This window comes from Pseudoclavibacter soli DSM 23366 (genome assembly GCF_000423505.1).
Classification (GTDB): domain Bacteria; phylum Actinomycetota; class Actinomycetes; order Actinomycetales; family Microbacteriaceae; genus Pseudoclavibacter_A; species Pseudoclavibacter_A soli.
Window position 1 is genome coordinate 55319 of the sequence record NZ_AUIC01000006.1, and the last position, 55901, is coordinate 111219.

Genomic DNA, 55901 nt, shown 5'->3' on the forward strand with positions numbered 1-55901 from the left:
TCTCGCCCAACCCATCGCAACGGTCCGGAGATGCTGCCCGTCGGCGTCTGCATGCTGAGGGGCTCACCGACCGCCAGATCGCTGAGAAGATCGGGATGGGGAGAGCTGCGATCAGTGTGTGGCGGCGGAAGAACGGTCTTCCCATCAACTCTGCGCGCGCACGGGCGGACAAGGCAGCGGCCTGACCGGCGCGGCGGTACGATTGGTGCCATGCGCGTGCACATCCGACACATCCCGAGGCCAGCGGACCTTGCCAATGATCCGCGCTCGAGCGATGTGGACGAAGCCATCGGCGAAGCGGACACCTATGAGGCAGCGCGCGATGCTGCGCTCGCGCTGCTGGATGAACACCGTCTGATTCTGAACTATCGCGTCGAACGCTGAGGCCGTCTTTGCTGCTCCGCGCATAGACAGTCTCATGAGCATAATCAGCACCGGCGGTACCTACAGCATCTTCGACGACGGGGTCGCCACGCACGACCGTCTGCCCGGCGGAACCTACCGGGTGGGGTTCGCCTCCATGCAGGGGTTTTTCCTCACCAGAATTCCCGATGTCACGGCGGCGGCCGAGCCTGTCTATGGTGACCATGGCGTCCGTCTAGATCGTGTGTTGCGCGGCTGGCGACGCAGTACACGCAGTCTCGGACTGATCCTCTCTGGGAGCAAGGGCATGGGGAAGAGCCTGTTTGTGCGCATGCTCGCAGACGCCTTTCATGCAAGCGGAACACCGGTCATCGTCGTGGACCACGCCTACCCCGGACTGGCAGCCTTCATCGACACCATTGAGGGGGAGTCTCTCGTCATCTTCGACGAGTTCGAGAAGGTCTTCGCTGAGACCGATGACCGAAACCCCCAGCACGAGCTGTTGAGCCTGTTCGACGGCCTCAGCGGGGCGCGGCGCATGTACGCCATCACTGTCAACGACCTGCGCGAGACGAGCGCATTCATCCTCAACCGTCCCGGCCGCTTCCACTACCATGTGCGGTTCTCTTACCCTGACCAGGCGGAAACCCGAACGTATCTGCGAGACCACGTCGCGCAGGAGCACTGGGGTGAAGTCGAGGCGGCGGTCGAGTTCAGTGTGCGTGTGCCGCTCAACTACGACTGCCTGCGAGCGATCGCGTTCGAGCTTGACTCTGGGGAGAAGTTCGCCGAGGTCATTGGTGATCTGAACATCAAGCGCACCGAGACACCAAGCTACCGCGTGAGCGTCAGTGTCGAAGACGGACGAACGTTCGTCGGATCGCTGAAGCACGACTTCTCCGCTGAACCTGACGTTCTCGCGTGGCTCACCAGTGGGGGAGAGCGGTCAGGATTCACCCTGTACGTCGACGAGTCCACTGCGACATGGGACGAGTCGGGTCGACTGCACATCACACGTGACGGGCTCCGCCTCTTCGATTCCGACGAGGACGGGGAGACCCCAGTGTCTGCCGTGCTGACCCGGCAGCTCCAGCGCGAGATCGGTTACTGATGACTGCGCTGCAAATCGGGGTCGACATTGACGGTGTGCTGGCGGACCTGACCCCCGCGCTGCGCCAGCTGCTCGGACGCGAAAGTGACGACAGTCCGAACAGCTACAGTCTCAGCGCCTCCGGTTGGGTGCGCGACCGCGTTGAAGAGGCAGAACTCATCCGTGAGGTGGGGCGACAGGGGCTGTTCGCGACACTGCCGCTCATCGACGGTGCTATGGAGGGGCTGGCGCGGCTGCGAGAGATCGCCCCGGTGACGTTGGTCACAGCCCGCCACGCAGAGGTCGAGGACCAGACACGCGCGTGGATGCGCGAGAACGGCATCGACCTGCCCTTAGTGCTTCAACAGCGGAAGATCGGTTGGCCGATCCTCATCGACGACTCACCTGACCAGGTCTCTCGCACCTGGGCTACTGGGGGGTTCGGAGTCCTCTTCGACCAGCCGTGGAACAGGCATGTTGATGGCCCTCGCCTGCCCGGTTGGGGCGCTCTGGCGGTTCAGCTATGAACGGCGCACGATCATCGGGAGTCCCGGTTCTCGGGCTCCGCCTGCCGCCGAAGGTCTATGCCCTCCTTGAAAAGGAGGCCGACAGGCGTTCGCTCGAGCAGGGGGCTCCGGTTCAGGTCCACCATCTTCTGGAAGGACTTGCAACGGCGTACGTCGTGAATCTGGAGCGTGCGCGGCGGCACCCCTCTCCGAAAGGTGGTCGGCTCCCACAGGACGAGTCGGAACTTCTGCACAAGAAGATTCTGGAATTGGCCGGGAAACACACTGCGATAGAAATTGCAGAACAGGTCGGTTGTTCGTCGACAACCGTCTACCGGCATCTGCACGAGGCTGGCATCACTCCAGTGCGGCATAAAAAACGCACCCCCAGCCCCGAGGACGTCGCGCAGGTACTCACCTTGGCGAACGCGGGGCTCACTGACATGAGTATCGCCCGCCAGACCGATCTGAGTCGGGAGACGGTCAGACGGTTGCGTGTCGGCGCTGGAATACCGGCGAACTCGCCAGCCGGGCGCCCGCGGAAGCAGCGGGACACTGAGGACCTGCGATCGGTCGCGTGAGCGTCACTATCTCGTCACTTCCTATTTGGTGCAGTGATGCGATAGTGAGAAGACGCTGACGGAGCGCCGGCCGGGCTCAGTCCCGAGCTAGTGATTCCTCGAGTAGAGCCACCAGCTCCACACGGCTGATCGCACGTTGGACGAGTGCGCCGACCTGCCCCTTGCGGTAACTGCCGTCGGCGATCGCCGATAGGGGGATGTCCGCCGTCACCACCACTGGGCTGTCCGTGGCGCTGGCCGAAACCAGCATGTGTTCGCCGTCCGGTGCGGAAGAGACCTGCTTCACCAGTTCAACGCCATGGGCTTCGGCGTGGCGTTGCGCCAGTCGGTACTCGTCCGCGAATGCCTCGACGCGCTTGCGGCGCGCAGTGTCATGGAACTTCTCGACTTGGGCGTTGATCTGGGCTGCGTTGTTCAGCGTCATCTGGGATTCCTCAACTCTCGTGTGCCACAGGACTATGCGTGCACCCCGCATAGGAATGCAGTGGAGGAACATATGAGGATCGGATTCGCAGGGGACTGGCACGGCAACCGGCAATGGGCTATCGCAGCCACACAGGCGCTAATCGCGGCCGGTGCACAGGTCATTCACCATGTCGGAGACTTCGGGCTGTTCCGCTCGTCAGGCATCGGCGATTTGGTATTACCGGAACTGCTGGAGCCGATCTTGGCCGGCAGCGACATCACCTTGTACATCACACCGGGCAATCACGAGGACTGGGGCTGGATTTACCAGAATCTGAGCGACCGCGAGTTCGCTGTCACACCACACATACGGCTGATTCGGCCCGGTGACGTCGTCGAGCACGGCGGCATCCGGGTTCTGTCCGTCGGCGGTGCGCCAAGTATCGACTGCGCCTACCGTCATCGGGTCTTCCGTGACTGGTGGCCGCAAGAAGTCATTCAGCCGGAGGAATACCACCGAGCTCTAGGCCAGACAGGTGAGTTCGACGTGCTGGTCACCCATGACGTCTTCCTCGCGCACGCGCCAGGCGTCGCAGCCCAGATCGCAGGCAACCCGTACAGGTTCACTGCCGACGACCTCGCCTACGCCAGCACACAACAGGGTGCGCTGCAGACCCTCGTGGAGCAGGTGCGTCCTCGTATCTGGGTGCACGGGCACTATCACATAGCCGACTACGCGGAGGCTTCGCCAACGGGCGGCGCAACGGTCAGTCTCGGACGAGACGGTGACGCCGCAGGAAACCTCTGGATCTGGGACAGCGGCACCGACGAGCGATCGTTCGTCCGCCTGAACGAATAACCTCCCGCGCACAACGCTACCGGGAGGGAGGGTTCAGATGACCCAGACGTGCGAGAATACCGGCATGGCCGCTCTGAAGAAAATCACCCGACGTGGCACACAGCGCGCTTGGTTCCGTGCGAACCGGTTCACTGATGGGCAGCTCGGGCTGCTGGCCATGCTCGACGGCATCCGAGGACCACGCGTCGAAATCTGGACGATGGTCGGGGGAATCACGGTGGAGGGGCGAGACGTCGACGAATTTCTGCATATCGTCAGCCTGCGTCGTCGATGGGCGAAGCAGGTGCTCGAGCTCAAACATGGGGGAGCAGCGGCGGGCACACCGGATCCTAACTGGGTTTCAGACAGAATTGAGCAGGCGGTCAAGGAGGCTGTCTCCGGGACGCTCCCGTCCAAAGTGATCATTGATCTTGATCACGACCTACTGGCCGCAGGCTACGACGTCGTTTTAGTCCGCATCGACGATGTCTACGCGTGGCAGGAGCACCCATGTGCACAGGTGTTCGCTCGGCTGTGCTGGAACGGGTACGAGGAGGTCGACTGATGGGGATTACCGGTGGAGGGCGTGGGTCAAACCAGTACGGCCCACATGGCCTGCCAGTCGGCAGACCGGTTCATGGTGCGCGACCTGCAGAGGTCAGCCTCGGAGGACGTTCCTACTCTGCGGTGGAACCGGACCTCTCCATCAGCGCCGAGGTCCAGCGGATCGCAGACCGCATACGTCCAGGCACAGTGGACCGTGCGATCTGGCGTCTCCAACATCAGAAGACGAGCCTCGTATTCAACGAGCTCACATTCGAAAAGAACACGTATACCCTGCCGCAGATTCAGACTCTGCTCCACGACAACATCACGCCGGCAGGCAAGACCGCTCAGGAGACCGAGCAGGTCATCGCCTTGTCCGAAGGTGTCGACCTGATGATCTCGGATGTACGTAACCGAGCCTTTCGGTTGGATGCCGCACATGCCTGCGAGCTGAATCGCGCCATCGCCAGAGCGGATTCCATCGAACCCGGGGTCATTCGTGGAACCGGCAACGTACACTCGTCGGGGACAGTGAACGTTCAGGGGGATGTCTTCACTGCCGTTTCCGAGGCGCAGGCGAGCCGCGCCTACCAACGAGTGTTCAAACGGGTTTCCGAGATCCCGAACCCGCTTGTCCGAGCTGCGACTTTTGCCGCGGCTTCGACGTATACGCAGCCTTTCCTCGACGGGAACAAGCGAACGGCACGAGTCATGATGAACGGGTATCTCCTATCTCGCGGCTATGACGCGATTCTGATCCCGGCACGCGCCGAGCAGGAATACGTGGCTGCTGTGGCAGAGCTTTTCAGAACGGGACGGACGGCACCGTACGCCGAATTCCTTATCCGGCTTGCCCAGGGCAGTTCAAGCGCCGCCGGGGGTCGTGCCTGAGGTCAGCACAAACGACCATCCATTGGCGGTGAGGCGTTCCAGAGTCCACCCTGTCTGGCGCACGTGTGTGAATCTCCAGACCTGCTCACCGAGACGAAACTCGTCCGAGGCACTTCGGCGACCGGCCACGGCGGCAACGAACCCAGCCTCCTGAAGCGCCTCGTAGGTGTCTAGGTGACTCTCACCGGAGATGCCCTCCAGCCACCAGACGGCTTCGAGCACCGTCCGGCGCTGAATGCGACGCCGCAGCCTTGCGAAGTGTTCCGCCGGTGCGGGACGCAGCGCCACGATCGCGCCGACATGGAGGATGAGTGCGGCACCGGCAAGAACCAGTGCGCTCACACGGGCCGGCGCAATCGCAGCGGTCATCAGTACGGCCACGGGACCGACCCAGATGGCGGCGCGTTCAATGAGTGTCGTCGGATACCACGGCCAGAGGCCGAGGCCGGCCCGTCTCAACGACCGTCCTCGTCAGTGATCCTTGAGGCGTCCCACGCCTCCAGATGATCTGGGCGTGTCCAGCCGTCTTCGTGTGTGCGAGCGCCCACGAGGGAGCCGTCGGTTCGCCAATATCGATCCGTGTAACCGCGGTGCGACGCGATCACCTGTTTTGGGGTCAGGCGTTCGACTCGCGCCCTGCTGATATGGTCGCCGAGCACTCGTTCGCTGACGAGCAGCACCTCAGCGCCGACGGTCAGTTCGGTGAAATCTGTCTGTGTTTCCATGTTGGTTCCTATGCGGGAGGATCTCAGCCGATCGTTTCGAGCAGCTCCGAAGCCCGCTCCAGAGGCGCGTTCAGTTCGACGGCGAGGTCGGCGACTTCATCGTCGGGGGTGATTGCATCGATCGCTGCGATCACATCGGTCAGCTGTCGCCGGACGCGCTGCAGCCGGCTCCAGTGCAGGAACCGACGGCTCTGCTCGTCAGTGAGTGCAGAGATATGCGCACCGCTGTCGGACGTGCCCCGGATAGCTCCGGTCTTCTTCGTCCACACGCGCCCATCCTCAGTGATGACGGTCTGTGCAGTGACTTCTGTCACACGCAACACCACCCGTGCCTCGGTATCGAGTACGAGGTCGCCAGAGCTCAGGTCGTCGAGCGTGCGCCCACCCCGCAGTTGTGGTGCGTCGGGATGGAATGGCGCCTCGGACTCAGTGTCCTGAAGGATCCAGGCTCCTCGTTCGTCGATCATGGTCTTGCCCTTTCTTGGTCTCACCCTCCTGTGCGCGGTGGCTTGCAGAAGGACTATGCGCACGCTCACCACCGCAGACGCTCGGGAAGCCCGCCCCCGCCGACAGCGCCGTGACCCGGTGGAGGCGCAAGCGCTTGGACGGGATATCCGAACTCGGCTGCCAGCGCCGGAGTGACCGGATCGATCGTGGCCCCTGGGGCGGGGCGCAGCCACACCGGGTTGGCGTACAGGGCGCCGAGCTGGGCGAGCACATCCTCGCTCGTATCACCCACCTCGAACTCGAACGGATCGAGCAGTGACCGGGACTCCCACGGCTGCGCCGGCGCACCGGTGGCGAACCACGCAGACAGAGCGGGGAACCAGACAGTCGCCTGTCCGGGTGCGGGAAACCAGTCGCGCCAGTCGACGACGCCGATGCGCTCAGCTGTCCTGTTGCCGGGATGGCCGGGGGTATCACGGACTCCGGTGCGCACCGCGTGAAAGGTCTTCTTGCGAACGTTCCGAGACGCGCTGGCGTCGATGTTCGGATTCTCTGCAGTGACGAACAGGACGGTCAATGGCAGCGCCTGCATCGGACGGGAGGCGAGCAAGTGCGCCCAACGCGCGATCTTGCGCTCGACAGTGGTCGGTGTGGCTGTCAGCTCAAGAGCAATGAGCATGCCGTCAGTGCGCACCCAGACCTCATCGGCGGTGAATGTACGATTCCATCCGGTGCCGAGAATGTCCTGCACTCGGCCGACGTTCTCTCCAAGCACAGCGGACAGGGCGTGTGTCTCGGCCGCTCGCAGACCGAGCTCAGTGGCGAGTACACCATGCCGGTCGTGTCCACCGGCGCCGCTGGCACGTGTGTCGAGCCCGCCGGTGATCTTCAGCCGCTCAGCGTATGTGGTCACCGGCCAGACGAGACGTTCGACTGCGGTGTCTCGAGTCAGCCGATAGATGTTCGATCTGGCCGACAGGCTCGTCCGCGCAGCTGCGTCAGTGTGGACGCCGATCTCAACCAATCCCAGATTGAACAGGTCGGTCATCAACGCAGCCCGGCCCGTGCCGATCCGGTCGATTCCAGTGATCGCTGCCAGCTGCTCAGCGGAGACGTTCTGCCAGGATCGCAGCGCTCCGAGCACCTGCAGCGTCTCCGGCAGCCGCGGCCCGGTCAGTCTGGCACGGGCACGTTCTTCGTGCTCTGCCAGCCACCATGGACGCTTCGCCCAACCGCCGGCTTCGGCGCGGCGCAGCTGATGGATGTTCAACCAGCTTGCCTTCGAACCGACCGGCCAGAAGTCGGAGAAGTAGGGGTCGATGCGTTCGTGAGCTCGCACGCCCGCAGCTGCTGGTGAGCCGATCTGCTCCAGTCGGAGGTGTTCGCTTTCGCCGACGGCCGGCGCTGCGCTGGTCATCAGTGGTGCTGAAGCTCACGGTAGTCGTCGACGATGCCGGAGACGGTCTCATAATTGCCCAGTGCACAGGTGAATGCGGGTTGCCGTGTCTTCGACACCTTCGTGCGAATGATTGCTGTATACGGTGGCAGGTTCACGATGTCTGCGGGATCCCACTTTGACCCGTCGGCACCGAAGTCGTCGGACAGCTGACGAGCGACCTTCGGATTGTCCTGAGAGAAAGCGAGCACCGTGCCGAAGCCTGTGACAGCCTCCCGCACCTGCTGGTCGAGCTGCTCGGTGCGCTGAGTGGCGAACACCGGCTGCACACCGTAGGAGCGCCCCTGATCTCGCAGCCAGGTGATGATGTCCGAGCTCGACCCGGCGAGCAGTTTCAGCTCGTCGGCGAATATGGTCACGTGTCGGTCCTGCTCCTGCCAGCCGCTGCAGCGACGTTTGATCGCGTCGGCGAGCGTGTACATGAGCAGCCCAGACATCTGCTCGGTCAGTTGATCGTCGACGGGTGTGCCGTCACTGGTCTGTCCGGTGTTGACCACCACGGTCAGGTGCTGCTCCAGAACCTGATCCCAAGTCAGTCGGGCGGGTCTTGACCACCACTGCTCGGCGGCCAGCAGCGCCGCGATTTTGTTCCGTGGCGCCTGCATTACATCCGCCCGTCCGCGTGGCGTCACTCCGGAGAACAGGGGAGTGATCTGTGTGGCGGCGAAACCGAGATCGGATGTCTCGTCGGCGTTCTCACGCATCGCTTCAGACTGCAGCTGTCCGGCCAGCGCGACTGCGATGTCGTCCCCGCGCTCTCCGAGCAGGGCAGCGGCATAAAGGAATGCGCTGCCCGCATGCGGGATGCCGTCGATACCCTCGGTGAAGCGCCCCGGCGCATCGGCGATGACGAAGGCGGCTGCCAGCACACGGCGCAAGGCATCGAAGCTCCGCGCCTGGATGGCGTCGTCACCGAACACATAGCGCAGACCCGACGCAGCCATGCGCGCTCGGAACTCGACAGAGCCGATCTGCGGAGGGAACAACTCGATCGCTGGACGCTTGGGATCGGCGAGCTCGACGCGGTACACGGGATCCCCGGCAAACGCGGCGAAGCGGACGTAGTGCTCCGCGCCATCACCTTTGTTCTCGAACGCGATCAGTGCGTTGTTCGCGCCCGGGAAACCCGGACGAGAGGCAGGGGAGGTCTTCTCCAGACATGTCCACCCAAAGACGTTGTGCACGAACACACTCTTGCCTGTGCCGGCCGAGCCGAGCGCAACAATGCCTGCGAACATATCTGCTGCGGAGAGATGTACAGGTGTCCCATCAGAGGTACCGATCAACGGACCGATGGGTTCGGACACGACTGCCGGAGCGACGCGGGCAGCTGTCTGATCCTGCCCGGAAACGGCGCCGGCCTGCGGTGCACCAAGAGCTGCAATGAGGTCTGCGCCGACAAGGAACGAACGGCGCGGAAGGGGGTAGTCGCCATACTGTGCGTCGTGGACGACGCCCTCTCGATCCGTATACGAACGGACGGGCTTACTCGGTCGCAGTACCCGTGCTCGAGCCGGACGGAACATGCCGGTGCGGACACCCTCGCGGATGTCGCGCGCCTCCGACGGAAGCCTCCCGGCCAGTGTCAACAGGGTAGCCGCAGCACCGATGCCCGCAGCCACCCACATGAACACGGACAGCGCCGAAAGCGCGCTCACGCGTGACAGCGCCGACGCGAGTAGGCCTGCCACCACAGCCGCAGCAGCGGGAGCACCCGCGGCATGGGCGAACGTGGGCGTGCTCGTCTCAACAGGTACATCGAATCCGGGCAGCGCGGCGAACACGGATCGAATCAAGGTGTCAGCGGACTGCCGATCCTGCGCCCCGGCATAGACGCTGATGACGGTAGCGCCCTCACGAGTCGAGTGGTGCTGTGTTCGTTCGCCGTTGAACTGACCTGTCAGCCACGCCCGCCACCACTTCTTCTCACGTCTGCTGGGGCGTCGAGTCGTGACCGCCACCCACTCCCCAGCGGAAAGTGACAGTGCCAGAGCCCGCGCTGTCTCGGCAGGGTCTGCGCCGGCGACTGTCTCCCGCGTCTCAATCGAGACCCGTCGTGGCACGCGGGCTCGCACGACCGCCGGTGTTGGCGGCAGCTCGATGTCGGCGGTGTCGGCATGGGCGGCGACAGAGACCGCAAGCTTGACCGCGGCGTCGGAGGCACCAGAGACGTCTGGCGAGACAACAGCGTTGTGCACACCAGACTCGTCGCGCCAGATCAGCAGGGTGGTGCCGTCCGGACGGGCGTTCGCCCATGCCTTCGATCGCATGATGAAGGTGGTCGGATTGGCCTCGATGGCCCCAGCCCGAGTGAGCAGGAATCCTTTGGGGAGTTTCATACCTGAGACTTATGCGAATCTTGCCGCACACGCGCCCGCAGTTTCCCAGTCCAGACCGGCCCGTGCGCCCACGCCCCACACGCCCTCGCGGTGTTGTACGTCGCCCTGCGCCAAGCTGCACAGTCAGTCTCCTCACGGCGTACCAGGTTTACTGGTACTTGTTCGTCGTTGCTGTGGTGCTTGGTCGACTTGTCCTGGTGAGGGCGTGGCTGCGCCGCCTCAGCTGTCCGGTACGTCGGACTTCTGTGTCGGCTTCGCCCGGCTCCCAGTGTGTCTGGTATCCGGTGGGCGTTGCGCATGGCGCATCGCGGGGGCTTCGCCCCGGGCTCGCCGCGTCGGCGAGCACCTGCCCGCAGGGTGAGTCTCTCGGCTCCGTGTGCGTCACGGGGTGTGCGTCGCCCGCGTGCGGTGGGTCGGTGCGCAGGTGCTTGGCGGGGTGTCTTGGTGGGTATGTGCGCTGCGAGCTCGCACCTGCACTCCACCCCCCCTTCTGGTGCTGGCTGTGGCGTGTCGGTGTCGTAGCCGAGACGCCACTGCGGAGCGGTGAAGCGGCCAGAAGCCACCCCACCGACGCAGCACCCAAGAAGCTGAAACAGTACCGGCGTCCAGCGCCGACGCCGACGCCACACGAGGTGAGGTGGCGCGGGTGAGTGCAACGAACCCGGGACGGGCCACGGAACGTGGAACGGCCAGCGAGCAGCCCTGGCACAAAGGAGAGACGGGGGAAGCCGACCAGCCGACCCGTGACGTCACCACGACACGAGTCAGCGCAGACAGACGAACAGCCCCGAGCTGACGAACCAGCGGTGAGGAAGCGGTCACGACGCGCCGGCGCCTCGCGCGAGCCCCGGAACGAGCCCGGCCTTCGGCCGGGCGAGAGGGAGGGGCGAGCACATTAACTATGCCCGCCCGAGGCTGTCGCCCGAGTTCGGCTGCCGCCGGACTGCCCTGGCCGGGGCCGCAGGTCTGTCGACGATGTCTGCAGTGCCTGCCAGTCAGATGCTCTCGTTGTGAACCCGCCCGCGCACATGGTGGGTATGAGCAATGAAAAACAGGTCAGCAAGCACACGGATGCAGCGGAGCGTCACGAGGCGCTGCGTGCGGAATCGATCGAACGATCAGACACGGACGGGTTCGTCTCGCAATGGGCGAATGGGCTGGCTGCCCAGCGGGAGCGTGAGGAAGCTCTGCTGGCTGAACATGGCGGTCGTTGGGCGTTCCCGGCTCTGTTCGATCTGACTGGCGAGTTGGTACCGGCGAAGCTGATACGCACCCAGTACGGCAATGCGTGGCTGCTGCTGTCCACGGACGACCCGTACGGCTCATCCGAGGGGCTCGTCAGCCGCTCTCGTGCGCGGAAGGCTGAGCGCCGTCGGCAGACCATGGCGGCCAAGGGCTACCGGGAGGGGTTCGTGTATGCGACGGCTCGGGTCGCGGTCGTCGGCGACTCGGCGGCGACGGGGCTCAGCGGTGCGACGTCGGTGCGGTACAGTATCGTTCGCTCGGACGGTGGGTTCAGCCGCGACGTGATCTTCGCTCGTTGGGATGACGAGGATTTTCAGTGAATAAGGAGACCGTGATGTCGGCAGACGAGACACAATACGAGCACGATGTGGATTTGGCGCGCCGTGCGAGCGCAGCCTATTACTGCGAGGCCGAACCGATCATCACAGATTCCGAGTTCGACGCCCTACTGGAGGCGATACAGGCTTTCGAAGCGGCGCATCCCGAGTCGGTAATCCAACATGATCTGTTCACCCGTCCCGGCGGCGACGGGGGTGACGTCACCCATGAGAGGCCGATGCTCTCGCTGGACAAGGTCAAAGATCTTGCTGCCGTGCGGGCGTTCGTTCAGCGGATCACCGCTGCTGGTTCACTCGTGCAGTTGGAGCCGAAACTGGATGGTCTCGCGGTGTGTGCCGAGTACGCTGACGGGCATCTGGTCCGGGTCTCCACTCGCGGCGATGGGCACACGGGGGAGGACATCACTGCACGCGTGCGTGCACTGCAGGTGACCGGGTTGCCACATGCCCTCGACGGCGTTGCCGAGATTCGCGGTGAACTGCTGATGAGCCACAAGGACTTCCTCGCTACGAATATGAGACGTGTGCGTGCCGGTCATGCAGCGTTCGCCAACCCACGCAACGCGATCGCCGGGACGGTTCGCGCGTCTGCACTCGACTATGTCTCCGACGCGACGTTTATCACCTATGACGTGCCGGGGACAACGGCTGACGCACCCGCTCTGCCGGGGCTGATTAGGTCAGTGGATCTCATGGTCGAAGCCTGCTTCGCCGACGCCGACGCCCTGCTCGAGCGCCTGGAGCGCTTCGGTACCGAACGCACATCCGAAGACTACCCGTATCCGACGGATGGGATAGTGCTGAAAACGGTCGACGCCGGGCTCCGCGAACATCTCGGGCACACGTCACGCGCGCCGCGCTGGGCCATGGCGTACAAGTACGAGGCCACCTCGGCGACTACGGTGCTTCGAGACATCGTCATGGGTGTCGGGCGCACGGGCAACATCAGCTTCACCGGGGTGTTCGACCCGGTGACTGTGGACGGGTCGACAATCGGTCGAGCCACACTGCACAACTTTGACTACATCCGCTCCCGTGACATCCGCATCGGCGACCATGTGGAGGTGTACAAGGCCAACGACGTCATCCCTCGTATCGAGCGGTCGTTTCCCGCGCTGCGCTCCGGGGCAGAGCAGGTGTACGAACCGGAGCGTGTGTCCCCTGTCTCGAACAGTGCACTGGACACCTCCGAGGTGATCTGGCGTTCGACTGATCCGTCCGATTCGCTGGGGTCGTGGATCAGCTACGCGGTCAGTCGAGACTGCTTCGACATCGAGGGTATCGGCGGCGAGATCGCTGCCGCCCTTGTTGACGCAAATCTGGTCGACGACATCGGAGATCTGTTCTTTCTGCAGGAGGACGACCTCGCTGGTCTCAGACTCAGCCGAGGACGGTTCCTCGGGGAGAAGAACGCCGTCAAGATCGTCGCCGAGATCGAACGTGCGAAGGTGAAACCGCTTGCGCGGGTGATCACCGCGCTCGGTATTCGCAAATCCGGGCGCACGTTCGGTCGCCGTCTCGCCGCACACTTCCACACCATGGAGGCTTTGCAGGCAGCGTCCGAAACCGACCTGCTCGAGGTGGAGGGTGTGGGGCCGGAGCGAGTCCGACTGTTCCGCGAAGGGCTCGAACGACTGACGGACGTGATCGCCAAGCTCTCCGCTGCAGGTGTCAACATGGGGGAGGACCCCACAGCAGCAACTGACGCTGCCTCTCAGCCGCTCGCCGGGATGACCGTCGTGGTCACCGGCGCCATGACCGGGCCGCTCGCGGGTCGTTCCCGCAACGAGATGAACGAACTCATCGAGTCGTTGGGCGGGAAGGCTTCCGGGTCGGTGTCGAAGAACACCAGCCTGCTCGTCTGCGGGGAGGAAGGCTCGTCGAAATGGGTGAAGGCGAACACGCTCGGCATCCGGATCGTCTCCCCGGAAGCGTTCGCGTCCGAGGTCGGGCTCTGAGCACACACGCATAATCGGGTAGTCTTGATGAGTCGATGCTGGGGTGAAACCTCATCCCCCTGAGGCGCTGTAGGCAGCGACTCACTCCAGCATCGGCCTACCTAGCGCCTCAACGCGGCGTGATCAGCAGCTCCACGTCTTCGTGCGCCCGGCCGGCTCGATGTGGCATCGGCAGGGCGGACACGCGCATCCCGTCGTAGAGTTCACGCACAAGCGGGTGATCGTCGTAAGTGAGCGCCCACGATCCGGACAGTCTCCGTAGTGCCTGTGCAAGGCGGCGGTGATCTTCGGTCTCGAACGAGCGCTCGTACAGCCTGGGCGCGTCTTCGACATACGGCGGATCGCAGAACACGAACACGTCCCGGGCGAGTCCTGCCGTATCAAGCTCCTCGATACACGCCACACCATCTTCGGCGTCAAGGATGCGCAGGCGTGTCCGCAGCTCATGCACAACGCGCAGGCGCTGCTCCAGGCTACTGGGATTGAAGCGCGAAGCGACTGTGTTGGTACCGTTCTGCCGGGTGCCGCCGATCGCCCCGGAAGTGCCGGCCACGATGCCGGAGAAGCTGCACCTGTTGACGACGAACGCCGCGTACGCGAGCTCGAATTGATCGACTTCGGCGTCCCCATACGATCGCTCCACCAGCTCTCGGCAGTGATAGAACAGCTCGAGGGACGGCTCCGTCTATCCGACGCGCTCGCAGAGAGCGTTCCCGTCTGGTGAGAGGATCACTCTCCAGAACGCGCGCAGCGCCGGGTTCGCTTCGACCAGCCACGCTTCGGGAATGCCGAGTTTGGTCACGGCGGATATGGCAGCACCAGCCCCACCGGCGAACGGCTCCAGCCAGACTTCGCACATGTCTGCGGGCGCCTGCCAGAACAGCTCGGCCAACACAGGTGCGATCTTGGCCTTCCCACCGGGGTAGCGCAGCGGTGACGGGTATCTCATGCTCAGCTGAGAGCCGGAACGGGCAGATCGGCGCCGCTACTGTCGACGGCAGCGATCACCTTCCGTGACAGCACCACCTGATCGGAGACACTCAACCGGATGCCGGTGGTCGCGTCATACCAGCGCCTGCCGACATGGCGGAAATGGGCCACCAGCCCGATTCGCTGGAATCTGAGCGGTTCGGCGACGGTGATCCGATGTGCAGTGTGTGCGACCGTCTTCAGCTGTGCGTACTGTCGGCACCGAGCACGCCATTGACGAGCCTGCTCGTCGTCGGTGTCGGTGAGAAGATCGAGAATCCGAGTCGGACATTCGCTCTGGTACGGGCCGGAGGTCTCGTCCATGTCTTTGTACAGGAAGTTGCAGTGAACTACGGCGACGCTGAAGACGTCGCCGCTTCCTGTTTCATTGGCCGTGTGCCAGTAGTGTCAAGGAACGTGAAGTTCATTGTCGCTGCTGGTCTTACTTGGGCCTCCGCAGGAGTTCCAGTATGTTCCGTACTGGTAATTCCGGTTGCCATGTTGGCGAGCCGGATCATGTTTCTGGCCGCGTGGATGTCACGGTCGGCCGTGTACCCACAGGCCGCGCATGTGAAGGTGCGCTGGCTGGGGTCGTGTTTCGTTTTGTGCCCACATACGCAGGTCGCGGTGGTCGCGGCCCATTTGTCGAGCACGGTGACGCGTTCGTGTGCGACGAGGGCCTGTTTGACCCGGCCGAGCACTGACACTTGGAGACGTTTTCCACCGCGGGCGCGCCCGCTACGTCTCTTCCAGGTTGCGAGGGATTCGTCCTGGATGTACACCCGCTCGTTTTTGAGGAGCTCGTGAACAATCTTGTTCGCGGCGTCGTCTTTCCGGCGGGTGATTTTCTGCGCTTGCACACGGATGAGTCCAAGAGTCTTGGCCCGGTTCGCTGATCCCTTTTTCTGCCGGGCGAGTTTCCTGCGCAGCCGACGGAGGCGATCGGTTTCTTCGAACATGGCGTCGATCTTGTCACCAGTAGACAAGGTGATATGGGTTTTCACACCCATATCTATCCCAACCTCGGTACCGGGTTGGAAACTCTGAGTCTGCCTGCCAACGGCTTCGGCAGGTGGAGTGTATGTGGTCAGCATCAGATGGTACCCATCTGGGCGTTGCACCAGTTTCGCGTTCGCGAACTCTGACGAGTCCGGCAACTGGCGCAGCCCGCGCACGCGCATCCACCCGGAGATGTTCTGAATCTTCACCCTGTTTCGGGCACGATCGATTCGGTGCGTGGACCCCGACTGCTTGAGATCGACGGAACTGACCTGACGTGTGAACTTGAGACGTCCGACCTTGCGTCCGCGTTTTTTCAGACTGGACAGTGTCCGCAGATTCGCGACAATGCCAGAGAGAATGGACTGACGCGCCTGACCGCCGAGTACCCGAAACTCACGCTGTTCGATCACACCACCCGGCAATACCACCGGCACCTGATCACCAAGTTCCTTCAATACACCAGGGGTGAAATCCTCAGCGCCGATGATGTGGTTGCGCAGCCATTTCGCTTCCAGGAACAGACGCGCCAGCTGTTCGCGCTGCGTGGCACTCAAATGACTAGCCGTGATTTTCAGATCACGGACTTGGCAGATCATATGTCTGCGCCGCAGCCGTGTTGCCTTGGCAGTGGCTTTGATCTGGGCGTTCTTGGCCAGTCTGGCGGCATCGCTCATATGCTTCGGGGAACTCGCCTTCGCGACCATACGACACCACCTCCAAACCAGCCATGTTACGATGATAAGCGCCTATATAACATGGTACCAGAGGGCGGTGACAACATGGGATCCAAAACGGTGCTGAAATACCATCTCATCCTCACCACCAAGTACCGCCGGCCGGCGCTGGCTGGCATCGAACAATCCGTGTACCAAGCCATCCGAGCAGCCGAAGAACTCTCCGAATTCAAAATCCTCGCGATGCAGATCGAGCACGGCAACCACATCCACCTCGCCATCCGGACACCCCCCAACTACTCCATCTCGTCACTAGTGAACAGGATCAAAGCCATCTCCACTACCAGACTCTGGGATACCGAAGCTGAACACCTCAGACACCACTACTGGGGGACACGCCACAAGCTCTGGCACGGAGCCTACTGGTGTTCAACCACCGGAAACGTGTCCAGCGCGACCGTGCTCGACTACATCAAGCACCAGGACGGACCATCCGAACACACCCAAGACCCACGAAACGCCAACCCCGCGATTCATCGGCGCAGCTAAAGACCACGCCGCTCTCTCGCCAACGCTATCTGTAGTCACGCCGGTCGTAGCTCTTCATGGCGACATAGGCCCAGACTTCGCCGGTCTCGACGGTCTGAACGGCTGCGTAGAACGTGCCACCGGGACCGCCGATGCTGGCGCAGTCGAGAATGGTGTGCTCGGCGCCGAACTCGCGTTGGAAGAACTCCCTATCCGTCGTGCCCCGATCGCGATGTGTACCTGTCCAGCCCATGATGTCTCCTCCTGTGTATGTCTCTGAGGGAGGTTGTGCGCGGACGCCTTAATCCTGCTTCGGCAACGAAACGGAGATGCTGAACCCGGTGCCGTAGTATCCGTTGTCGTCGTTGCCGTGCACGGTGAGGACGGCCGCCCCGGGGGTGCTGAGCCCGCCGGCGTACACGGTGATCTGCAGTTCCTCATCCCCGTCGGTTCCGGGCAGGTCGCTGATGTCGCGGCAGGGGAACTCGACGCGGGTGATGGCATTGTCGAACGGAACTATTCGGTCGATCCAATACGCACCAGCCCCGCAGTGAGAACAGCCATTGTTGGTGTGGATGGTCAGTTCCACCCCGCTGTCCAAAATGAGTGTGTCCTGCTCACCCCACGCGCGAGCGTCGTGCCGACCGACACCAACGATTCGCCGACCGAGCAGCAATGCCCGCAGCTGATCCGTCTCGCGGTCGCCGAAAGACCAGCGCTCGGGGGTAAGGAAGCTGAACCTCCGCGCCCACGTAGTCGCATCCACGCGGGTGAGCCTGCCTGACGGCAGTGCCCTGTAGGCGACGGTGGCCCTGCCATGAGAGGGACCAGCGGGGTCCTCGACAACGATCACCTGTCGTGCGTCTTTGCGGCGCAGCCACAGCTCGCCGGGGAGGGGTTCTATTTCCATACCCGCACTGTGCGCGGAGCGACTCAGGCGAACGTCCAGCCGGTCTGGCGCAGGTCGCTGTGCTCGACGCGGCCGTCGTCCGTCATGAGCACGAAATCACTGCCGTCGACGTCGACGACTTCCCAGACAGTGCCGTCCTGGTTGGCGATGTCGAAGTAGGTGACTCGGTCTCCGGGCTGCGCTCGCCCAGAGACATGTGCACCGCGCTCACGGGTGACGTTGTTGAATCGGGTGGTCAGGTACTCGAGTTCGACGGCGCCCACCTGCCACGCGCGGACGGTCTCTGTATCCGGTGCGATCTCCGTCCGGCCGGCGTCAATGATGCGAACCGGGTCGAGCTCCGGCGGAAGTGCCTCAAGATCGTCGACTCCGAGCAGCAGGCTCGGTCGCAGGACCCATTGGCGCCGTTGCTCGGCAGTGAGCCGGAGCGCCCACCCCATGACGGCATGGGCGACCTGCGCTGCGGTCTTGCCTGTGGTCATGTCGACGCGACCGTTGATCAGCACCAGCGGCGCATTCGCCTGTGCTCTGCCGATCCACTGTGGGGCGAGCCGTGGCTGAATACCCGGGCGCTCCCGCAAATCAAGCCCGCTGACCTGCAGGCGCGAGACCGCATGTGGGAGATCATCGCGAAGCATCGGGTCGAAGGCGTACGCACGTGCCTCGCCCACGCACACCATGCTCGACGGCAGGCGCTCCGCGGTGGCGACGACCCCTTCAAGGCGCGCCGACCGGGTGACACGCCGAACCACTTTCGCGAAGGGTCCAGCCAACCACTTCTTCCACGGGTGCTCGTCGATGTCGGACTCACACAGTCGAACCGTTGACGCCATGGCTACGGCCGCAACCGTCGACAGGTGGTCGGACGGAAACACGACGATGTTCTGCGCGTACTCGGTTGTTCGGTCGTCGTGTTCTGAATGCTCGGTCATGATGGTCCTTCTCCTCGGTGGGTACCCTGTGCGCGGTCAATTAGAATTGCCGCGAACGGGGGAGTAGATGACATCCGATGATGAGCTGGCCCGCATTGCTGCACAGGTAAGGAAACGCATGCGCAGCAGTGCCGTGGACGTCTCGGTGAATGTGGCCGAAGCGATGCAGGTCTTCGCTCCGCTGGGATGGGCGATGTCCGCGGTGTGGCCGTATGAGGGTACGGTGCGCGCACTGGTAGCCGCGGAGAATGGCGCCTCTACTGCTCAGCTCGATCAGATGCTGACTGACGTCTGGAACGGGGAGCATGCCCGCTGGATGACAATTGGGACGGAACGGCTCCGGAGAGGCGGCAACGCTCACTGGCCATTCAAAGCTGACCTCTGGCGACGCGTCGCCTTAGTGGACAAAGCGATCGCTCACCACCAGGCGGGCGCTTATGAGGCGAGCATCCCCATCCTGTTCGCACAAGTGGAGGGGCTCTCGTTCGACATTACAGGGAAGGCCTTCTTCACCAAGCGAAGCCCCATTCCGGCGGTCGATGATGAAACGCTGGCGGGCATGGGCGGAAACCTCGATGTCGTGCGCGAGGTCTGCAATATGGATGTGGTACAGCGCCAGTCTCTGGGCCAGTTCTCCCGGCACGGAGTCATGCACGGACGGGAGCTCGCCTACGACACGAAAGTAAATTCAACGAAGGCGATCGTGCTAACCATCAGCGCTTTTGAACACTGGCTGCCTCAATCTGACAAGGTAGCGTTGAAGCTTCGATCCGAGCATGAGCGACAGGTCGCAGGCAAGACGGGTTTCGACGATAACGGGCGTCTGCTGGATGATCGGGGCGTGCCGGAACTTCGTCAAGTCAGATACGACCTTGAAGGCCGGTACATGCAGTGGATCAACACCGGAGGACGAGAACCATTCGACGTGAGCCGTGACATCTCTGAGCTCGCTTCCAAATATGGCTCCGATCACCGGCGATTCACGATTCGTGGCGAAAACCCCGCGTTCTGGTGGAGCTACGAACTGCCGAGCGGGCACGTCCTCGGTTGGGCAGCCCGCAGGATCCGCCCTGGAAAGCGTCCGCCTCACGAGTCATGGTGGTGGGATGCCCCGACCGCACCAGAGAGGGCTCCATGGGACGACGCATCCGGGTGGGCACAGTATTCCGGGGACGCTAAGGGTGCGTGGCGCCCGGACGAGATTCTCTTCTAAGCACGCCTGGAGGCACCTGCCTCCGAAGATCACTCAATCGCCTCAGCTGAGCTTGGCGATCTGGGTAGTGAGCCGGTGTCTGGTCTCCCACGGGTCACCGATGCGATTCGGGGCGAACGCGCAGGTCAGATACACGAACGTGACGAGGACGGTCTTGGCTCCGGGCTCCACCCGGTCGACCCGCCCAGTGGTTCCCTTTGCGATCCAGATCACATCGCCGGGTTTGAGGTCGGCGGCAGGGACGGTATTGGTCGGCTTCTCAGCTTGTCTGTTCGTGCTCATGACACCGTTGTGCGCGGGGGCCAACAGACCGCGGCTCTCGGTCAAGGCATATCTCGTTTCTGATCTCGGATGGCTTCGCGCTCGCGTTCGCTTCTGGTGCCCCTCTGGGGCTTCGGCGTGTGCGGCTGCGCTGCATTGGAGCGACGCAGTTCGCGCATGGCCTCGATGTACTTCGGATTCGCGCTCGGGTGGAACCCGGGGGTGCGGTTGTGTCGTGCCACGGTGGGTTCCCTCCTCGCTTCGGTGTTGATCACTGATGTGCGCGGGAGGCCGCCCGATCATCCGCCGCCGCCAGGATGCCGGCGATCCGCTCGGCCATCCAACGGAGGTTGTCGACTTCGGCGCTGCCCCGCTGGGTCAGAGTCTCCGTGGCTCGTCTGGCAGTCTGCAGATCAGCCACTGCCTCGGCGACGTCGTCGAATGAGACTCCTGCGCGCGGTCGGTTCCACCAGAACGTCCCCAGCCGTTGCTCGAGCGCCGCCGACAGGCTGTCAAGCGCTGCCTCATGTGCGGGGGTGCGTTGGCGGCCCAGTTGGTCCTGCAGGCGTTTCTCGGCCTCTTCGAGGCTGCGCTGCCGCCGCTCAAACGCCTTGCGGTCGTAGTCCTGCTGGACGTCCCTGTCGTGCTGAGCCCAGAGTCGGTGCCTCAGAAGCTTCGCCCACGCCACAGCCGGGTCGCCGGTTGGGGTGACGGTGGCGGCCGGTTTGACGACATGCATGGCTCGGCCGCCTTTGCGCACCGGTGGTGTCATCACGCCCCAGCCGACGGGTAGGTCGGCGTCGGCCGCGTCCTCGGCGAGCTCGATTGGAACCAGCAGCCACCAGCGGGTGCAGAATGCAGCCCATTCCGCCTTCGTGGGGTCGGCGAGCTCGCGCATCAGATCTGCTTTGGACACCTTGATCTCGAAGCCCTCGATCTCTCCCGAGCGCACACCGAAGGGAACCCAGAGCGCATCAGCACGGCGCGCCGAGCCCGGGATTGGAGAGCCGATCTCGTGGAAGAGCGCGCCGGTGATTCGGTTGGGGTCGCGGATTCGGTCATGTTCCAGTGCACGGTACAACTGCGCGGCGCTGGTCATGCCAACTCCCGAACAGGCCACGCCGGGTCGATTTGTGCATCCGGGGTACCACCGGCACGCAGGTACGCCTGGAACCGTTGTGCCCATGCCCGGTGCCAGAGCACCTCCTGCGCATGCAGCTCGCGCGGTGTGCCCGGGCCAATCAGCCGATAGGTCTCGATCAACTTCATTGCGAGGCGTGCTGCCATCAGGCAGTCTGCGTCCGCGGTGTGTGCCTGCTCCAGCACCGGCAGGCTATAGGTCGCGCTCATATCCGTCAACCGTCGATGTCCACGGCGCCTCGGCCAGCAGGCACGATCAATCACCAGCGGGTCAATGACATTCACCTCGGACAGCCAGTCGGTCGCAACCCCCAGACGGCGAGCCTCCGCGGCAATGAGCGTGAGATCGAACGGTGCATTGAACACGACCAGCGGTGTGCCATCCGAGGTGAGCCGCTCGAGTTCACCGACGATCCCCGGAATCGCTTCCGCCGGGGAGAGGCCGTGTGTGCGTGCGTGCGCATCACTGATGCCGTGGATCTTGGCTGCTTCGTCTGGGATGGGTATCTCGGGTGCGATCAGCCAGGACGCTTCGCTCACGTGCGAGTCCTGCTCGGAGTCGTAGATGCCGACATACGCGGTGACGATGCGGTCCGTCTGCGGGTCTGTGCCGGTGGTCTCGGTGTCAAATGTGATCAGTCTCATGTAAATGGCTATGCGGGAACGTACGCCGACCCATCCATCCCCAGCGGGGCTATTCTTTCCGCAGATTCAGCTCGTAGGCATGCTGTATCCGCTGCAGCTCGGCTTCACTGCCGCCGCTCAGGCGTTCGACGAGCTGCGTGTGTATCAGCTCCAAATAGGGCCGGATCGCGCACCTGTTCGGATCACGAACCATGCGCCAGAACAAGTCGGCCAGTGTGTCAGCATCAGCGTCCTCTACGCCGGTGAGGTCATAGACGGGCGCATTGCCGGCCAGCCGCTCATTGCGTACGAACCCGTCGGCGGTGACGGTGAAGCCGTCAGTGGCCCCGTGCACAGAGACATGTGCATCCCAGGCCTGCACGGTCTTGGCGATCGCCCAGCACGCGATGAGGAAGTCGTTACTCCAGTGAGTCAGGCTCATTTCGTAGTAGTCGTCGGCCCACGGAGCCCAGCGCTTCGGAATAGTGAGTGCATCGGCAACGACGGTTGGCACGTTGACGACGTAGTCGGCCAGCCAGTCTATGTATCCGCGCTGCTGCTCGTAGGGGTCACTCACCTGTTGAGCGTCTTCCCAGATTTGGGCACGCAGAGCAGCGATACCGTCGGCGAGTTCGACATAGCCTTCTTCGCGCGCCCGGCGCTCAGCCTGCGGGCTGGTGGTCTCCCAGCTGGTCTGAAACAGATCGTCGTACACAGCTTCGAGGAAGTCGTCATGGCCGAATTTCTGGACGCCATCGCTGCGTCGTCCCTGCAGCTTCTCAGCCCAGTATCGGTAGTCGATTTCGTCCGGGTCATCCGCGCCGGAGCGTGTTCTAAAGAAGCCCAGCATGTCGGTGACGCGAGCGAACGTGAATCCGTCGGCGACATCACCGACGATGGCGAGATACCCCGGCCAGGTGATGATGTCCCAGTGCCAGATGCCCGTGCCCGGCGCACTCATGCGCAGGTGTCGATACACGCCGGACTCTCGAATGACAGTCAGTCGGTGGTCTGCCGTCTGCTCCAGAAAGCGCGCATGCTCTTGGCGAAGACGCTCGGCCTTCGGGGTGAACGGCAGTTGCTCAGTCATGGGGGTCTTCTTAATGAGGCGGGAGCCTCAGTCCGCATCGTCCGCGGCGGCTTCGGCGTTCGAGAAGGCCTCCAGCAGCGACAGGTCGCCTGTCTGCGCGAATCGTTCGACGAACGGTTGCGTGAACATGTCGGTCAGCAGGGCGTGCTTGGCGAGAGCGGCGGAATGTACGAGCTTGTCAGAGTAGGGGTCGTCATCACCGACATGCTTATCTGCGTCCTCGAATTCGAGCTGGATGTGGATGCCGATGTCGAAGGAGCGCCCATCATCACTGTGCACGGTGAGCTCGGCGTCGATGGCGAAGTCTCCGTCCAGCTGCGAGAGGACCTGATTGACCTGATCCGGGTTGTTCTCGAGTGAGTCGAACACGCGTAGCACCCAGATGCCGCTGTTTTCCGGATAGGTGACCTTCAGCTTGACTCCAGTCTCGCTGCCGTCGTCGAGGGTGGCGTTCAGAGACAGTTCGGCTGTGGTGGTGGACATGAGGGCTCCTTTGGTTGAGGTCTTGACAGGTATGTGTGCGCGGTGCCTATTCGGGCTGGTTGGCTTTGACGAGGGTGACGTCGACGAAGTCACTCCCGTCCTGGCCGAGAGGCGTTGTCCTGGACTGGAGCTTCAGGTGCCCGTCGGCATAGACGATTCGATATTCGTGCGAGACGTTATTGTCGAGATCGATCTGCTGGACGGCGTCGCTCACGGCGTACTCGGCGTCGAAGTTGATTTCATCCCCGTTGGAGCTCAGCAGCGTTCGCAGCTGGTCGTCGTCGAAGTCCAGACCATACTGGTCGGAGAGCAGTCCTCCGAAAGAGGTTGCCGTAGCATCCGAGGAATGCTGATCAGTCTGCGGGCCGAACACAATCACCGCAGCGGAGAGTGCGACAAAACCGGCCACCGCCGCCATGCCAAAGCGATATGGACGCACCACTGGGAGCAGCGCCATGGCGATCATTATGAGACTGGTGACTGCGAGACATATTCCTGCAAATACGCGCAGCGGCGTGTCAAATGTGTATCCCGAGTTGGTCAGTGCCTCCGGGATGTCGAGCCAGATGTTTGAGGTGGTCATGGGGTGCTCCTTCGATGTCTCCAAGGACTATGCGAGACCCCGGCGGGCGGACACAACAACAGATGCCGCGGAAGAGGCAGCGGCATCTGTTGTTGGGAGTGTCAGTCTTCTGCTGGCGGGTTCAGCAGCGCGATCACCGAGGCGTCTTCGTGCTGAGCCAGGCTCTGCAGCAGAGGCTCCTGCAGGAGACCTTCTCGCAGCGCGTAGTGCGCGAACTGCGCCGAGTCTGCCAGCTTCTGCGAGATCTGGTCTGGTGCGGAGTTGAGGTCCGAGTCCTCGTGACGCAGGAGGATGCGCACATCGACATGTGTCTGTGCACCGTCGGACTGGCGGGTGACGTCAACCCCGAACTCCGCGGCAATTTCATCGGGCGTCACTTCGCTGAGCAAGTTGGTGACCTCGTCCTCATTGCCTTTGAGTCCCTCGATTGCGCTGATCGCAGCGAAGCCCGTGTTTTCGGGATAGGTGAACTCTGCGGCGAAGCCGGTGCTTGCACCGTCTTCACGGGTGGCTTCGATCTCGACAGTTGCGGTGGTGGTCTTCTGGGTCATGGTTGGCCTTTCTCAGGGGTGTGTCGCAGGACTATGCGTCTGCCGCCGAATTCCCGGCATCGCTGATGAGATCCGGAAGAGGAACGATGCCGGTTGCCACGGACAGGTCGTTGGCCTCCACCGTGAGGGGTGAGCAGGGTGCCCCCGGCTTTAGCCGTGGGGAGGAATGCGGTCGTTGAGGGTGCCTCGCATAGTCCTGTGGTGAGAGAGATTTAGAAGGACTGGTTTCGGTGAGTCAGCGGGTCAGGGTCACGAGGGTGTCGGTGAAGGGCGCGAGCCCGTTCATCGGCCTGTCTGATAATGGTGACTCTGGCTCTGAGCGGTTGTATTCGCGTGATCCGGATGAGCTGATGCGGTGGTTGTGCGGTGCGTGGCGGACACGGTTCAACATGCATCGCTCGCGTCGCAACAGATACGACAAGGACGGGAACCTCGTCCCCATCGGTGGTGAGCCCGATCTGAGGACCCCGAAGCAGTCGAGGTTGACGCAGTCCTGGACGGCAGCGGTACCAACGGCAGTGTTGGAGAGCCCAGATCGTCTGGAGCGGCAGGATTGGTTCGCTGCCGTCAAGCGGCGTGAGACTTTGAAGCAGCAGGGCAAGGATCCGGGCAGGATGCCCAGGTTCCGGTCTCGGAAGCACTCTCCAGACATCTTCGCGTGTTGGTATAACAACGGTAGGAATGCGCGTTTCCAACGGGTTGGGCGCAGAAGCGGGATCGTGTTCATCACAGGCCAGAACCCGGGCCAGTACACGGCCTCGGGGAAGCGTGAGAGTTTCGTGATCCGCATCCATGTCAGGCTCTCGGAACCTGTTTGTGCGTATACGTCCGTGCGGGTGAACTGGGATCGACGAGAGCTCGTGTTCGTCAACGACCCACAGGCAATCACACGGCAACCGACACACAAAGCTGTCGGCATCGACCGGGGCGTGGCGGTTGCCGTGGCCACCAGCGACGGGGCCATGCTGAGACTGCCGAAGAACGACCTCAAACGCGCAGACCGGTTGGTGCGCATGCACCAGCGTGCACAGGCCAGAGCGATCAAAGCCTCGGGCAAGACCACCAAAGACTACTACCGTGGACAGATGTCGAAACGATTCCGTGCCCACGCCAGAGCCATCAGTCGCCTATCCGCTAAAGCCAGCCGCACGGTCGCCGATCGACAGCAGAAATGGTCGACCGGCCTCGTGCGCGACTATGACGCGATCTTCATCGAAGACCTCAACATCGCCGGCATGACCAGTAAGACTCGGCCAGTGCCGAACCCCTTGCGTCCAGGCCAGTACCTGCCCAACGGGCAGGCACGCAAACGCGGCCTGAACCGTGTCATGCGGCAAGCATCCCTGTCCAGACTCGAGACCCTGATCAGATACAAAGCCGACCGTGCGGGCGTCCTCGTGGCCCAGGTGCCCGCCCCCTATACCTCCCAGCGCTGCAACGCCTGTGGACACATCGCAAAAGACAACCGCGAAAGTCAAGCGGTCTTCTCCTGCATCAACTGTGGACACACGGCAAACGCTGACACCAACGCCGCACGCAACATCCTGGACGCCGGAGCATCGGCACACCCGGAAATCACGCACGGCACACAACAGGGCAGGACATGCCCTGGCGATGGAGGGACATCAGACGACTGGAACCGAGCAATCGGCGAAGGCCGCAGTCCCGATGAAACGCGAACCTCAGCTGCGTAAGCAACCGGAATCCCCCGGCTTCAGCCGTGGGGAGGATGTCAAGAGCACGGCAATGGTTGCCGCACCGTCAGCCTGCTCGCCAGTGGCGGTGTCGTACCAGAGCCCGTTACTCAGGCGGAACAGTTGGCGCCCAGTGGACGCGTCGTACCGAGCTTCGACCACATTCTCGTCCTGAGACGATCGGTCGTCACTGGAGGCTGGATTCGGGTGCACGCGGTAAGTGATGTTCTTGGGGCTCATGGTTGTCTCCTGTCTTGCTGGTGGTTGTGCGCGGTGGCTTCAAGAAGGTCGGTGATCTCCCGTGCAAAACCGCGGTGCGGCCAACGTGAGTACGCACGTATCTTCTCGGCGACTTCAGCGGCCACCACCTCTCGCGGTACGAGTTCACGGACGGACGAGTAGCGGAGCCGTTCAGCGAGTTCCGAGTCGGAGCAGACCGTCCCCGCGCTGCTCCAGCTTTCATGCTGGCGCACCCAAATGCTTCGGGCGCCGTCTGGCTCTAGCTGCTCCAGCACGCATCCATCAATTGCTGGGATGTCGGGCAGGGGAGGTCGGTCTCGCTCAGCGCTGACTAGCTCATACCCGTCTTCGTCGGAACCGGCCGGATACACTAGATAGCCGGTGTAGCCTCTCGGATCTCCCTCCAGATACACGGAAGTCGCGAGGGCGGTCGTGCACGCGCGGCTCACCACGCCGGTGAGAGTGACACCGCTTCTGCGGAGGGACACACGATCCCCTTTTCGCAAGAATTCTGGGTGGGTGATCCGCGCTACATCGCTCATGTGTATGACTATGCGGGGACAGCAGGATCCGCGTCCTCCGCATAAGTGGAGGGTATGAGGCTGGAATTCTTCAAGATGGCACGTCGTGCTGGCGTATTCGTACTGGCTGCGCTTACAGCTGCCGTGCCTGCCCTAGTTGCTATTGGCCCGGCTGCGGCAAGTGAGGCCTCCAATCGATCCGCGATCTCCACGTTCTATTTGCACTCTGGCGCAGATACAGGGCAGCTTGGCGCTCAGAGCAGCCCGATCACGTGTGGCCTCAAACAGAACGGTTGCTATGCATGGTTCGCCGGCGGGATCATCTACGCTTCAGACGCATCGGCCGGCTCGATCGACAATCGCGCCATTCTCAACAAGTACGCAAGTCTCGGGTACGAAAACAGCTATCTGGGGTACCCCACCATGATCGCAACGCAAGGTCACGGGAAGCCTGTTAACGGCGCCTACGTCAACTTCCAAGGCGGTTCGATCGCTGTCGACGGCAGCGGCAACGTCACGGTCTCGCGCTCCCCGTACAGCACCGGCCTGACGGACAACTCCGGTTGTTCATATGCGCAGGGCGGCGATAGCAGCTACCGAGATACGGTCTGCTGGATTGATATGTCCAAATTCGACGAAACGGCAGCTCGCTCTTCTGCCGGACAGCAGATGACGTTGCAGATTGACGGAGGCTATACAGCTACATTCACGCTTCGCGTGTCTGGCAACGATGGGAAGAATCTCGGCGTGTATGCACTCGGAGCGCCCACATATTACGCGTCGGGTTTCGGCAACACTGGATTCACCTCTGTGAAGGGCCTTGTCAATGTAGTCTCGCCCGGCTCGGCCACACCGACAACGCTTCGCCTTGAGAATATCGACGTCCGTGATCAGAACGGCAACGCCGTCACACAGTATGGATTCGTCACAGCTGACACGGAATCGACCGAAGCAGGCGAAATCGTCACCATGCGATCTGACAAGAAACTCAACAGAATTGCAGCGCTCTATGACGGCACCAATCGTGGGTGCACGAGCGCCAACACCTCCAGTTCAGACGAAGGTCGCACGGTCACCTGCGTCGGTCAGAGCGGTGGTTCGTGGAGCAACATTACCGGCCCGTATTGGACGTTCCCGCGATACGCTACGAACAAATCTGGGAACATCGTCTACTACGCCACCGCCCCGTCATATATCGAGCAGGTGATCACGGCTGGCACTCCGAACAGTGCAGCCTTTGGTTTCATGGTGACGAAGGCGACGACGACGGTGAATGCGCCGTCTGATGCGAAGGCGACTAGCGGGAGCCCGTTGTTCACTGGCAATGTCAGTAACGGGTTTGGTTCCGATGACGGCGGACTGCGGGTACCGGCTGGCAGTGCCATCTCGACAGAGCCGAAGGTGTTTCTTTCTGGCGAGAACCTTACCTTCACTGCCAATACCTTTAGCGGTACCGCACCATCGTGGTATCGGACCAGCTGGACCTGCACGGTCAACGGAACAAAAAAAAAAAATACCAACCTCACCAGAGACGCCGACGACACCAACACACTCGTCGTCCGCAACAGCGACATTCCGATCGGCTCCGTCGTCAACTGCGCCGCCAGTATCCAGCTCAGACCCACCACATTCGTCCTCCAGCAACGACACTGGGGGAGCTAGCCTCCGCATAAATGGAGGGTATGGGACTCTCTAAACGGATTGCGGTCGCACTGCTCTCAGCAGCACTGGTTCTCGGCGGGGTCAGCGGGGCCTCCGCCACTGAGATCGGTGACGTCGACAGCAACAGCGTCCAGACCAGCCGAGACAAGATCACCGCCGCCTACGCGGATCTCAAGGACGAGTACGGTCTCGGCACCCTCGGCGGCAGGTACTCTCTGAAAGACAATGGCCAAGTCCAGCACGTCTACGGTACCGCCAACGGTCCAGGTGGCGCCATTTACGCCTCCGATAACTGGTCAGTCGGCGTGCTGGTCGAATACGGAGCCATCTGGGATCGATACGTCTCCCTGAACTATGAAAACGGTTGGCTCGGGTACCCGATTGGGCTGCAACAGTTCTGGGCAGAGGGGAATGTCACCTGGCAGGATTTTCAGAACGGGTACATCGCAGTTTCTGCTGACGGAAACGTGTCTGTAGGCTCAGGACGGTACACCGCGTCAATCAGCAACGATGCTTTCACTCGTGATGCTGTGATCCTCGCGTACTCGAACACCGGAGCGATGTCCGATGCGAGCCTGCTCGGCAAGCAGACATCAGCCATCAACTGTGGCCTCACTGCCGGTGGATGTTCTGCCTTGTTTGCAAATGGTGCCGTGTACGCCACTCGCACAAGCTCGGTCGCGATTACCGACAAGGGGATTTTGGAGAAGTACTGGGCGCTGGGGGCACAAGGGAGCTGGCTTGGATACCCTGCCGGTGAGCCAGTAGGTGGGTCCAGTACGAAAATTGGGGTGCCGGCAAATGGTGCTTACCAGAATTTCCAAAACGGAACGATCATTCGTAATGCCGACGGAACATATACAGTGACCCAGAATCCCAATTGGGATGGTTCAGACGGTAGTGGGTGCTCGTACGCTCAATCCGGTGACAACGCCTATCGCGACACCATTTGCTGGCTCGACATGGCGGACTATGACGACTCTGCAGCGAAGTCTGAAGTGGGCCAGCGGATGTCGATCACTTTGGACGGCGGATACACTGCCAGCTTCACCATCAAGGTCAGGGCAGCCAACGGCGTTTCCTCGACCAACGCAACTTTCTTCGCTCTTGCTACCCCCACACACTATGCCGCTGGTTTCGGCAACACTGGTTTCAAATCCGTGGCTGGGAAGCCCGCTTTACTCGTCTCGAACAACGATGCGACCGCAGGCGTCGCTATCACTATTTCAGATGTCTCGGTCAGGGACGCGTACGGGAATTCAACCTTGAAGTATGGGCTGGTCACTGGCGATGCAGAATCGACGGAACGGGGGGAGGTCGTCTCATTCACGTCAGACCGGCAGCTCAAAAAACTGGCTGTGCTCAACGGCGGGTCGGGGCGTGGCTGCGATGACTCCACAACGAGCACGTCAGGGAATACCGTCACCTGCACGGGGCCAAGCGGCGGCTCGGTCGTGTTCAAACAGGGGCCATACTGGCTCTATCAACAATTCGTTTCCAACCGATCCGGGAACATTCTGTACTACGCGGAGTCTCCTGGAACAATCACTCAGACAATCAAAGCTGCCTCTCCGAACGCCGCTGTCTTCGGTTTCATGGTGACGAAGGCGACGACGACGGTGAATGCGCCGTCTGATGCGAAGGCGACTAGCGGGAGCCCGTTGTTCACTGGCAATGTCAGCAACGGGTTTGGTTCCGATGACGGCGGACTGCGGGTACCGGCTGGCAGTGCCATCTCGACAGAGCCGAAGGTGTTTCTCTCCGGCGAGAACCTCACCTTCACCGCCAATACCTTTAGCGGTACCGCACCATCGTGGTATCGGACCAGCTGGACCTGCACGGTCAACGGAACAATCGACACCAACCTCACCAGAGACGCCGACGACACCAACACACTCGTCATCCGCAACAGCGACATACCGATCGGCTCCGTCGTCAACTGCGCCGCCAGTATCCAGCTCAGACCCACAACATTCGTCCTCCAGCAACGACACTGGGGGAGCTAGGGCCCGCACGCGAAAACACCCCGCCTGAGAAAAACCCGGGCGGGGTGTTTTCACGTGCGCTCAGGCGCGCTTACGGCGGCGCGACGCGGCGACCAAGGCAGCGCCAATGCCGGCGAGCATCGCCGCTGCAGCCGCACCCTCGACACCGCCGGTGTGCGCCAGCGTGTCCTCTGACGAGGCTTCCGCGGCGGTGTCGTCCAAGACAATGCTGCCGTCATCGTTCGCGGTGTACGACTGGGGGATCACACTCGTGACCTTCACTACGTCGATATTGCTATCCGGAGTAGTCTCACTGTCACTGTCAGTGTCAGTCGGGTCGGTCGGATCGACGGGCGTCACTGGATCAGTCGGGTCGGTCGGATCGACGGGCGTCACTGGATCAGTAGTCACCACGGTGAGCGCTGCCGGATCAACGGCGAAGGTGTCAACCAGCCCAAGGAGCTTCTCATCATCGGCAATCTTGATGAGGTAAAACACCGGGTGGGCGTCGTCGACGGCCTTCGGCAGGTCCACTTTCAGCAGCGCCTTGACCAGATCCTCTACAGTCACCCCGGTCACGTCTGAGATGAATTGCAGACTGACCGTCGTGTGGTTGGTGACGTAGTAGTCCGAACCGATGTATTTGTCGAGATCCAGAGTGAGCCCGCGGAACCATGTCGTGTCTGTACCCGTGCTCATCCCCGAAACCACGACATTGATGCCGTGACCCTCCTGCACTCGCTTAGAGATGTTGGTTTCGCGCAAGCTCCACTGCGCGTTGATCACCTCGGAAACCGTGACCGTCGACGTGGTTCCGTTGGCGTTGTTGATCACCTGGGTAGTGGTGGTGTCCTCGACGACTGGTGCGGGATCCTCCGGGATTTCCTCGGGCTCCTGCTCACTGGGATCCACGATTACGAGATCTTCGGTGCCGTCTGAGACGGGTGTTTCGTCGGAGGTCACGCTCAAAGTGCTCGGCTGGACGGTCTCATTGGCGACGGGCTCGTCAGGATCCTCAGAGGTCGCAACGGGTTCCGCATCTACACCATCTTGTGAGCTCAAAGTGCTCGGCTGGACAGTCACTTCTGCAGCAGGTTCGTCCGTGCTCACTGAAGCCGCAGCAGGCGTCTCCGTGGTGGCCGGCGCGGGCGTGGTCACGATGGTGCCAGAGGGCTGTGCTTCCGTGGTCTCAGCTGCGGGGGCGTCAGTGGCGGCCATCTGGGTCGCGCTCGAATCGCTGGCGAGCGTGCTGGCATCGACCTCGTCCGCGTTGGCGAGCACGGGGAATGCAGTGATGGCGATGCCGGCCGCTGCTGCGCCGATGCCGCCAATGAGAGTCTTTTTGTCCATGTTCATGCCGACTCAGCTGCTGCACCCCTTTTCGGTGCGTCGGAAGAAGCTGAGTTCCTTTCCTGGCGTAAGTTGTGCGCGGACGCTCAAATTCACACGATGCAACCGTCGCATAGTGAAACTATAGCGCGTGTTCAGGCTCCGATGAGAAACACAACTTCACGTCGCGCGTGTGACCCTCTCGTCATCAGCGAATATGGGCGATCGCCTGTCGGAAGTTCGATGGCACCGGCATACCGACGACGCTGGTCTGGCGTGTCGGGGCCGACAACCACGGAGGGGCCGGGGCGAGCCAGAAGTAGGCGCGCCAACTCGTCATGGGCGGGCTCATCCATTGAGTGTGCGTACAACCGCGGGCCTTCCTCGGGGTACGGCGGGTCGATAAAAGCAAGCGCGTCTTTGTGGTGAGCGAGACTCGCCTGCCAGCCTTGTGCTTCGGGTGCGGCAGAGAGAATGCCTGAGGCCCCAAGTTCGAAGATGCGGCCGATTCGCTCAGCCAATGTCTCCGGGCGCCAGCGCTGTTCCATCCTGCTCGCAGGCCCCGCACCGATGATGCCACTCCAGCTGAGCCTCGACAGCGCCAGCGTGCGGAAGGCGCGCCCAAGCCGTGTCTCCGGGGATGAGGCGCGTAGCTCCAAAAACCTCTCTCGCGTGGGGAAGAAACGATGGACTAGGTCGATCAGCGGCACCGGATCTGTGAGAGCCACCGCCCAGAATGAGGCGATGCCTTCGTCAGCATCGGCGAGAGTTGCTCGTGCCACCAGCCCCGTCTGCGCCAACAGGAGTGATACCGCACCGGTTCCGGCAAACGGCTCCACGAACCGCTCTACCCCAAGACGATCGGCGACCTTGGCCACATCACGGGCGAGCGCGCGTCGCGCGCCCGGTCGAGATAGCGGCGATCGCGCAGCAGGGGACAGTTTCAACAACTCGGCAGTGATCCGCTCCAACGCCCATCTCCTCGCAAGACTGGTGTCCTTCGAGCCTACCGAACAGGTGCACTGTGCATCTATAAATCAATCACATTGACGCTGTCGGCTACATGTTCCATCCAGTCGAGGTCGTCGAGCGCGAAGTCCTCGGCGTAGGTTTCGACGACCACCGTGTCTTGTGCCCGCCAGAGATAGAGCACTTGACCATGCGGTGTATCCACACGAAGCCCGGACCCCAAGGCGTGCTCCATCGGCTGCACTACAAGCCCGGAGGCAGCGCCATCCGCCGAAGAGACCATATCGATGACATCTGCAGGGGCAAGATCAAGCACCACCGCGGCACGAATATTCGATGCACCATCCGCAGACCGCCAGCAGGCGCGTGCCGTCAGGCCGCCCACCCACCCGGGGTGGTGGGTCTCGTCCGCGGGGCAGGCACGCCACCCCGGAGGAACCTCCAGCTCCAAAATGACATCACGTCGAGATTTCATCAGCCCCCCGCATAGCTATCAGCGTACGTGCTTGCCCCAACACTGTTGGGATACATGGGGTGCCTCATGGCGGTGGTGTCCTACCCGGTGTGCTGCGGCAGCAATGAGCGGAGGAGCAGATCGTGAGCTTGGTCGCAGACCTCAGCAACCGAGGGTACAGTCTTCGGTCCACGCCCTACGCATGGATCATTCATGATGGCCGCCTTTTCCCAGTCTGGCAATCACAGGACTACGTCGGTCCTGTCCCGACAGCCTGTGCAGAAACGATAGACGAACTCGTGACTGCACTCAAAACGAAGGATCCCGTATGAGCGACACAGCAAAGACAGAACCGGAGACAATCCGGCTGATTCTGCACTTCGAGAGTCGCACCCAGCCGCATCGGAGCACTGCAGTAAAACTCGAACGCACCATCCGACGTATCGAATCGGCACGTGAGTCCACCGTTCGTCCTGCCACGCTCAGCGATGCCCCTGAGACGCTGATCCTCGTGCTCGACCTTGTTTGCGCACCACCCACCTACACCATCGACACCTTGGTCGCAGTTCTCGCGGTCATCCGAGCCGAGCTCGGTGACGCAGTCAGTGCCATCACCCCCGTCGAGAACGGAGACTGATCATGGAAGACCTCACAGAAGTGCTTGGCCCCTCAGAAGATCGCTACCTCGGAGCTGGGTATCGGCGGCTGGTGACTACGGTGGACGGAGACATCGCGCGCTTCATATATCTGCCGGGCGTCGGACGCATCACTGATCACGTCACCTCTATTGAAGCTGTCAGCGCGGCCCTGCTCGCATCTGGAACGACGGGGTGGCGTCATATCGACGTGGCCGCGCCGCGTCAGCTGACGCCGAGTGCCGCAGATGTACTAGTGAAAGTTGACCGTGACGGTGACGAAACCAGTGTGCTTCTTGCAGGGTTCACAGCTCGGCTTTCTGACGACAGTGGTCAACCTCGCCACCTTGTCGCAGCGGGGAGATCTCGGACGACCGTCACCGGACAGGGGCTCGCGCACCATACGTGGGCTGAAGATACCCCCGGCGTGGTCGATTTGATCGCTTTGATGGGTGAGCTATCCCAAGTGGCCATCCAGCGAGAGCTCGGGCTCTCCCACGCTGACTACGGTCAGCTGGTCATGCGACGAATCACTCTGGATACTGTGGATGTGCTGCCGCAGGAGCATTTCACTTCGCAGACCGAGTTGCTCCGATTTCGAACCCTCCAACTGGCCGGACGAGAGGTCATCGACGTCCACACCAGCATCCTGCTGGATGGCGGGACACACGGCCGTGGGGTGCTGGCGGTGATCAGGTGAGTCGCGAGTACGAAGCCGCAACCGTCAAAAACACTGCCGCGCTCTCTGTTGGTGACGCCCGCCAGACGCTGCGCAGCATCGTAGCACTGTATCGTGGGGACGAACGCATACGGGCCGGCATGCGGCAGGCGAGGCAGGCCGACAGCGGGCGCCCGCCGGTCATTATCGATCTGTGGCGGGGGCTGTTCCCCGGCTCGGACCCGAATGCGGTTGACCTGCTGGTCTGCGCCGTAATGGGGGCGAAGGACGTTGGCGAAGCCCAGCAAGACTCTGTCGATGAAATCGCCGACCGCATGCTCGAAGTAGGTCTTTACGCGATCGAGCTAGTGGAACGAACAGGAGGTTCGCTGTGACTGAGAAACCAGTCAGGCGTCGCCGGCAGGCGGTCGTAGACGACGTATTCGATGCAGTGATCTCGCTGGCGGCGCTGGCCCCCGTAGAGCTCAACGTCATGGCTATCTGCCGAGAAGCGAACATCACTCGAACGACTTTCTACCGTCACTGGTCAGATGTCGATGAGCTTCTGTCGGCGATCCTGTCCCACCAGTTCGTCCAGCCGGTCACACCAGACACGAATACGGTTGAGGGTGACCTGCGTGAGCTGCAGGCGGCTGAGATCGCGATGTTCAATGACGCAACATTCCGCGCATTGCTCCCGCTTCTGGTGAGTCGAGTCACTCAGAGCAGTGCCGCGGCAACCACCTGGGAGCAGGGTTTCATCATGCCTCGCCGACAGTCGGTCAGACTCATTCTCGACCGTGCGGTGGAGCGCGGCCAGATCAAGCCGCAGGATGACTACACGCCTGTTTATGAAGCGCTCGTCGGTCCGCTTGTCGTCGCCGTGCTGTTCCCACAGTCACGTGAGCTGACGTCTACAGACGTCGACCGTACCGTCAGGGCGGCACTGAGCATCCTCGGCTGATTCCATATGCCACATACGGCATATATTTAGAATTCAGCGTCACATGCTTCGCAATACCGCGGGACGTACGGCGCATCCCGCGTGTCCTCTGCGCACCAGTAAGCACCGTACGGCTGCAACCGACCGCTTGCGAGGAACTCTTCGACCGCGGCGCGAACCTCCGCATCGGTATTGGCTCGCCGGAGGTCGATGACGAGCAGACCCGGTGTGCCGATCACGCCAGCTCCTTTCGGAGGACATCCAACTGCCAGCGGTATTCGTCCAGAGAGCCGCGGATGTCGTCGAAGGCAGTGTGGGCCGGTGTCTTGCCCGAGTTCGGCCCGCCGAAGTACCCGAGCGCGCCCAGCAGGAACCGATTAGAACTCACATCCAACACTCGGTAGTGCAGCCATTGCTCCAGCCGCGGCAGTTTCGCCTCGAGGAACTTACGGTCGAGAGCAACAGAACTTCCCGCCAAGCGTGCCTGTCGAGGATGAACCGCCCACTGTTGCACGTAGGCGAGCACTTCTTCCTCGATCTGCGTCAGCGGTAAGCCCGCCGCCAGACGATCCCACAGCCCCGTGCGTGTGTGCATCTGGCGGACGGTGTCGTCAGCGTGGTCGTAGAGAGCCACCGATTCCTCGGCATCGTAGTGAACCACAGCATGATAGCCGTGCTCGTCTACCAGATTCCCGGATGCGTCGGTGACGAGAACTGCGATCTCCAGCAGCTCATCATGGTTGTCCCACGGGTCGAGTCCGGTGGTCTCGACATCCACCCATACCAGCAGGGGAGCAGCAGATTTCTCCGCAGCCGGTTGGAGTGTGGTCAGTGGGACAACCGGTCGGCCTCGGGTGGCGCCGTGACCTGCAGGCATCAGGACGGCTCGCCCGGGTGCACCTGAATCTCTGGCGAGCAGACTCTCGATTTGCCAGCGTCCCTCGTATCGTGACGTGGTGACCAGGTCACCGGGTGTGAATGTATGCACGTGCTGCACCTCCTGAGAGAGGCTATGCGGGGCACCTGTCGAGTATGGGGGCTGGCGTGTCGACGGAGACTTGCCAGACCGAGATCCGGAAGAGCACGGGCACGTTCGATCAGTGCCAGCATGGGGCTAAGACGGCGAAAGAGGGTGCTTCAGCGGCACATCAACGGGCCGCCGGTGATTTTAGGCTTGGTGTTGAGTGCTCCGCTCTGAGTGGAGCGATTGACGCCAAGCCTAACACCTCTGTCAACCCCCACACAACCCCCAAAACAGGCACCTTCGCACCCAAAACAGGGGTCGCAAGAGAGCGAAAAAGCAGGCCAGGAACCCCAGAAAACAGCCCCGAAAAGCACTTTTAGGCTTGGCTGCGGCAGGTGAGCGGGCACTTGAGTGAAGCTGGTGCAGCCAAGCCTAACACCCCCTGTCAAGCCCCACAACACCCAAAAACCACCACCCCAAAACCCCGTACTTCCCCGGAAACACGCGGAACCAGCCCCCTCGCGGACACCACACCACCCAAAACCACCCACACGAAAAACACCCAAAAACCCGCCCACGTCCGACCTGTCCGCAGCCTGTCCGCACAGCCCGCGGACAACAAAAACCCCGGAATTCCGGGCCAAAACAGCCCTCCAACACCCTGTCCGCAAAAAACGCCCGAGGGGACCCCCCCTCGTATGTGAGAAAGAGAAATATATCTCCCCCAGCCCCTATATATATCTCTCTCTTTAACAAATCATTTAACTAGACAGACAGAGAGGACAGGCCCCTACAGCCCAGTAATTACAAGGGAAAATTTGTCCGCAAGCTCTGCGGACAAGCCGCGGACAAGCAGGACAAACCCGCAGCAGCCCCGAAACACCCCGCACGCATAGCTCTCTGACATGAATAGGTTTCTTGAATCTCTGCGTGCCGCCGGCGTACCCGATGTGGTTCTCTCACGTATCCCAGAGGATCGTGTGAGCAGCTCATCCGGAACACTCGCTTGGTTGCTCGAGAGTCAGCTGGTGGATGATCGGCTGTTGGCTGATGTTGCCGCAGAGACCTCACGGCACACGCGAGTGGACCCGCCACAGGCGAGCAGTATTCCGGATCCTGTGGTGTCAATGATCGCGGGGAATGTGGCTCGCACGAGTCTGGTTGCCCCGGTCAGTGATGACGGAACCTACCTCGATGTGCTGGTGGTGAACCCGTTCGACAGGTCTCTGGTCAACGCCGTCGGAGGATCCTCAGGGCGTCGCGTCCGTGTACAGGTCTGCGCTCGCGGCGCCCTGCAGGAACTGATCGCCGAGCTGTACCGCTCCGACTCAGAGCAGATGCTGGACAGCCTGGGGGAGGACCTGCGCGCCCAGCGCGAGATCATCTCCAGCGGCGAAGAGTCAGATGATGCCGCGGCGGATTCGAGTCCGGCCGCCCGACTGGTTGTCGGCATCCTGCAGCGAGCTGTGGACGAGGGAGCCTCTGATGTGCACATTCAGCCGTCACCGACTGGCGTACATATCCGCCACCGTGTGGACGGTGTGCTGCGGGAGGTGAGCACCTATGACGCGAACGTGCACCAATCCCTGATCAACCGACTGAAGATCCTTGCCCAGTTGGATATCGCCACCCGTCACAAGCCGCAGGATGGTCGTATCGGTCTGAAGCTCAACGGCGGCACCACCGACATTCGCCTTGCCATCCTGCCTTCGGTGCGTGGAGAGTCCGCGGTTATGCGAATCCTCAACCAGTCCGGTGGTCCGCTCGATATCTCCAAGCAGGAGTTCGCACCCGCCGCTCTGGAAGCCTTCAAGCAGGGGTACCACGCCTCTTATGGACTCGTACTCGTGACCGGGCCGACGGGGTCTGGCAAGTCGACAACGCTGCACTCTGCGCTGACGGACATCAACAAGCCCGAAGTGAACATCATCACCGTTGAGGACCCGGTCGAGTTTCGATACCCCGGCGTGACGCAGATTCAGGTCAACGAGAAACAGGGGCTCACCTTTGCCGGTGCGCTGCGATCAATCCTCCGCGCCGACCCGGATATTCTCCTCGTCGGCGAGCTCCGAGACGGTGAGACAGCGTCCATCGCCATGGACGCATCACTGACCGGTCACCTTGTGCTGTCAACCCTGCACACCAACGACGCGGCCTCGGCTGTTGGACGTCTGACCAAAATGGGCATCGAGCCGTTCCTGCTCGCCTCGGCGTTGCGAGTGGTAGTTGGGCAGCGTCTCGTGCGGCGCCTGTGCACCCAGTGCTGTCGGCCTGCCGAGATGTCTGCCGGGCAGCTGAGACGCCTCGGCTTCAGTATCCCCGAGGCAGCCCCCGACGAGGCGGTTGTCCATGTGCATGAGGCTGTCGGCTGCTCGCGATGTAATGACACCGGCTACCAGGGGCGGCTGGCAATCAGAGAGGTTCTTGTCGTCGACGACGTCATGCGCCGCATGATCGCTGAGGGGCGGACCGGGGCCGAGCTCGCCGAACGGGCCATCGTTGCCGGGATGGAGACGATCCGCACGGACGGGCTGCGCAAAGTCGCCGAAGGCAAGACCTCCGTCGCTGAGATTCTGCGCGTCAGCGCGTGACCGGACAGCGCACTACGCATACGGCCTTGTTGGAACCAGTGAAAGGGCAAGCTGCATGAGCCAGTTCGAGTACATCGCACGAGATGCGCAGGGGCGTCGGCGCCGCGGACGTATTGACGCGGCAAGCCGCGAGGTGGCACTGGCACAGTTGTCAGATCGGTTCGCGGCCATTGTCTCCCTTGACGAATCATCCGGCACGCTCAACAAGGACATCAACATTCCGGGGATGGGTTCTAAGGGCGTCCGCCCCAAGGACCTCGCTCTCGTGGCTCGTCAGCTGTCAACCATGGTCGGTGCCGGCCTTCCGCTGACTGAGGCTCTTGACCTTGTCAGCTCCCAGACCCAGCGTTCGAAGTCACTGGGTGCGGCGCTTTCGTCCGTTCGTCAGGACGTCGTCGCCGGATCGAGCCTGACCGAGGCGCTGGCGCTGCATCCCAAGATGTTCCCACAGCTGTTCGTGAGCCTCGTGGAAGCCGGCGAGGCCTCAGGGGAACTGGATCGTACACTGGCCTCAGCGGCGGGCGCTTTCGAGCGGCAGCACAAACTGCGAGCCAAGATCAAATCCGCGATGACGTATCCGGTTGTCGTGCTGGCAATCGCATTCATCGCCGTCATCGGCATCGTCTGGACACTCGTCCCGAAGTTCGAGGAGATGTTCGCCGCTCTCGGCGGCCAGCTCCCGCTGCCGACACGCGTGCTTGTGGCTGTCAGCCACCAGATGCCGTGGCTTGGACCGCTCATCATCGCAGTGACACTCGCGTCTGTCCTGTTCCTGCGCGCCAGCCATGACAAGGCGTGGTTTCGCCGGCGGTGGGATCCGATCAAGCTCAGGCTCCCGATCATCGGACCCCTTGCTCGCAAGCTGGCTGTCGCCCGTTTTGCGGATGCACTCTCATTACTGACGAATGTGGGCGTGCCGATCACCTCATCGCTCGATCTGGTTGGTCGAGCCAGTGGCAACTGGGTCATCGAACAGGCAGCCCGCCAAGTGCGTGAAGACGTCGAGTCTGGTCGCTCCATCCAGAGCGCGCTCCTCGCGCAGCCGGTATTCCCAGAGCTGACCACGAAGCTGATCGGCGCTGGCGAGGCAGCAGGTGACCTGCCCTCGATGCTGGAAAAAGTCGCTGAGTTCTACAACGACGATGTCACCGAGGCTACTGAGCAGCTGACCAGCATCATCGAGCCGGTCATGATCGTCGTCATCGGCGCAGTCATCGGCGGCATCGTCATCAGCCTGTACCTGCCCATGTTCCAGATCAACACCCTGATCTCCAATTCCTGAGAGGAAACCATAATGGCAGCAGCCGCAAAGCATCTCGGCTTGGACATCAGCCGCACTGGCATTCGCCTCGCCCAAGCGCACATTGACGGAAACGGCGACCTTGTCGTGGATTCATACGTGAGCCTGGATGTGCCAGAAGGCCTCATCTCGGAGACATCGATCATCGACATCCCGGCGGTGGCTCGTTTGGTCACTGAGGCTTACACAGCCGGCTCATTCACCACGAAGAACGTCGTGGTTTCGACGTTCGGACGGCAGCAACTGTACCTCCCGGCCTCGTTCGCAAAGCTGCCGCATGCCGAGCTGAGGAAGTCGCTGCAGCTGCGCACCCCGACCGATGAGCCGCTGCCGTTCTCTGCGGCCGGTGCGCAGTTCGACTTCCTTCCAGCGCCCGACGCCCCCGTGCGGGCAGGGAAGGTGAGTGGGCTGCTTGTCGGTGCCTCCGCCCAGATTGTCGCCTCGCTCGAGCAGGTGGTCTCCGCCGCTGGCCTGAAACTCGTCGGGATCGATGCCGGAGCCTTCGCGCTCGCTCGTGCGACGCAGGCAGCGGTCGGCGGTGTGGACGACGCAGTCATCGTCGACATCGGCAAGACCAACACCACAGTTGTGCAGGCGAGCTCGGGCACCGCAGTGTCAGTGCAGCTCACGCCGGATGGCGGAGACACCATCACCGACCGCCTGATGGATCGCCTGCAGCTGACTCGCGGCGCCGCCGAGAAGCTCAAGACCTCCGAGGACACGAGCGCCGTCGAGGCCTACCAAGGTGACTTCGAGGATGTCCTCGCCGAGGTGGTTTCGGACATCGCGTGGTCGGTCGAGGAGATCCTCCATGAGCACCAGCTCTCCCAGATCGTGCTCACCGGCGGTGGCGCACGGACGTTCGGCATCGACCGCGCGTTCGGCGACCGCTTCCGCATTGCAGTCAGCGCACCCCAGTTCGCTGATGCGAATGGTCAGCTGGTGTCGCTGGTCGCGGTCGGCCTGGCCCTACCTGGCGCGGGCGTAGACCTTCGTCCGGTGTCGCTGGCCGATCGGTCTGGGCTGGTACGTACCGCAGCTGTGGCAGCCGCAGCGCTACTTGTCGCCGGGGCAGCGATCGGTGTGACCGGGCTGCAGTCCAGCTCCGCCGCATCGCAGCTGGCCAGCGCGTCCGAGCAACAGCAGACTCTGCAGACTCAACTGGAGGGCGTCTCTGAGGCCGCCTCAGTCTCCACGCAGCTGCAAGTGCTCTCGGACGCACGCAGCGCGGCCACCGCAGCCGAATCGGACTGGTCCGGGATCTTCACCCGCCTGAACGCCCTCACCCCCGAGGGCATGACCATCAGCCAGTTCACCATCTCGTCCTTCGGCGCCAACGCCGAGGCCGCTGCCGACTCCGAGGGCCCCCTGAACGTCGCGGTCACGACAACGAGTGAGACCCTGCCCGATCTGACGTCATGGCTGAACGCCCTGAAGTCAGATGCTGGCGTCACCTCGGCCAAGGTGACCGACTCCCAGCGAGTTGAGGACACAGGCACGTACACAACCAGCGTGAGCGTTGAGCTCTCGCCGAACTTCACCTACCGATTCGACCAGTCAGGAGCCGCGCAGTGACCAAGGAAACCACTAAGACAAATACGGCAAACCTGAAGCTGATCACCGCGGGCGTCATCGCCGTGAGTGTACTCGCCGGCGGTGGCCTCAGCTGGGTGAACCTCAGCTCGGCCGGCGATGACCGGGAACAGGCGTCAGCCATCGAACAGAGCAATACCACTCTCACCCAGCGTGTCGACGCAGGCGAAGCGGCGCGGCAGAACTTCGATGCTCTCAGCGCGCAACTGGCTGACCTCCGCGCGAACATCCCGAGCGCGCTCGACCAAGAGGGCTTCTTCGCTGAACTCTCGGAGGTCGGCGCAACCAACGCGATCTCCATTGACGGGCTCACCTTGGGTGATGCCACGCCCTTTGAACAGATCTCCCCAGAAGTGGTCGCCGTACTCGAGTCCGTCTCCGGAGATGACGCGGCAAAGGCATCAGCGGCAGCCGATGCGATTGCGAGCGCAGATGCGTCCAGCTTGATCGCGTACCCGGTGACAGTGACTGCCACCGGAGATTATGACAGCATCGCCGGGTTCATCAGCGGCGTTCAGCACTCCACTCGACTGTTCTGGGTCAACGGCATCGACATCTCAGAGCCGGAGAAGGATCAGACCGAGTACACGGTGGTTCTCTCTGGAGACATTTTCGTGCTGGCTGACGCAGACGTGGATGTCGATCCTCAGGAAGAATCTGAAGACGTCAGCATCGAGGTGGCCGAATGAGCGGTCTGAACGAGGTTCTCGCGTACGCACTGGAACAGGTGGTCGCTAAGGGCGCCTCTGACCTCCACACCGCAACAGGTGAGGTGGCTCGCATCAGGGTCAACGGGTCGCTGCAGACCATCGCGGGTATGGATGCATCTCCGTGGACGGCGGAGCTGATGTACAGCGTGCTCGAATCGATCACTACCCAAGATCAGCGCGATCGGTTTGCGGATGAGCTCGAGCTTGACCTGTCCATCGCAGCTGCAGGCGCACGCTTCCGAGTCAACGTCCACCATCAGGACAATGGCATCGGGATCGTGTGTCGGCAGATCCCGACCCAGATTCCGAGTCTCGAATCGCTCGGCATGCCGCGCGTGCTCCGGCAGTTCGCGGCCCTGCCGCGTGGGCTGGTGCTCGTGACCGGGCCGACCGGGTCCGGGAAGAGTACGACTCTGGCTGCGATGATCGATCTGATCAACCGCACGCGCGATGAACATATCATCACCATTGAAGACCCGATCGAGTTCGTCCACCGCTCAAAGCGCTGCTTCATCACTCAGCGCGAAGTCGGGCGGGACACGAACTCGTTCCCCGAGGCACTCAAGCGCGCACTTCGCCAAGATCCCGACGTGATCCTCGTGGGGGAGATGCGCGATCTGGAGACAATCTCCACCGCTATCGCCGCTGCGGAGACCGGACACCTTGTCTTCGCGACACTGCACACGCAGGATGCGCAGCAGACCGCGGATCGAATCATCGACATGTTCCCGGACGGCCGGCAGGAGCAGATTCGACAGGAGCTGGCGGCCACGCTGCGGGGTGTGGTCAGCCAGACCCTGCTGCCAACCGTCTCCGGCGGACGGATCGCGGCGCACGAGATCCTCGTGGTCACATCCGCCGTGGCGAACATGATCCGATCGGGAACCACCCATCAGATCGTCACCGCCCTGCAGTCAGGCGCGAAGGAGGGCATGCACAGCCTCGACCAGAACCTCGCCGAGCTCGTTCGTGCCGGCCGTGTCGAGCGCGCGGTGGCTCAGCGTGCCGCCCATGATCCTCAGGCGCTGGCAGGCTACCTTTCGGCCTCCGCATAGGTGTGGTGTATGAGTCTTCGTCGAACGCGCCGGTATCGCGATGCCGGTGACTCCTTGGTCGAGGTGATCGTCAGTGTGTTCCTAATCGCCGCCATGGGGCTCGGTGTGGTCAGCGTCTTCACGTCGACGTCGACAAACGCGGCGAAGGTCTCTGAAGTCGCCGAACGTGATCGGATTCAGCAGAGTGTGCTCAACCTCGCCGAGCAGGCCAGTGTCGCAGCTTCCGAGAAACTCACCACGACTGGGAGTCAGGTTGAAGCCTGCAAGACCTGGTTCACCTCCTTCAGGCAATATCCAGTCGCAACCAGTTACCCGCTCACGGAGCAGATGAATATTCGACTGCGGGTGAACTCCACGCAGGTCTCCGGGGCTTCGGACGCGGTCTGGACTGTCAGGAAGGGGTCGATGACCGTCCCCACCGCCTCCGCCATCAACAGCCTGTGCTCTCGAGTGGCCGCCACCGATGAAAACGCAGTGGTCACCACGACTTTCCGTCTGGCAGTTCGTATCGGCGAACGAACTCCCGAGATCGAGGTGATCACCCTTGCGAAGTAGACGTCTGAAGCGGCTCCGTGACTCGGGTATGACTCTCGTGGAGACCATTGTGGCGATGGGGCTGGTCACTATGGTCCTGCTGATCCTAGCCACATTGGTGAACACCGCAGCCGGACTGAATCAAGACAGCACTGCACGCAACCAGAACATCCAGACCGCCAACACGTTCACACAGGGGCTGGAGACCGGGCTGAACGACACCGCCTCAGTGCTGCCTGACGCACAGGTGAACGCGCGCTTCGGCGGCGACGAGGCTGTCGTCGTCCTCACTCGCGATCGGGAACGGGCGCGCTGGACGTGCCGTGCATGGTGGTTGGACGACGACGGCATCCTCTGGCAGCGCACCGGCCCAGAGCTCGCGACAAACTCGTCAACGGGGCGTCCCATCGCGGCAAGCGCGTCGGCAGGCTTCTCTGCAACATCGTCCCCGGCGAGTGCTGGATGGCAGAAGGTCGCAGACGCCAGTATTCCCAGTGGGGGAGGCTTCACCGTGTCCTGGGACAGCAGCAGCCCCTACATGCTCAAAGCGGATTTCGTGATCGGCAGCGTGGCGCCATACCGGGCGCAGACCACGATCACACTGGACTCCGGCTGGTATCGATCAGCACTGGACCTCAGTGGAGAGGCGGCAACAGTATGCGCAAGCTGAGACACCGTCTCCGAAATGACTCCGGAGTGAGCCTTGCTCTGACCGTCATTGCGATTGCAGTGCTCACGGTGGTCAGTCTTGGTGTGCTCTCCGGGCTGCGCGCAACCGTCTTCGGGGCATCGGAGTCGACCGCTCAGAACCATGCCAGAAGCCTTGCACGATCAGTCAACGAGCTGGGGGCATACCAGGTCGGATACGCCGGCACCCCGAGTATTGACCCCGGCGCCTGTTACTGGTGGTCGACATCCCACACACGGCCGTCTCGGGCCCCGGCGGGGTGCACTCAGCTGACCGCGTTCTCCGTGTCGGACGCAAGCGGCGCAGTCACCGAGGGACTGTTCGAAAGCGGTGACTACGCTGATGTGGTCATCCAGTATCAGGACCCGCTGGCAGCGAATGCATCGTTGGGCATTTACGCGCCACAAGCCTCCGACTTCGCCCAGACGCCTTACGCACGCGTGGTGGTCTCATCTATGGCGTCCACGGACACGCAGACGGGCACTGTGCAGTCGAGCGACTACACCACGGTGTACTCACTCACCTTCGCTTAGTGACCCCGCGCACATGGTGGGTATGAGCACACAGACACGTAAACCTCGACGTACACTCCAATCCGACTGGCGGGCTTTTGTCGCGCGGCACCCGCTCGCACTGCCGACGCTTCAGCTTTTGGCTGTGGCTGCAGGCGTCTTGGTGACCATGGCCGTGCTGGTCGACCTCGCGGTCGAGAGCCTGCCGCGGATCTGAACACGTCCGCATAGTCCTGTCCCAGACACCAGCCTGTGGAAAGGACATCAATTGAGCATCGTCCCAGAAATCACGTTCAGTCGACATGAGGGGCGCATATTCGCGACCCTCGATATCCAGCCCCCGGTCACGTTGGAGGCTCGACGACTTCCCGACGGCGGACTGGAGCTCGACCCGGTATCCGCCGTCGACGCCGCTGTCAGCGCGGACCTCGATCTCGACTGGGCAGCGCTCACACGGCGAGTGGACGAATACGAGACCGCGCTTGCCGCAGCCCGTGCAGCCGGGCACCCCACAGCTTATGAGCAACAGCGGTGAGCTCGATCCCACTCACTGCCCAGCTGATCTGGGCCGGTGTCTTCGGTGCCGTGCTCGGCAGCTTTCTGAACGTCGTGGCTGTCCGCTTCGCCGCAGGCACAGATGCCTCTGGTCGCAGCGCTTGCCCCACCTGCAACCACCAGCTCAGCTGGTCTGAGAATGTGCCCATTCTGGGATGGCTGGCCCTAGGTGGTCGCTGCCTGCACTGCAGGACACCCATCAACATCCGATACCCGGTTGTGGAGGCGCTCAACGCGCTGCTGTGGGTGATGCTTTGGTGGCACATACCCCCGCAGACACCGCCAGAAGCCCTGCTGACCGGCCTGCAGCTGCTCACGGGATCAGCGCTTCTGACCATCACGCTCACCGACCTCGACACAGGACGCATCCCGAATAGGGTCACGCTTCCGGCTGGGGTGATGACTGCCGGGCTGATCGCCCTGACCAGTCTCGCCGGCCAGAACGAGACCGCCCACGGTGCACTGATCGGCGCAGCCGTCTACACTGCGCCGATCCTCGTATTCGCGCTAGTGGGGGCCATGGGGTTCGGCGACGCCAAGATCGCACCGGTGATCGGGGCAAGTCTCGGTGCAATAGGAATGCCCACGCTGGTGATGGGTATGGTCGCACCCTATCTGCTTGCGTTCCCAGCTGCCCTGCTGACACTGCGCCGTGGTGGGCGTGGTTCAACACTGCCGCTCGGCCCGGCACTGGCGGGAGGCTGGCTGCTTGCTCTGTTCTTCGGTAAACAGGCCGCGAGCCTGTTCGGGGTCGACATCCTGCTCGCCCAGCTATAAACGCGGCACCCCCCCCGTGTGCATGGGGCACACACCCCAAACCGACGAAAAGCGGCATGATGTTGCGATTTCCCTTGTGCGCATGAGGTCGGGGCGGTGCGCCCGCCTCCAGAATGATGCCATGAGCACTCCAAACCCAAATCCCAACTCTCAGCTAGACCTCGACACGGAGATCGACTTCGTTGTCTCGGAGATTGCCACGGTCGAGGCGAGACTCCATTGGCTTCGACGCAGTCTCGACCGGCTCAGGCAGGCTAGGACACAGACCGCCAGCGTCAGCTTCGACCAGCTGGCCGACTTGCTGAACAAACCCGAATGCACGATTTTCGATGCCCCGCGCATAGTACATCCAGACGACGGAAAGGCCGACGTCACCGCCACCAGGCGAACACACAACTAGAGAAAGACACATCATGGCGAACAACGTCCAGACCTTCTACGGAAACATCACCGCCGACCCGGAGCTTCGCTACACCGGCAACGGCACCGCCGTCACCAGCTTCACCATCGCACAGTCGGTCGGTTTCTACGATCGCGAGAAAGGCGAGTACGTCGAGAAGAACACCGCGTTCCTGCGAGTGAGCGCATGGCGTGGGCTGGCTGAGAACGTGGCCCAGTCGCTGCACAAGGGCCAGCGCGTCACCGTGGTCGGCGTCCTCGAGCAGACCTCCTACGAGGACAAGGAAGGCAACAAGCGCACCTCCTTCGAGGTCACCGCGGACGACGTGAGTGTCTCACTGCTGTACGGTAAGGCCGAGTTCGTCAAGATCGGCCGCACCAACCGCAGCGAGCCGAACGAGGACGCACCGAAGCAGGCGTCGAAGCAGGCGTCAAAGCCCGCACCCGCATCGTCGAAGCCGGCCGCACCGGCTGCTGACGACGATGACGACGACGACTTCTAGTACTCGCCTCCACAACGAATGAGGGGTCTGCCCATTCCGGGTGGGCCCCTCATTCGCATATCTCGCCATTATGGAGCTGTCCATTCCCACACCGGTGCTCATCCTGCTGGTATTGCCTATCGTATTGGGGTTGCTGGCCCGTCGGGCTTCGAACAACCATCGCATCCAGACAGATCCACAGCGAGTCTTCACAAAAGAGCAGCGCATCCACGGAGCTGCCCGCAGCGGGAACCGCTGTGAACACAAACCCATCATCGGGCGCAGATGCACCAGCCCGGGCGGGCAGGGGGACCATATCTGGCCATGGTCGTTCGGCGGCGCCACAGCCATGTCGAACTATCAGAATCTGTGTGGCGTCCACAACCGCAGAAAATCGAACCACCGCCCCTCTCGCCTGTATGTCTGGCGACTGGAACGACGACGACGACGGTATTTCCCCCAAGGGGAGGACCCCCATGTCGAATGGCGGATCGGCCGGGCGCGTTGAAGCGCTCCTCCGCATAAGTGGTGTGTATGCGCAAGTCAGGGTTTCACCGCGGGATGACCGCAGCCTTATTGGGGGCCAGTCTGTTCCTCAGCGGCTTCGCGTCTGTAGACGTCGCCGACACGGAGGCGATAAGCCCCACCACGCTCACCCCTATCCTCGCCGCATTGGACTCGGGGATCTCACAGAGCTTTATCTCGGAAGCCCAGGCAGCTCAGATCACCCCCGTGTCACGCACAGCGGCCGGTATCGCAGCAGCAAACCCAGCGGACGATGTATCGGCTCCATCTATTGAGGACGCCGTCAACGATACGAGCTCGCTCGATGAGTGGTTAGCCGCGAATGAGCAGACGTGGACTTCCATCGACACACTGGACATGGGTTGGATCATGTCAGCCGCGGTGCAGCTGAAAGCGAATAATAACGTCGATCTGCTCTCTTCACCAGAGCTGAAGTGGAAGATCGGCCTTGCCATCGCCCAGTACGACCCGAGCGGCGAGTACCGTCGTCTCGACAACTTCGCCGAGTACATGGGCGGAAATGAGACAAGCACCTACGACCATTTCGAACGCCCGGATGAAGAAGAGCAGACGGAGAGTCAGAAGGAGAGCTACGCGAAGACCGAGCAGCTCTACACTCTGCTCGGCAAGCTCATCGGTCTCAGCGATGAGAATGTCAAAGCAGCCTACGACATCGGCCTCAAATGGGCGCTCGGGCAGACCACCACATGCAATAGTGACGGCTCTGAGCTCAGCGGCACCAACGAGCTGGAGAAGATCTACAACTGGTTGCAGTCCAACGCCGAGATGACGGCGGAACAGGCTTCTGGCGTGGTCGCCAACATATCAGCGGAATCAGGAGGCATTCCTTGGAAGGCTGAAATCGCCGGCGGGAGCCTGAATGTGAAATTTGGCTGGGGCATTGTTCAGTGGACAAATGCACCGGGCTCAACTGAACAGACTGGCCGTCACAGCAAAGTCCGCGACTACGTCAAAGAGAAGCTCGGGGATAAGTTCTACACGTCTCAGTACAGCACCCCACTAGCGACAGAGGCACTGACTGCAGAGGAAATCGACCAGCTCCTCTCAGTCCAGCTCGACTACATGAAACAGGAACTCTCCACGAGCTATCAGGCGGTCTGGGACGGCATCAAATCTTCATCAAGTCCCGAGGACGCAGCCGAGATCTGGGTCAGGCAGTATGAGCGCCCCAGAGAGATTGAGAAAGCCGTCACCGATCGGCGTAAGGCTGCCGCAGCATGGTACGCGTCCCATGGCGGGAGCGGCGCCTCCAGCTCGACCTCGAGCTCGAGCTCCACGGACTCCGGCAGCTCGTCGGTACAGACCTGCTCGGGGGGCGGCGACACCGAGGTGCCGACCTATGTGGGTGACATTGCGATGCCGTTGGCGAAACTGGAAATCAGTGACCAGTATGGAGTGCGCATACACCCCCTCAGCGGTATTCGAAAGTTCCACTATGGAATGGACTACAAGGCGGTTATTGGGACACCTGTCTACGCCATCGCCGATGGGACCGTCAAAAGTGCCGGAGCGCTGGGCACCTGCGGCATCGCGATAGAGATCTACCACAACATCAACGGAAGCCAGATCGGCACGCGATCCTGCCATCTCAGCCAAGCACTTGTGAGCGCCGGAGATACCGTCACCAAAGGCCAACAGATTGCATTGTCAGGCAATACCGGCGGTTCAACGGGTGCACACCTCCATTTTGAAGTTCGCACGAGTTGGTCTTTCGCGCAGGACGGATCCACTGCAGGTAACTCGGTGAATCCTGATGAGTGGTTGAAAGCACAGGGTTCAAGTGAGTGACCGTCAAGCCTCCACTTCCGTGCGACGATGGCTGGCCGGGCACAGAATTTCTGTCGGCTTGTCTGTTTTTGCACTCATTGCCTTGGTGACTGTCATTCCCGTGACGCTCAAGGCGTGTAATAGTTCTGCCGCTCAGACTGACGCTCAGCAGGGAGCCTCCGCAACAGCTGAAGTGCCAACCCCAGACACGGATGAGAGCCCAAGTGCAGACGTTTTCGAAGGATGGCAAGAAGACTCCGACTTAGAGGGCGCCATCCCGCTGGACTCATCACAGTGGACGAGAGTCGAAGAGGCTCGCGCGGCTGCCGCATCGGGCTTCTCCTCGGCGCAGCAGCGCGCCGCCGAGATTGCCGTTCTCGCAGCGGTGCAGTACACGAGTACCGAGACCGATGAACAGCGGACGCAGCGACTCAGCAGATACTTCACAGCCGACGCTACCGGATTTGAGGGGGAGCCGACACTCAAGACCCGACTGCACGCACGCGAAGTCGGAATGCACGAAGAGGCTTATGGATGGCTCGATTCTCCCAGTAGTGCCTTCGCTCAAGTGACAGATTATCTCGGGAATGGAATTCCATACGCACAGGTCATTGTGCCTGTTGCATACGCCGCTGAAATCACCCTTGTCGGAGATGACACCATTCTGCGCTACCCCGGCAGCGGGGTCTGGTCGGTGTGGGTGCCTTACTACCCGGAGGACGGCACTCTTGCTGTCGCGATCGACGGCCCGCGACAAGACCAGGTGGAAATATGAGTGAGAAGACCAACGGAACTACACGAAAGCGTCCTCCAGAGTCCGCCAAGCCTGCCTCGCAGCCAGCGAATATGCCGGACATCGGTGCCGTCAGGGGTCTGCCCAAAAGTGACAAGAGCCTTACACCGACCGATTCACTGGCGCGAAGGCCATCGACCAACATTGACAGAGGTTTGGGTCAGGCTACTTCGAAGCATGACGGGCAAGCAATCCGGCGGGGGAGTGCTCCCAGCTTCACTGGCACCAGTCAAGACAGCTCTTCTGAAACCGGTCTGACAGGCACCGAGACGAAGGCTCTGCCTCATGCTGAGGGCTCGGGCCAAAACCGCACGAGAACCAGTGCGCCCAGTGGGTTGGACAACCTGAAAAAGGAAGCGGTCAAGAAAGCTGCGAAAGCAGCAATTCCCGGTGGCGCCGCGATCGACAAAGCGCCTGTATTGGGCAAGCTCTTGGACAAGGCTGCCGGGAAAGTCGCCAAAGGGATCAACGGTAAGAAGATACTCATCCTCGCCCTTGTCCCGCTCCTGCTGTTCTTTGGCCCGATTTTCGGCGTCGCAATGCTCATCCCCAGTCTGGGACAGTCCACGACCTCGAAAACCTCCGACTCTGTAACCTCCTCTGTTGCTGAGGACGACGTCGACACCGACACACAGGACGACATCGCATCCTGTGCCACCAACGGGCAGTCCACTAAGACTGAGGACTCGAATGATGAGTGTGCCGAGGTGACGGTGGACGCATCCAATGCGAGTTCATCGGACTCCGGCGAAGAGGTGGCAACTGGCACCCGCGCCGAGATTGTAGAGTACGCCAAGTCATTACTCGGCACACCATACCTGTATGGCGGAAGTAGCCCTGAAGAGGGCGGCATGGATTGCAGCGGGTACATGGTCTACGTCTTCAAGCACTTCAATATCAGCCTCCCGCGCACAGCGGAGGAGATGAGAGACTCTGGCCGTTCCATATCCCAATCTGAGCTCCAGCCGGGTGATCTTGTGGTCTGGACAGATCATGGGCACGTGGCCATGTACGTCGGGAATAATCAGATTGTGGAGGAGCCCCGCCCTGGTAAGAGCGCGCAGCTCGTGGACATCAGGGATGCCGATGTCACTATTTTTCGAAACGTGATTGACTGAGAAGAGGATCACATGAACAACATCCGCGAGTGGGCGCAGACCCACAGAGTCGCTTCACTGTCCATTGTCGTGGGCACCATCGTCTTGATCGGAGTCCTCATCACCCGTCCGTGGACATGGGGAGATAACGATGAGACGAGCGCGACGTCCGAACGTCCCTCTACGACAGTGGAGGTAGACCCCGGGTCGAGCGACACCGGCGAATCAACCGATATGACGGACAGCGCCGACGGTGACAGCACGGACACGAGCTCCAGCAGCAGCAGCAGCAGCAGCAGCAGCAGCAGCAGCAGCAGCAGCTCCGGCAGCTCAGACGCAACGGACGCGTCTCTTGCCCGGCAGCAGGAGATCCGCGACAATTATGGCGCTGATCTGAAACCCGCACGTTTGGAGCTGGCCAAACGTGTCGTTCAGCAGTACGTTGCCGTTGGTGCAAATGAGAACTACGAACAGCGCAGCGCAGCTATGAGCAGCCTCGTTCGTGAATTCGATGCGACTGCACTTTCACAGGTCGGACGTACGGTCTTTGGCAGAGACTCCACCACTGACGCAGTGATCACATTCACCGCCACTGACGCCTCTCTGTGCGATACGAGCACTTACGACGGAGTTGTCGCCGCTAATATCTGCGTGACCGGCGACTGGGAGGCGCAGATCACTGAAGGAACCGAGACTCATCGCGAGTACGGCTCGGGGACATGGATTGTGTTGGTCGACTACGACCACGACAGCGACCAGGCGTTCAAGATCATTGACCCAGCCAGCTACGAACTCGAATGGCACAAGGGTTGATCAACGGCGGCTGAGCAGGTTCCCCAGTCGTTCCAGACGGCTCACCCTGGTCAAAGCCTCGATGTCTCCCGGCCGGCTGGCTCCGCCAATTCGAGTCGCAGAGCTATCCAGCCAGATGGCTGCGCCCGGCAGGGCTCGGCTGTCAGCCCAGACCACAACGTCTCCGCCGGCGCCTCCGGTAAGTGACTCCACATTCAACAGCAGCCTTCTCGAGTCCGAGACCATGACCTCACGAACCCACAGCAGCTCGGCCCCGGCCTGCGCCGCGCCAGCGGCGAGTTTGCGCACACGGGATACACGGGACATATCCGCGACAGCGGCCAGCCATACCCATACTCCGACAGCGGCCGCGACTGCGGCAAGCGAACACAGAGCCCCTGGGACGCTGTACAGGTACCAGCTGAGCGCGACAGCAGCCGCGCTGGCCAGACGCTTCCAGCCAAGTGACCGCCAAACGGCGACGGCCACACCGATCGCACCGAGAAGAGCCGCGGCACCGGAGAGCCCGCCTAACCGCCATGCCACGATAAACAGCACCGCGGCGACCACTGCAGCTGCCGCGGAGACAGTAGCGAGGCTGCGGATCACGCTCCCTCGATTCAGCTCGATCTTCCACACTCTCTTTGTGGGGCGAGGGTCTTGCACCGCCTCCGGGTACGAGCTGGGCTGATCCTGTGCAGCGGCGTACACGTTGGAGACGTGCTCGCTCTGGGGGTTAGGGGTGATGGGCGGCTGCTGTTGGGCGAGATGGTCGCGATCATAGCGTGCCCGGAGTTCGGGAGTACGGATCATGTTGTAGGCCGCGTTGATGCGTGCTGTCGCTGCCTCACCGTCCGGTCCGACGATGTCGGGGTGGTTCTTGCGGACCTGGGTCTTCCATGCGGCTCGGATGACATCGTCGTCGGCGTTGCGTGTGACGCCGAGAACGGCATATGGGTCGAAGTCGGGCTCGTCGTTCACAGTGACCCCCATGGAATGAAGTAGGCGACCTGGACAAGCAGGCACACGAGAAGTTTCAGCTCAGCAAACAGGACTGGCCGCCACGGCAGCTCGTCCCGGTGTCTGCGGTAGATCACCAAGGAACGAATACCAGCATGAACCGCGGTAGGCAGCACGATCACTGACGCAGCCCAGAGCATCAGTGCGAAGACGGCCGAGTAGGTGGACTGACCTGCCCACAGCGCGACGCTGAACACGGATGGGACCAACGGCCACGAGATGCGCGAGCGGTACCGGATCAGCAGCTCGCGCGGAGTGTAGTCACCCCAGCTGAACGTGCGAAGAAACGCCCGTACCCCCGTGTCTCGACGCGGGAACAGGTGGGCGTGAAGCGCCTGTCCCCATGTGGCTTTCGGCGGTTTCTTCGATGTGCCAGTGCGGGGATCAGACTTCGTCTTGGAGGTTGTGGGTGCTGCCTTCTTGGATGAAGGTGTGGTCTTAGCTTGGATCCGGCCATTTCCGCCCGTGCCCCGCCTTGCCGCAGTGTGTCTCCGGCGCTTAGTTCTGCTCATACTTCAGGACTATGCGAGTTCCCTCGCTCGCCGGCAATTGCTCTCGCATCCAGATGCCGTTGAGCTCGGGTGACCGCGACGTAGGCGACCATGAATTCCTCACTGGCAGCTTTTTTACGTACCCCCGGCTCAAGTGCTTCAGTGAAGTCGTCGGCGATCCGGACATGCCGCCACTGCCGCCCCTTGGCCTGATGGCAGGTGGTCAGCACGCACTGCGCCTGCTCTGCCGGCAGCTGCGATGCCCTCTTGACGGCGCGACGCATCGTATCGGATCCGAACTGTTGCACCAGCTGTACCTGCCCGGCGATGTCAGGTGGGCATTCAGGTGTGTTCGCAAAGGCGACCACCTCATCCCAGTCTTTGAATGAGGCGAAGTCAGTGTCCGTGGTGAAATGTCTGCTGGTCAGCTGCTCCGAGACTTCGGCCATGCGCAGAATGCCGCGGGTTTTAGCCTCGCCCACGATACTCACGTCGACTCCTTCTGCCTGCAGGGTGAGCATCTGCCGCACCATGCCGGCATTGGTGCGGCAGATGAAGGCATCCGGCACACGGTGACTGTCGTGGTCTCGCCAGACGCTGGAGCGCTTGTTCGTACCACGGATACGGCGATCGTCTCCGAGATGGGACAACCAGTGATTGGCCTCGTCGGCAATAGCCTGCCCAAAGCGGAAAGACTGGGTGAGTGTCTGACGTACGCCGTCGAAGCTCGCCAGCGCATCCACAGCACCACGCCAGCCGTAGAGCTGTTGGGCTGAGTCGCCGACAGTGACGATCTGCGCTGACTGGTGCTTCAACAGGTTCACGATCACCGGATTGGCGTCCTGAGCTTCGTCGAAGAGCACGTAGTCCGCGTCAAGAACAGGATTGGTCAGCGCCCACATTTTCAGCACCATGTCGTGGGTGACCGGGGTGTCTGCCTGTAGGTCATTGGCTGTCTCCCAGATCTTTTTGGCGACGTGCAGGATTGCGTCGTTCAGGTCCGCGAGGGTTCGCTCATCGGGGGAGAGCTCGTACAGGACAGTCTGGGGGATGACGACATGCTCTACTCCGAGCTGTTGGTCGACCGACTGGCAGAACGCTTCCACTGCGTTCAACCCCAGATGCATTACCTGCCACGACGTGATGCGTCCGAAATCCGACCCGAAGGGGGCAGCACCCCACACTTCTTTGCGCTCCTTAGCCCCTGGTAGTTTCCCGGTCAGGCGCTGCCTTCGAGCACGCCCGAAGTGTTCATAGGCGATTGAGTGGGGCGTTCTCACTTCGGCAGTGTCCGGGAACGACCCGCGGGCGTCGCGCGCGGTGTGCGCGTTATAGGCCAGGTAGAGACCTCGCCCGGCAGCGTGCTCCGCCATTGTTCGCAGCAGTGTGGTCTTGCCGGCACCTGCGCAGGCCTCAATTGTGAGCGCTTCCTTTTTGAGGAAGACATCGAGCGCGCA

General features: G+C 62.0%; 63 protein-coding genes (2 of these 63 running past the window's edge). 36 read left to right on the forward strand and 27 right to left on the reverse strand.

The genetic code is table 11. The features are described 5' to 3' along the window. The 5 genes in view from G557_RS0106565 to G557_RS0106585 are tightly spaced (at most 34 nt apart) and all read left to right on the forward strand, a layout consistent with a single transcriptional unit that may run on beyond the window. Positions 1 to 185 carry the end of a helix-turn-helix domain-containing protein gene (locus tag G557_RS0106565; RefSeq protein WP_028245420.1) on the forward strand. The gene continues 301 nt to the left of window position 1, outside the view, so the window shows 185 of its 486 coding nt (coding positions 302–486); the start codon falls outside the window, past its left edge; the stop codon is at positions 183 to 185. 25 nt (positions 186 to 210) lie between these two features. After that, positions 211 to 384, forward strand: a complete 174-nt coding sequence (locus G557_RS13955; RefSeq protein WP_156877108.1) for a hypothetical protein — start codon at positions 211 to 213, stop codon at positions 382 to 384. A 34-nt stretch (positions 385 to 418) separates the two neighbouring features. Further along, positions 419 to 1474 (forward strand): ATP-binding protein, encoded by a 1056-nt coding sequence (locus G557_RS12165; protein WP_028245421.1) that lies wholly within the window; start codon positions 419 to 421, stop codon positions 1472 to 1474. Beyond that, the gene (locus tag G557_RS0106580) at positions 1474 to 1980 is read left to right on the forward strand and encodes a 5' nucleotidase, NT5C type (RefSeq protein ID WP_028245422.1); all 507 of its coding nucleotides are present in this window, start codon (positions 1474 to 1476) and stop codon (positions 1978 to 1980) included. The genes G557_RS12165 and G557_RS0106580 overlap by 1 nt, the downstream gene beginning before the upstream one ends. Then, positions 1977 to 2540 (forward strand): helix-turn-helix domain-containing protein, encoded by a 564-nt coding sequence (locus G557_RS0106585; RefSeq protein WP_028245423.1) that lies wholly within the window; start codon positions 1977 to 1979, stop codon positions 2538 to 2540. The genes G557_RS0106580 and G557_RS0106585 overlap by 4 nt, the downstream gene beginning before the upstream one ends. A 76-nt stretch (positions 2541 to 2616) precedes the next feature. On the opposite strand, the gene G557_RS14115 is transcribed toward G557_RS0106585, so the two are convergent. Further along, positions 2617 to 2964: a hypothetical protein gene (locus tag G557_RS14115; protein ID WP_028245424.1), complete on the reverse strand. Its 348-nt coding sequence runs from the start codon at positions 2962 to 2964 to the stop codon at positions 2617 to 2619. Positions 2965 to 3036: 72 nt separating this feature from the next. On the opposite strand from G557_RS14115, the gene G557_RS0106595 reads away from it, so the two are divergent. The 3 genes from G557_RS0106595 (at position 3037) to G557_RS0106605 (ending at position 5220) form a co-directional block, all read left to right on the forward strand. Continuing rightward, positions 3037 to 3804, forward strand: a complete 768-nt coding sequence (locus G557_RS0106595) for a metallophosphoesterase family protein (RefSeq protein ID WP_028245425.1) — start codon at positions 3037 to 3039, stop codon at positions 3802 to 3804. A gap of 64 nt (positions 3805 to 3868) precedes the next feature. After that, positions 3869 to 4348, forward strand: coding sequence for a hypothetical protein (locus G557_RS0106600; RefSeq protein WP_028245426.1), 480 nt, complete (start codon positions 3869 to 3871; stop codon positions 4346 to 4348). 122 nt (positions 4349 to 4470) lie between these two features. After that, positions 4471 to 5220 (forward strand): Fic family protein, encoded by a 750-nt coding sequence (locus tag G557_RS0106605; protein WP_028245427.1) that lies wholly within the window; start codon positions 4471 to 4473, stop codon positions 5218 to 5220. Here the strand turns inward: G557_RS0106605 and G557_RS0106610 are convergent. The 5 genes from G557_RS0106610 to G557_RS12175 form a co-directional block, all read right to left on the reverse strand. Beyond that, positions 5194 to 5679: a hypothetical protein gene (locus G557_RS0106610; protein WP_028245428.1), complete on the reverse strand. Its 486-nt coding sequence runs from the start codon at positions 5677 to 5679 to the stop codon at positions 5194 to 5196. The two genes, G557_RS0106605 and G557_RS0106610, sit on opposite strands and share 27 nt — an antisense overlap. Then, on the reverse strand, positions 5676 to 5945 hold the full coding sequence (locus tag G557_RS12170) for a hypothetical protein (RefSeq protein WP_036961716.1): 270 nt from the start codon (positions 5943 to 5945) through the stop codon (positions 5676 to 5678). Before G557_RS12170 ends, G557_RS0106610 begins: the two co-directional genes overlap by 4 nt. A 23-nt stretch (positions 5946 to 5968) precedes the next feature. Continuing rightward, entirely contained in the window at positions 5969 to 6412 is a 444-nt protein-coding gene (locus tag G557_RS0106620) for a hypothetical protein (protein ID WP_028245429.1), read from the reverse strand. A 65-nt stretch (positions 6413 to 6477) separates the two neighbouring features. Then, positions 6478 to 7809: a hypothetical protein gene (locus tag G557_RS0106625; protein ID WP_028245430.1), complete on the reverse strand. Its 1332-nt coding sequence runs from the start codon at positions 7807 to 7809 to the stop codon at positions 6478 to 6480. Then, complete coding sequence (locus G557_RS12175; RefSeq protein ID WP_051224782.1) at positions 7809 to 10187, reverse strand: type IV secretory system conjugative DNA transfer family protein; 2379 nt, start codon at positions 10185 to 10187, stop codon at positions 7809 to 7811. The genes G557_RS0106625 and G557_RS12175 overlap by 1 nt, the downstream gene beginning before the upstream one ends. A 1037-nt stretch (positions 10188 to 11224) precedes the next feature. On the opposite strand from G557_RS12175, the gene G557_RS0106635 reads away from it, so the two are divergent. Together G557_RS0106635 and ligA are read left to right on the forward strand one after the other, a co-directional pair. Then, positions 11225 to 11752 carry a hypothetical protein gene (locus G557_RS0106635; RefSeq protein ID WP_156877111.1) on the forward strand — a complete coding sequence of 176 codons (528 nt, stop codon included), beginning with the start codon at positions 11225 to 11227 and terminating at the stop codon, positions 11750 to 11752. 14 nt (positions 11753 to 11766) lie between these two features. After that, complete coding sequence (ligA, locus tag G557_RS0106640) at positions 11767 to 13728, forward strand: NAD-dependent DNA ligase LigA (protein ID WP_036961719.1); 1962 nt, start codon at positions 11767 to 11769, stop codon at positions 13726 to 13728. A gap of 109 nt (positions 13729 to 13837) precedes the next feature. Here the strand turns inward: ligA and G557_RS12180 are convergent, their stop codons facing one another. The 4 genes from G557_RS12180 to G557_RS12190 are packed head-to-tail and all read right to left on the reverse strand — an operon-like array spanning position 13838 to position 16403. Beyond that, the gene (locus tag G557_RS12180) at positions 13838 to 14371 is read right to left on the reverse strand and encodes a DNA adenine methylase (RefSeq protein ID WP_051224784.1); all 534 of its coding nucleotides are present in this window, start codon (positions 14369 to 14371) and stop codon (positions 13838 to 13840) included. A 42-nt stretch (positions 14372 to 14413) separates the two neighbouring features. Then, entirely contained in the window at positions 14414 to 14677 is a 264-nt protein-coding gene (locus G557_RS0106650; protein ID WP_028245433.1) for a DNA adenine methylase, read from the reverse strand. A gap of 2 nt (positions 14678 to 14679) precedes the next feature. Continuing rightward, the gene (locus tag G557_RS13375; protein ID WP_028245434.1) at positions 14680 to 15021 is read right to left on the reverse strand and encodes a DUF6927 domain-containing protein; all 342 of its coding nucleotides are present in this window, start codon (positions 15019 to 15021) and stop codon (positions 14680 to 14682) included. A 26-nt stretch (positions 15022 to 15047) separates the two neighbouring features. After that, entirely contained in the window at positions 15048 to 16403 is a 1356-nt protein-coding gene (locus G557_RS12190; RefSeq protein WP_051224786.1) for an RNA-guided endonuclease InsQ/TnpB family protein, read from the reverse strand. A 75-nt stretch (positions 16404 to 16478) separates the two neighbouring features. On the opposite strand from G557_RS12190, the gene tnpA reads away from it, so the two are divergent. Beyond that, the gene (gene tnpA, locus G557_RS12195) at positions 16479 to 16922 is read left to right on the forward strand and encodes an IS200/IS605 family transposase (protein ID WP_051224788.1); all 444 of its coding nucleotides are present in this window, start codon (positions 16479 to 16481) and stop codon (positions 16920 to 16922) included. A 25-nt stretch (positions 16923 to 16947) separates the two neighbouring features. Here tnpA and G557_RS0106670 read toward each other — a convergent pair whose 3' ends face one another. From G557_RS0106670 to G557_RS13380, 3 genes are read right to left on the reverse strand one after another with little or no spacing between them, the layout of a single operon-like run. Beyond that, entirely contained in the window at positions 16948 to 17154 is a 207-nt protein-coding gene (locus tag G557_RS0106670; RefSeq protein WP_028245435.1) for a hypothetical protein, read from the reverse strand. A gap of 48 nt (positions 17155 to 17202) precedes the next feature. Then, positions 17203 to 17811: a DUF7448 domain-containing protein gene (locus G557_RS0106675; RefSeq protein ID WP_028245436.1), complete on the reverse strand. Its 609-nt coding sequence runs from the start codon at positions 17809 to 17811 to the stop codon at positions 17203 to 17205. A gap of 23 nt (positions 17812 to 17834) precedes the next feature. After that, positions 17835 to 18743, reverse strand: a complete 909-nt coding sequence (locus G557_RS13380; RefSeq protein WP_051224791.1) for a peptidyl-tRNA hydrolase — start codon at positions 18741 to 18743, stop codon at positions 17835 to 17837. Between the two features lie 67 nt (positions 18744 to 18810). Between G557_RS13380 and G557_RS13385 the strand changes: the two genes are divergently transcribed. Continuing rightward, positions 18811 to 19956 carry a hypothetical protein gene (locus tag G557_RS13385; protein ID WP_156877115.1) on the forward strand — a complete coding sequence of 382 codons (1146 nt, stop codon included), beginning with the start codon at positions 18811 to 18813 and terminating at the stop codon, positions 19954 to 19956. A gap of 42 nt (positions 19957 to 19998) precedes the next feature. Here the strand turns inward: G557_RS13385 and G557_RS0106690 are convergent, their stop codons facing one another. The 7 genes from G557_RS0106690 to G557_RS0106725 form a co-directional block, all read right to left on the reverse strand. After that, positions 19999 to 20238, reverse strand: coding sequence for a hypothetical protein (locus G557_RS0106690; protein ID WP_156877116.1), 240 nt, complete (start codon positions 20236 to 20238; stop codon positions 19999 to 20001). A gap of 250 nt (positions 20239 to 20488) precedes the next feature. Then, positions 20489 to 21316, reverse strand: coding sequence for a hypothetical protein (locus tag G557_RS0106700; protein ID WP_028245438.1), 828 nt, complete (start codon positions 21314 to 21316; stop codon positions 20489 to 20491). Then, complete coding sequence (locus tag G557_RS0106705) at positions 21313 to 22002, reverse strand: exonuclease domain-containing protein (RefSeq protein ID WP_036961723.1); 690 nt, start codon at positions 22000 to 22002, stop codon at positions 21313 to 21315. Before G557_RS0106705 ends, G557_RS0106700 begins: the two co-directional genes overlap by 4 nt. A gap of 49 nt (positions 22003 to 22051) precedes the next feature. Then, positions 22052 to 23071: a hypothetical protein gene (locus G557_RS13390; RefSeq protein ID WP_051224795.1), complete on the reverse strand. Its 1020-nt coding sequence runs from the start codon at positions 23069 to 23071 to the stop codon at positions 22052 to 22054. 27 nt (positions 23072 to 23098) lie between these two features. After that, positions 23099 to 23554 (reverse strand): hypothetical protein, encoded by a 456-nt coding sequence (locus tag G557_RS0106715; RefSeq protein WP_028245440.1) that lies wholly within the window; start codon positions 23552 to 23554, stop codon positions 23099 to 23101. Between the two features lie 46 nt (positions 23555 to 23600). Next, complete coding sequence (locus G557_RS0106720) at positions 23601 to 24137, reverse strand: hypothetical protein (RefSeq protein WP_028245441.1); 537 nt, start codon at positions 24135 to 24137, stop codon at positions 23601 to 23603. Positions 24138 to 24238: 101 nt separating this feature from the next. Next, on the reverse strand, positions 24239 to 24688 hold the full coding sequence (locus tag G557_RS0106725) for a hypothetical protein (protein WP_028245442.1): 450 nt from the start codon (positions 24686 to 24688) through the stop codon (positions 24239 to 24241). 389 nt (positions 24689 to 25077) lie between these two features. On the opposite strand from G557_RS0106725, the gene G557_RS13395 reads away from it, so the two are divergent. Beyond that, the gene (locus G557_RS13395) at positions 25078 to 26382 is read left to right on the forward strand and encodes an RNA-guided endonuclease InsQ/TnpB family protein (protein WP_281167723.1); all 1305 of its coding nucleotides are present in this window, start codon (positions 25078 to 25080) and stop codon (positions 26380 to 26382) included. Here G557_RS13395 and G557_RS0106735 read toward each other — a convergent pair. Continuing rightward, on the reverse strand, positions 26371 to 26622 hold the full coding sequence (locus G557_RS0106735; RefSeq protein ID WP_028245443.1) for a hypothetical protein: 252 nt from the start codon (positions 26620 to 26622) through the stop codon (positions 26371 to 26373). The two genes, G557_RS13395 and G557_RS0106735, sit on opposite strands and share 12 nt — an antisense overlap. Positions 26623 to 27218: 596 nt before the next feature. On the opposite strand from G557_RS0106735, the gene G557_RS0106745 reads away from it, so the two are divergent. Next, positions 27219 to 28805, forward strand: a complete 1587-nt coding sequence (locus G557_RS0106745; protein ID WP_028245445.1) for an LGFP repeat-containing protein — start codon at positions 27219 to 27221, stop codon at positions 28803 to 28805. Positions 28806 to 28825: 20 nt separating this feature from the next. Then, entirely contained in the window at positions 28826 to 30811 is a 1986-nt protein-coding gene (locus G557_RS0106750; protein WP_028245446.1) for an LGFP repeat-containing protein, read from the forward strand. A 60-nt stretch (positions 30812 to 30871) separates the two neighbouring features. On the opposite strand, the gene G557_RS0106755 is transcribed toward G557_RS0106750, so the two are convergent. The 3 genes from G557_RS0106755 to G557_RS0106765 all read right to left on the reverse strand — a co-directional run bounded on the left by G557_RS0106755 (position 30872) and on the right by G557_RS0106765 (position 33473). Next, complete coding sequence (locus G557_RS0106755; protein WP_169337751.1) at positions 30872 to 32146, reverse strand: hypothetical protein; 1275 nt, start codon at positions 32144 to 32146, stop codon at positions 30872 to 30874. 128 nt (positions 32147 to 32274) lie between these two features. Next, a complete protein-coding gene (locus tag G557_RS0106760) occupies positions 32275 to 33090 on the reverse strand; it encodes a DNA adenine methylase (RefSeq protein ID WP_028245448.1) in 816 nt (271 codons plus the stop codon). 59 nt (positions 33091 to 33149) lie between these two features. Then, complete coding sequence (locus tag G557_RS0106765) at positions 33150 to 33473, reverse strand: hypothetical protein (protein ID WP_156877118.1); 324 nt, start codon at positions 33471 to 33473, stop codon at positions 33150 to 33152. Between the two features lie 397 nt (positions 33474 to 33870). Here G557_RS0106765 and G557_RS0106770 point away from each other — a divergent pair, with 397 nt between their 5' ends. Genes G557_RS0106770 through G557_RS0106785 form a run of 4 tightly spaced genes read left to right on the forward strand, consistent with a single transcriptional unit; the run spans position 33871 to position 35799 of the window. After that, positions 33871 to 34179, forward strand: coding sequence for a hypothetical protein (locus G557_RS0106770; RefSeq protein WP_028245450.1), 309 nt, complete (start codon positions 33871 to 33873; stop codon positions 34177 to 34179). A gap of 2 nt (positions 34180 to 34181) precedes the next feature. Then, entirely contained in the window at positions 34182 to 34877 is a 696-nt protein-coding gene (locus G557_RS0106775; RefSeq protein WP_028245451.1) for a hypothetical protein, read from the forward strand. After that, positions 34874 to 35230 (forward strand): hypothetical protein, encoded by a 357-nt coding sequence (locus G557_RS0106780; RefSeq protein ID WP_028245452.1) that lies wholly within the window; start codon positions 34874 to 34876, stop codon positions 35228 to 35230. Before G557_RS0106775 ends, G557_RS0106780 begins: the two co-directional genes overlap by 4 nt. After that, positions 35227 to 35799, forward strand: a complete 573-nt coding sequence (locus tag G557_RS0106785; protein WP_028245453.1) for a TetR-like C-terminal domain-containing protein — start codon at positions 35227 to 35229, stop codon at positions 35797 to 35799. Before G557_RS0106780 ends, G557_RS0106785 begins: the two co-directional genes overlap by 4 nt. A 214-nt stretch (positions 35800 to 36013) precedes the next feature. Here G557_RS0106785 and orn read toward each other — a convergent pair whose 3' ends face one another. Further along, positions 36014 to 36556: an oligoribonuclease gene (gene orn / locus G557_RS12225; protein ID WP_169337754.1), complete on the reverse strand. Its 543-nt coding sequence runs from the start codon at positions 36554 to 36556 to the stop codon at positions 36014 to 36016. A gap of 1166 nt (positions 36557 to 37722) precedes the next feature. On the opposite strand from orn, the gene G557_RS0106800 reads away from it, so the two are divergent. From G557_RS0106800 to G557_RS14120, 17 genes are all read left to right on the forward strand, one after another. Further along, positions 37723 to 39333 (forward strand): GspE/PulE family protein, encoded by a 1611-nt coding sequence (locus tag G557_RS0106800; protein ID WP_051224801.1) that lies wholly within the window; start codon positions 37723 to 37725, stop codon positions 39331 to 39333. Positions 39334 to 39388: 55 nt separating this feature from the next. Further along, positions 39389 to 40615, forward strand: coding sequence for a type II secretion system F family protein (locus G557_RS0106805; protein WP_028245456.1), 1227 nt, complete (start codon positions 39389 to 39391; stop codon positions 40613 to 40615). A 12-nt stretch (positions 40616 to 40627) separates the two neighbouring features. Further along, positions 40628 to 42208, forward strand: coding sequence for a pilus assembly protein PilM (gene pilM / locus G557_RS0106810; protein WP_028245457.1), 1581 nt, complete (start codon positions 40628 to 40630; stop codon positions 42206 to 42208). After that, positions 42205 to 42915, forward strand: a complete 711-nt coding sequence (locus G557_RS0106815) for a hypothetical protein (protein ID WP_028245458.1) — start codon at positions 42205 to 42207, stop codon at positions 42913 to 42915. Before pilM ends, G557_RS0106815 begins: the two co-directional genes overlap by 4 nt. Further along, complete coding sequence (locus G557_RS12230; protein ID WP_051224803.1) at positions 42912 to 43991, forward strand: type IV pilus twitching motility protein PilT; 1080 nt, start codon at positions 42912 to 42914, stop codon at positions 43989 to 43991. The genes G557_RS0106815 and G557_RS12230 overlap by 4 nt, the downstream gene beginning before the upstream one ends. Before the next feature lie 9 nt (positions 43992 to 44000). Next, on the forward strand, positions 44001 to 44546 hold the full coding sequence (locus G557_RS0106825; RefSeq protein WP_028245459.1) for a hypothetical protein: 546 nt from the start codon (positions 44001 to 44003) through the stop codon (positions 44544 to 44546). Positions 44547 to 44574: 28 nt separating this feature from the next. Then, positions 44575 to 45195: a type IV pilus modification PilV family protein gene (locus tag G557_RS0106830; RefSeq protein ID WP_028245460.1), complete on the forward strand. Its 621-nt coding sequence runs from the start codon at positions 44575 to 44577 to the stop codon at positions 45193 to 45195. 26 nt (positions 45196 to 45221) lie between these two features. Continuing rightward, positions 45222 to 45746: a hypothetical protein gene (locus tag G557_RS0106835; protein ID WP_028245461.1), complete on the forward strand. Its 525-nt coding sequence runs from the start codon at positions 45222 to 45224 to the stop codon at positions 45744 to 45746. Between the two features lie 22 nt (positions 45747 to 45768). Next, positions 45769 to 45942 (forward strand): hypothetical protein, encoded by a 174-nt coding sequence (locus G557_RS0106840; RefSeq protein WP_156877120.1) that lies wholly within the window; start codon positions 45769 to 45771, stop codon positions 45940 to 45942. A gap of 51 nt (positions 45943 to 45993) precedes the next feature. After that, positions 45994 to 46260: a hypothetical protein gene (locus G557_RS0106845; RefSeq protein WP_028245463.1), complete on the forward strand. Its 267-nt coding sequence runs from the start codon at positions 45994 to 45996 to the stop codon at positions 46258 to 46260. Next, on the forward strand, positions 46257 to 47057 hold the full coding sequence (locus G557_RS0106850) for a prepilin peptidase (RefSeq protein WP_028245464.1): 801 nt from the start codon (positions 46257 to 46259) through the stop codon (positions 47055 to 47057). Before G557_RS0106845 ends, G557_RS0106850 begins: the two co-directional genes overlap by 4 nt. Before the next feature lie 121 nt (positions 47058 to 47178). Further along, complete coding sequence (locus tag G557_RS0106855) at positions 47179 to 47457, forward strand: hypothetical protein (RefSeq protein WP_028245465.1); 279 nt, start codon at positions 47179 to 47181, stop codon at positions 47455 to 47457. Positions 47458 to 47470: 13 nt separating this feature from the next. After that, positions 47471 to 47959, forward strand: a complete 489-nt coding sequence (ssb, locus tag G557_RS0106860) for a single-stranded DNA-binding protein (protein ID WP_028245466.1) — start codon at positions 47471 to 47473, stop codon at positions 47957 to 47959. A gap of 540 nt (positions 47960 to 48499) precedes the next feature. Further along, entirely contained in the window at positions 48500 to 50272 is a 1773-nt protein-coding gene (locus G557_RS13400; RefSeq protein WP_169337755.1) for a phage tail tip lysozyme, read from the forward strand. A 58-nt stretch (positions 50273 to 50330) separates the two neighbouring features. Further along, positions 50331 to 51026, forward strand: a complete 696-nt coding sequence (locus G557_RS0106870) for a hypothetical protein (protein ID WP_028245467.1) — start codon at positions 50331 to 50333, stop codon at positions 51024 to 51026. Then, positions 51023 to 52162, forward strand: a complete 1140-nt coding sequence (locus G557_RS0106875) for a C40 family peptidase (RefSeq protein ID WP_084627056.1) — start codon at positions 51023 to 51025, stop codon at positions 52160 to 52162. The genes G557_RS0106870 and G557_RS0106875 overlap by 4 nt, the downstream gene beginning before the upstream one ends. Before the next feature lie 12 nt (positions 52163 to 52174). Continuing rightward, the gene (locus G557_RS14120) at positions 52175 to 52954 is read left to right on the forward strand and encodes a hypothetical protein (protein WP_028245469.1); all 780 of its coding nucleotides are present in this window, start codon (positions 52175 to 52177) and stop codon (positions 52952 to 52954) included. On the opposite strand, the gene G557_RS13405 is transcribed toward G557_RS14120, so the two are convergent. Beyond that, a complete protein-coding gene (locus G557_RS13405) occupies positions 52955 to 53926 on the reverse strand; it encodes a J domain-containing protein (RefSeq protein ID WP_051224806.1) in 972 nt (323 codons plus the stop codon). A 535-nt stretch (positions 53927 to 54461) separates the two neighbouring features. Next, a protein-coding gene (locus G557_RS0106895) for a UvrD-helicase domain-containing protein (RefSeq protein ID WP_028245471.1) crosses the window boundary here: on the reverse strand, positions 54462 to 55901 show its 3' portion. It continues 39 nt past the right edge of the window; 1440 of the gene's 1479 nt are visible here — the last part of the coding sequence; its start codon lies beyond the right edge, outside the window — the gene reads right to left on this strand; the stop codon is at positions 54462 to 54464.

Excerpts from the sequence above, each read along its gene's own strand:
- G557_RS13955 (WP_156877108.1), top strand. The coding sequence starts at position 211 with ATGCGCGTGCACATCCGACACATCCCGAGGCCAGCGGACCTTGCCAAT.
- G557_RS12165 (WP_028245421.1), top strand. The coding sequence starts at position 419 with ATGAGCATAATCAGCACCGGCGGTACCTACAGCATCTTCGACGACGGG.
- G557_RS0106580 (WP_028245422.1), top strand. The coding sequence starts at position 1,474 with ATGACTGCGCTGCAAATCGGGGTCGACATTGACGGTGTGCTGGCGGAC.
- G557_RS0106585 (WP_028245423.1), top strand. The coding sequence starts at position 1,977 with ATGAACGGCGCACGATCATCGGGAGTCCCGGTTCTCGGGCTCCGCCTG.
- G557_RS14115 (WP_028245424.1), bottom strand. The coding sequence starts at position 2,964 with ATGACGCTGAACAACGCAGCCCAGATCAACGCCCAAGTCGAGAAGTTC.
- G557_RS0106595 (WP_028245425.1), top strand. The coding sequence starts at position 3,037 with ATGAGGATCGGATTCGCAGGGGACTGGCACGGCAACCGGCAATGGGCT.
- G557_RS0106600 (WP_028245426.1), top strand. The coding sequence starts at position 3,869 with ATGGCCGCTCTGAAGAAAATCACCCGACGTGGCACACAGCGCGCTTGG.
- G557_RS12170 (WP_036961716.1), bottom strand. The coding sequence starts at position 5,945 with ATGGAAACACAGACAGATTTCACCGAACTGACCGTCGGCGCTGAGGTG.
- G557_RS0106620 (WP_028245429.1), bottom strand. The coding sequence starts at position 6,412 with ATGATCGACGAACGAGGAGCCTGGATCCTTCAGGACACTGAGTCCGAG.
- G557_RS0106625 (WP_028245430.1), bottom strand. The coding sequence starts at position 7,809 with ATGACCAGCGCAGCGCCGGCCGTCGGCGAAAGCGAACACCTCCGACTG.
- G557_RS12175 (WP_051224782.1), bottom strand. The coding sequence starts at position 10,187 with ATGAAACTCCCCAAAGGATTCCTGCTCACTCGGGCTGGGGCCATCGAG.
- G557_RS0106635 (WP_156877111.1), top strand. The coding sequence starts at position 11,225 with ATGAGCAATGAAAAACAGGTCAGCAAGCACACGGATGCAGCGGAGCGT.
- ligA (WP_036961719.1), top strand. The coding sequence starts at position 11,767 with ATGTCGGCAGACGAGACACAATACGAGCACGATGTGGATTTGGCGCGC.
- G557_RS0106650 (WP_028245433.1), bottom strand. The coding sequence starts at position 14,677 with ATGAGATACCCGTCACCGCTGCGCTACCCCGGTGGGAAGGCCAAGATC.
- G557_RS13375 (WP_028245434.1), bottom strand. The coding sequence starts at position 15,021 with ATGGACGAGACCTCCGGCCCGTACCAGAGCGAATGTCCGACTCGGATT.
- G557_RS12190 (WP_051224786.1), bottom strand. The coding sequence starts at position 16,403 with ATGGTCGCGAAGGCGAGTTCCCCGAAGCATATGAGCGATGCCGCCAGA.
- tnpA (WP_051224788.1), top strand. The coding sequence starts at position 16,479 with ATGGGATCCAAAACGGTGCTGAAATACCATCTCATCCTCACCACCAAG.
- G557_RS0106670 (WP_028245435.1), bottom strand. The coding sequence starts at position 17,154 with ATGGGCTGGACAGGTACACATCGCGATCGGGGCACGACGGATAGGGAG.
- G557_RS0106675 (WP_028245436.1), bottom strand. The coding sequence starts at position 17,811 with ATGGAAATAGAACCCCTCCCCGGCGAGCTGTGGCTGCGCCGCAAAGAC.
- G557_RS13380 (WP_051224791.1), bottom strand. The coding sequence starts at position 18,743 with ATGACCGAGCATTCAGAACACGACGACCGAACAACCGAGTACGCGCAG.
- G557_RS13385 (WP_156877115.1), top strand. The coding sequence starts at position 18,811 with ATGACATCCGATGATGAGCTGGCCCGCATTGCTGCACAGGTAAGGAAA.
- G557_RS0106690 (WP_156877116.1), bottom strand. The coding sequence starts at position 20,238 with ATGAGCACGAACAGACAAGCTGAGAAGCCGACCAATACCGTCCCTGCC.
- G557_RS0106700 (WP_028245438.1), bottom strand. The coding sequence starts at position 21,316 with ATGACCAGCGCCGCGCAGTTGTACCGTGCACTGGAACATGACCGAATC.
- G557_RS0106705 (WP_036961723.1), bottom strand. The coding sequence starts at position 22,002 with ATGAGACTGATCACATTTGACACCGAGACCACCGGCACAGACCCGCAG.
- G557_RS13390 (WP_051224795.1), bottom strand. The coding sequence starts at position 23,071 with ATGACTGAGCAACTGCCGTTCACCCCGAAGGCCGAGCGTCTTCGCCAA.
- G557_RS0106715 (WP_028245440.1), bottom strand. The coding sequence starts at position 23,554 with ATGTCCACCACCACAGCCGAACTGTCTCTGAACGCCACCCTCGACGAC.
- G557_RS0106720 (WP_028245441.1), bottom strand. The coding sequence starts at position 24,137 with ATGACCACCTCAAACATCTGGCTCGACATCCCGGAGGCACTGACCAAC.
- G557_RS0106725 (WP_028245442.1), bottom strand. The coding sequence starts at position 24,688 with ATGACCCAGAAGACCACCACCGCAACTGTCGAGATCGAAGCCACCCGT.
- G557_RS13395 (WP_281167723.1), top strand. The coding sequence starts at position 25,078 with ATGCATCGCTCGCGTCGCAACAGATACGACAAGGACGGGAACCTCGTC.
- G557_RS0106735 (WP_028245443.1), bottom strand. The coding sequence starts at position 26,622 with ATGAGCCCCAAGAACATCACTTACCGCGTGCACCCGAATCCAGCCTCC.
- G557_RS0106745 (WP_028245445.1), top strand. The coding sequence starts at position 27,219 with ATGAGGCTGGAATTCTTCAAGATGGCACGTCGTGCTGGCGTATTCGTA.
- G557_RS0106750 (WP_028245446.1), top strand. The coding sequence starts at position 28,826 with ATGGGACTCTCTAAACGGATTGCGGTCGCACTGCTCTCAGCAGCACTG.
- G557_RS0106755 (WP_169337751.1), bottom strand. The coding sequence starts at position 32,146 with ATGAACATGGACAAAAAGACTCTCATTGGCGGCATCGGCGCAGCAGCG.
- G557_RS0106770 (WP_028245450.1), top strand. The coding sequence starts at position 33,871 with ATGAGCGACACAGCAAAGACAGAACCGGAGACAATCCGGCTGATTCTG.
- G557_RS0106775 (WP_028245451.1), top strand. The coding sequence starts at position 34,182 with ATGGAAGACCTCACAGAAGTGCTTGGCCCCTCAGAAGATCGCTACCTC.
- G557_RS0106805 (WP_028245456.1), top strand. The coding sequence starts at position 39,389 with ATGAGCCAGTTCGAGTACATCGCACGAGATGCGCAGGGGCGTCGGCGC.
- pilM (WP_028245457.1), top strand. The coding sequence starts at position 40,628 with ATGGCAGCAGCCGCAAAGCATCTCGGCTTGGACATCAGCCGCACTGGC.
- G557_RS12230 (WP_051224803.1), top strand. The coding sequence starts at position 42,912 with ATGAGCGGTCTGAACGAGGTTCTCGCGTACGCACTGGAACAGGTGGTC.
- G557_RS0106825 (WP_028245459.1), top strand. The coding sequence starts at position 44,001 with ATGAGTCTTCGTCGAACGCGCCGGTATCGCGATGCCGGTGACTCCTTG.
- G557_RS0106830 (WP_028245460.1), top strand. The coding sequence starts at position 44,575 with ATGACTCTCGTGGAGACCATTGTGGCGATGGGGCTGGTCACTATGGTC.
- G557_RS0106840 (WP_156877120.1), top strand. The coding sequence starts at position 45,769 with ATGAGCACACAGACACGTAAACCTCGACGTACACTCCAATCCGACTGG.
- G557_RS0106855 (WP_028245465.1), top strand. The coding sequence starts at position 47,179 with ATGAGCACTCCAAACCCAAATCCCAACTCTCAGCTAGACCTCGACACG.
- ssb (WP_028245466.1), top strand. The coding sequence starts at position 47,471 with ATGGCGAACAACGTCCAGACCTTCTACGGAAACATCACCGCCGACCCG.
- G557_RS13400 (WP_169337755.1), top strand. The coding sequence starts at position 48,500 with ATGACCGCAGCCTTATTGGGGGCCAGTCTGTTCCTCAGCGGCTTCGCG.
- G557_RS0106875 (WP_084627056.1), top strand. The coding sequence starts at position 51,023 with ATGAGTGAGAAGACCAACGGAACTACACGAAAGCGTCCTCCAGAGTCC.
- G557_RS14120 (WP_028245469.1), top strand. The coding sequence starts at position 52,175 with ATGAACAACATCCGCGAGTGGGCGCAGACCCACAGAGTCGCTTCACTG.
- G557_RS13405 (WP_051224806.1), bottom strand. The coding sequence starts at position 53,926 with ATGGGGGTCACTGTGAACGACGAGCCCGACTTCGACCCATATGCCGTT.